Below are 54,807 nucleotides of genomic sequence, written 5' to 3'. Positions count from 1 at the left end.
TCGGCCGCGAGATGAGCCACAACCCCAAGCTGCTGATCGCCGCCCACCCGACCCGCGGTGTGGACGTCGGCGCGCAGGCGCAGATCTGGGAGCAGATCCGCTCCGCGCAGCGCGAGGGCCTCGCGGTGCTGCTGATCTCCGCCGACCTGGACGAGCTGATCGGCCTCTCCGACACCATCCGGGTCATCTACCGCGGCCGCCTGGTCGCCGACGCCGACCCGGCCACCGTCACCGCCGAGGACCTGGGCACCGCGATGACCGGCGCCGCCAAGGGCCACATCGAGTCGGACACCGAGGCGCTGGCCGAGGCCGTCGAGGTCCGCCTCGAGGGCACCGAGGACGCCGTGGCGACCGATTCCGATGATGCCGCCGACGACCAGCAGGCGGGGGAGTAACCCAATGACCAGTCCCAACCCCGCCAAGCGCACGCTGGCCCAGCGGTTCGACGGCGAGCGGATCATGCTCGCGCTCGCTGCCCCGCTGCTGGCCGTGCTGCTCTCGGTGACCATCTGCTCGATCCTGCTGGCCACCTCCGGGCGTGACCCGTTCAAGGCCTTCCAGATCATGTGGGACTACGGCACGGCCTCGGACGGCCAGGTGGCGACCCTCAACCGGGCCACCACCTACTACATTGCCGGTGCCGCCGCCGCCTTCGGCTTCCGGATGAACCTCTTCAACATCGGGGTCGACGGCCAGTACAAGCTCGGCGTGCTCTTCGCCGCGTACGTCGGCAGCCAGGTGGACCTGCCGTCCTTCCTGCAGATCCCGCTGCTGCTGATCGTCGCCATGATCACCGGTGCGATCTGGGCCTCCGTCGCGGGTCTGCTCAAGGTCTACCGGGGCGTCAGCGAGGTCATCTCGACCATCATGCTGAACGCCATCTCGACCGCCGTGGTCGGCCTGCTGCTGGTGCCGGGCATCTTCGCCCCGAAGGTCAGCACCACCAGCAACAGCGTGCAGACCAAGCCGGTCTCCGAGTCCAGCCACTTCCTCTCGTTCGACACGGCGGGTGGCAACCTCTGGGGCTTCATCTTCGTCGCGGCCCTGGTCGGCATCGCCTTCCAGTTCGTGCTGACCCGCACCCGCTTCGGCTTCGACCTGCGCGCCACCGGCCGCTCCGAGACGGCCGCCACGGCCTCCGGCGTCAACGTCAAGCGCATGGTGCTGACCAGCATGGCCGTCTCCGGCGCCATCGCCGGCCTGATCGGTCTGCCGGAACTCACCCAGAGCTCCTACTACTTCGGCCAGAACATCCAGCCGAACCTGGGCTTCATCGGAATCTCGGTGGCCCTGCTCGGCCGCAACACCCCGATCGGCGTCGCCTTCTCAGCGCTGCTCTTCGCCTTCCTCGACGCCTCCAGCGTCAAGCTGCCCCTTAACGGTGACTATCCGCAGGAGATCGTCGCCGTCCTTGAGGGCGCCATCGTCATCTGCGTCGTCATCGCCTACGAGCTGGTGCGCCGTTACGGCCTCAAGCGCCAGCAGCAGAAGGTCGGTGCCGAACTCGCCGCGCAGGCCGCCTCGGCCGCCAAGAAGGAGGTCTCGGCGTGAGTACCGCTACCGCCGCACGCCCGAAGACCCCCGGCTCCGCGCCGGCCAAGAAGGGCAAGCTCTCTCTCCCCGTCGTCCTGCTCCTGGTGGCCGGGGCCCTGGCGCTCTTCTCGGCCGTCGGGATAGTGACCGGCAACCACGGTCTGACCTCCTCCGGCCAGATGGCCGCGGCCCTCGGCTCGGCCGTGCCGATCGCGCTCGCCGGGCTCGGCGGCCTCTGGGCCGAGCGGGCCGGCGTGGTCAACATCGGCCTCGAAGGCATGATGGTCGCGGGCACCTTCTGCGGTGCCTGGGGCGGCTACCTGGTCAGCCCGTGGTTCGGTCTGGTCGCGGGCATGATCGGCGGCGCCCTCGGCGGCCTGCTGCACGCGGTCGTGACCGTCACCTTCGGGGTCGACCACATCGTCTCCGGTGTCGGTATCAACCTGCTGATCCCCGGCATCTGCGCGTACGTCAACAAGATCTACTACAAGGACTACGTGGCCTTCGGCGCGGGCGCCAACCAGTCCCCGCCGGCCGATCCGCTGCCGCTGATCACCATCCCCGGCCTCTCCTCCTGGCTGGACAAGATCGAGGCGCACCACTGGTTCCTGGTCTCGGACCTGGCCGGTGTGACCGGCGGTCTGGTCACCAACCTCTCGGTGGTCACCGTGCTGGCCGCCGTGCTGATCGTCGGCTCGTACTTCGTGCTCTGGCGCACCGTGTTCGGCCTGCGCCTGCGCTCCTGCGGTGAGAACCCGACGGCCGCCGAGTCGCTGGGCGTCAACGTCTACAAGTACAAGTACCTCGCGGTCATCGCCTCGGGTGCCTTCGCGGGCCTGGCCGGCTCGTACCTCTCGCTGGTCGCCGCGCACTTCTACAAGGACGGCCAGACCCAGGGCCGAGGCTTCATCGGCCTCGCCGCGATGATCTTCGGCAACTGGATGCCGGGCGGCCTGGCCGCCGGTGCGGGCCTGTTCGGCTTCACCGACAGCCTCCAGCTGCGCGACGCCGACTCGGTGCACGTCCTGCTGATCACCATCGCGATCGCGATGGCCCTGCTGGCGCTGTGGCAGCTCTACCGCCGCAGGTTCACCGGCGCAGCGATCTCGATCGTGGTGGCCGGCGGTCTGGCCGCCTGGTACTCGCTGACCGACTCGGTGCAGCGTCCGCTGATCGTCGCCACCCCGTACGTGATCACCCTCGTGGTGCTCGCGCTGGCCTCGCAGCGGCTGCGGCCGCCGAAGGCGGACGGGCAGATCTACCGCAAGGGCCAGGGCAAGTGACGACGGCCCCGGTGGTCGACTGGGAGGCCCTGCGGGCCGCCGCGCGCGGCGCGATGGGGCATGCGTACGCCCCGTACAGCAAGTTCCCGGTCGGCGCCGCCGCCCTGGTGGACGACGGACGGACCGTCACCGGCTGCAACGTCGAGAACGCCTCCTACGGGCTCGGGCTGTGCGCCGAGTGCGGGCTGGTCTCGGCACTGCAGATGTCCGGCGGCGGCCGGCTGGTCGCGTTCACCTGTGTGGACGGGGCCGGGGAGCTGCTGATGCCGTGCGGGCGCTGCCGCCAGCTGCTGTACGAGCACGGCGGGCCCGAGCTGCTGGTCGAGCTGGCCTCCGGCGTGAAGCGGATGGCCGAGGTGCTGCCGGACGCGTTCGGCCCGGAGCGGCTCTAGTCTTCAACTCTGTTACGCGCGTAGAGTGTCGTGAGATCAGTACATCTCGCGGCACTCTTCGCGTTTCCCCCCTCTGGAGCAAGACATGGACGCCATCTCCGTCATCCGGACCAAGCGTGACCGGGGCGAGCTGACCGACGCTCAGATTGATTGGGTGATCGACGCCTACACCCGGGGCGAGGTCGCGGACGAGCAGATGTCCGCCCTGGCCATGGCCATCCTGCTGAACGGGATGAACCTCCGGGAGATCAGCAGCTGGACTTCGGCGATGATCCGCTCCGGCGTCCGGATGGACTTCTCCGCGCTCGGCGTGCCGACCTCGGACAAGCACTCCACCGGCGGCGTCGGCGACAAGATCACCCTGCCGCTCGCCCCGCTGGTCGCCGCCTGCGGTGCCGCCGTGCCGCAGCTCTCCGGCCGGGGCCTCGGCCACACCGGCGGCACGCTGGACAAGCTGGAGTCCATCCCCGGCTGGCGGGCGCTGCTCTCCAACGAGGAGATGATGTCGGTGCTGCACGGCACCGGCGCCGTGATCTGCGCGGCGGGCGACGGCCTGGCCCCCGCCGACAAGAAGCTCTACGCCCTGCGCGACGTCACCGGCACGGTCGAGGCGATCCCGCTGATCGCCTCCTCGATCATGTCCAAGAAGATCGCCGAGGGTACGGGTGCGCTGGTGCTCGACGTCAAGGTCGGCTCCGGCGCCTTCATGAAGAACCTCGGCGACGCCCAGGAGCTGGCCCGCACCATGGTCGGCCTCGGCAAGGCCGCCGGGGTCAACACCGTCGCCCTGCTCACCGACATGTCGACCCCGCTCGGCCTCACCGCCGGCAACGCGCTCGAGGTCCGCGAGTCCGTCGAGGTGCTGGCCGGCGGCGGTCCCGCCGACGTGGTCGAGCTGACCCTCGCGCTGGCCCGCGAGATGCTGGCCGCCGCCGGGGTGCACGGCAAGGACCCGGCCGACGCGCTGCGCGACGGCTCCGCGATGGACCACTGGCGCCGCATGATCGCCGCCCAGGGCGGCGACGTGGACGCCCCGCTCCCGGTCGCCCGCGAGCAGCACGTGATCACCGCCCCCGCCTCCGGCGTGCTCACCGCGCTGGACGCGTACGGGGTCGGCGTCTGTGCCTGGCGCCTGGGCGCCGGCCGCGCCCGCAAGGAGGACCCGGTGCAGGCCGGCGCCGGCGTCGAGATGCACGCCAAGCCGGGCGACACCGTGGTGGCGGGCCAGCCGCTGCTGACCCTGCACACCGACACCCCCGAGCGCTACGACTACGCCATCGAGGCGCTGGAGGGCGCGTACACCGTCGCTCCCCAGGGCGCGGACTACACGCCGACCCCGCTGGTGCTCGACCGCATCGCCTGAGCCCGGCTCCCCCTCCCGGCCCGGCACCGCTCGGGCCGGGAGGGCTCGTATGATCGCGCCGTGGACGACTTACGGTTCGCCTTGACGAGCCCTCAGCGGTGGCGGTTGCGGCTGGGCCTGTACCTGCCTCCGCTCGTCCTCTGCTTGCCGTTCCTGCCGGACCACCTGCCGGTGGGGCTGGTCGCCGCGTCGGCTTGGATCCCCGTCGGGCTCTACGTCGCCGACCTCATCCACGGCTCCTCCTGGCTGACCGGGCAAGGGCTGGAGTCGCGCAGTCCGCTGCGCCGCCGTCGGGTGATCCCGTGGACCGACATCGTGACGGTCACGAGCCGGACGTACCAGGGCAGATTCAGCTCTTCGACCGTGGCGCTGGTCCACACGGTCTCCCGCCGACGCCCCCGGCGGGTTCCCGGTCTGATCTGCCACACCCTGGCCGAGAGCGCCGAGTTCGAGCGCGCTTTGCAGGCCATCCGCGTGCGTCAGCGCAGGATGGTCCGTCTGGCCCGCCGGAACCTGCGCTGAGCCGGACCGGCCAGGGCAGCTCCGCCGGATGCCTGGCTGTGGCTTGAACCCCGCCCCTACCATCACGGGCGTGGAGGACATACGGATCGCGCTGCCGGCGCGCCAGCGGAGGCGGTTGCTGATCCGGTTGGGGCTGGCCACGGCGGTGCTGTGCGGGCCGTTCTGGTGGGAGAACTGGGGGGTGGGGCTGCTCGTGACGGCGGTGTGGTCGCCGTTGGCGGCTGGTGGGCTGGGGTGGGTCTTCGGCTCCCTGCTGCTCACTCCGGAGAGCCTGCACCTGCGCGGTCCGCTGCGGCGTCGGGTGGTCCCGTGGACCGAGATCGGCCTGATCACCGAACGGACGACCCACGGCAGGAGCAGCACCTACCGGATCGCCATCGTCTACACCACCGACCGCCCCGGCCCCCGCGTCCTCCCCGGCCTGCGGGCGGACTCCGTGACCGAGGAGCCCGACTTCGAGCGCGCCCTGGCCACCGTCCGCGCGTACCAGCGCGCGGTGGCGCGGCGGCGGTCGTTCTGAGGCCTCCTCCGGCCGGGGAGGGGCGTGCTCCGCCAGGGTCTGTCCGACCGCCGAGGTGAACTGGCTTCACCAGGCTGTTTCGGCGGCGCGGCGCAACAGCGGCAGAGCTGCCCCGGGTCGGCCAGGACGCTCAGCGGCTGAGTTCGGCCACGGCCAGGGCGGTCGCGGTGCCGATGGCGCGGTTGATCGCCGCATCGTCCGCGAGCAGGGGCGAGCGGGTGAAGACCGCGGCGGCGTACCGGCGCCCGTCGGGGTAGGAGACGACGCCGACCTCGTTGCGGATCACGCCGAACAGGCCGCCGCTCTTGGCGGCCACCCGGGCCGGCAGGCGGAAGCCGCTCGCGATGCGGTGCTTGGTCAGCTGCTGGCTCAGCACGGTGCGTACCCGTGCGCAGGCCTCGGCCGGGCCGGCCTGGTCGGTCCAGATCAGCCGCAGGAGTTCGGCCATGTCGCGCGGGGTGGTGCGGGTGCCGCGCTTCGGGTCCAGGGCACGGGAGTTGAGCAGCAGCTCGTCGGCGCGGGCCAGCTCCTCCGGCGAGGCGGTGGCGGCCCAGGCGGCGCCGGTCGCCCAGTCGCGCCGGCCGAGGTCCTCGCCGACGGAGTCGAGCATGGTCCGCAGGTCGGACACGACCAGGGTGTCGGTCAGGCCGAGGCGGGCGGCGGTGGCGTTGACCGCGTCGACACCGACCCGGCCCAGCAGGGCGTCGGTCGCCGGATTGTCGCTGATGGTGAGCATCAGGACGACCAAGTCCCGCCAGGAGACCACCGCGTCGTCCGCGAAGAGCGAGACGCCGACGAAGCCCGGCGTACGGTCGGCGGCGGCCAGCCGTACCGGCTCGCACGGATCCAACCGGCCCTCGGCGAACCAGGTTTCGGCCTCGAGGGCGATCATCACCTTGAACGTCGAAGCGGGGGTGACCAGTTCGTCGGCGCCCAGCACCACCTCGGCGTCGTCGTCCAGCGAGCGGACGCACAACGAGCCGGTACAGCCTGCCTGTTCGAAGACTTCCTGGATGGCGTTCGTCATGCCGCCCATCCTCGCACGCCCGTTCGGGCGCGGAGCAGGCAGCTCGAGCAGACTCGGGGCCCGGGCTGCTCGACCGGCGGGGGCCCGGGCGGGATGATGGGTGGATGCCGTCCACCGAATCAGCCGTCCGTGAGCTGCAGGAGTTCGCCGTGCTCTGGAGTGTCGGGGAGGCCGGGGCCGAGGAGGCGGTCGCTGCTGCCTGCGCCGCGCTGGTGGCCGGGCTGGACGGTCCGGCGTTGCGGGAGTTGGCGGCCTGCTCGCAGGGTGAGGCGGGCTACCGGGTGCCCGAGCTGCTTCCGCTGGCGCTGGAGGAGCTCGGTCTTGTTTTCTTCCCGCTCGGCAGTGGAGCCGCCGAGGAGGCGGCTGTGCGGGTGTTCGCGGGCCGGTTGCTCGGCGGGGAGTGGACGGCGCGGGAGTTTGCCGATCAGGTCCACAGTCGGTTCGGGCACGGGATGCCGATGGTGGCGAGACTTGCCATGCTCCGTGACGAGTACAACCTCTTCGACTACGGCGGCAGGCCGGCCCCCGAGATCGACGCCGAGGTGGAGGCCGAGGCCCGCAGGCTGGTTCAGTAGGTCCGGGCGGCGTGCCGCAGGGTCACCGTCGCGTAGAGGGTGACGCCGGCGGCGAGGGTCATGGCGGTGAGGCCGACGGCGGCGGCTCCCGGCCAGCCGGTGGCGTGGTAGGCGTCGGCGCCGAGGGTGCCGCCGAGGCTGTTGCCGAGGTAGTAGGCGATCAGGTAGAGCGCGGAGGCCTGGGCGCGGCCGTGGGTGGCGGTGCGGCCGACTGCGGCGGAGGCGGTGGCGTGGCCGGCGAAGAAGCCGGCCGTGATCAGGACCAGGCCGAGCAGGGCGCAGAGCAGGGAGTCGGCCAGCGAGAGCAGCAGGCCGGCCGCGCTGACGCCGATCGCCACGTACAGGGTGCCGCGGCGGCCGAGCCGGGCGACCAGGCGTCCGGCGCCCGCCGAGGAGGCGGTGCCGACCAGGTAGACCACGAAGATCGAGGCGGCCACCGACTCGGGCAGGTGGAAGGGGGCGGCGATCAGGCGGTAGCCGATGGTGTTGTAGACGGCGCCGAACACGGCCATGAAGAGCGCGCCGAGTGCGTACAGCCGCAGCAGCAGGGGGTTGCGCAGGTGGGCGGCCACGGTGCGGCCGAGCTCGCGGGCGTCCACCGGGGCCGGGCTGAAGTGCCGGGCGGCGGGGATGAGCAGGCGGAAGGCGAGCGCGGCCAGCAGGGCGAGCGCGGCCGAGGCGGTCAGGCCCCAGCGCCAGCCCCAGGCGGCCGCGGCCCAGCCGGAGACCAGTCGGCCGCCCATGCCGCCGATGCTGTTGCCCGCGACGTACAGGCCCATGGCGGAGGCCAGCGCGCTGGGGTGGATCTCCTCGGCGAGGTAGGCCATCGCGGTGGCGGGCAGCCCGGCGAGGGCCGCGCCCTGGAGCACCCGGAGTGCGACCAGCGGGCCCAGGCTGTCGGCGAACGGGAGGGCCAGGGCGAGGGCGGCGGCGGTGAGCATCGAGGCCGTCATGACGGCTGTCCGCCCGTACCGGTCGGAGAGCGCGCTGGCCGGGAGCAGTCCGAGGGCGAGGCCGAGGGTGGCCGCCGAGGCCGTCCAACTGGCTTGCCCCGGAGTGAGGTTGAGGCTGTCGGAGAGCACCGGCAGCAGGCCCTGGGTGGAGTAGAGCAGCACGAAGGTGGCCACTCCGGCCGCGAAGAGCGCGAGGTTGGAGCGCCGGAAGGCCCGGGTGCCGGGTCGGTGGCGCAGGTCGGCGGAGGAGGTCGGGGCGGGAAGGGCGACGGATCTCGCGGGCGGCATGAACCGAAGGTAGGACCGCGCCGGTTGATGCGTCCAATACATGGATCAACGAGAATCGATACTGTGACGTATCAGAGCAGCTCACCGGAGTACCCGAAGCCGCACAGCCTCGCCGAACTCGGCCTGGACGCCCCGGCGGCCCAGCTCGCGCCGCTGGTCGCGCAGTTCGCGGCGGTGGCGCGGCTGGAGCATGTGACCCAGGCGGCGCAGCTGCTCGGCATGCCGCAGCCGACGCTGTCCCGGGCGGTGGCCCGGCTGGAGGCGGAGCTGGGGGTGCGGCTGCTGGCCCGGGAGGGGCGGGCGGTGCGGCTGACCAGGGCGGGGGCGCTGCTGCTCGGCAGTGCCGAGCGGGCGCTCGCGGAGCTGGAGCGCGGGGTGGAGGCGGCGCGGGCGGAGGCGGATCCGGCGGCCGGGCGGGTGGCGTTCGGGTTTCTCCACACCCTGGGGACGGACGCGGTGCCCGCGCTGCTGCGGGGGTTCCGGGCGGCGGGGCACCCCAAGGTGCGGTTCCAGCTGGCGCAGGACTACGTGGCGGCGATGCTGGAGCGGCTGCGCGCGGGGGAGTTGGACCTCTGCCTGGTCTCACCGCTGCCGGACGCACCCGATCTGACGGCGCGTCCGCTGGACGAGCAGAAGTTGCACCTGGCCGTGCCCGCCGACCACCGGCTGGCCGGCCGCCGCCGGATCCGGCTGGCGGAGGTGGCGCAGGAGCCCTTCGTGGCGGTCGAGCAGGGGTACGGGCTGCGGGTGATCACGGACGGCTTCTGCGCGGAGGCCGGCTTCAGCCCCCGGATCGCCTTCGAGGGCGAGGAGGCCGAGACCTTGCGCGGCCTGGTCGCCGCCGGCCTCGGCGTAGCCCTGCTGCCGCCCGCCCTGGTGCCCCGCCCGGGCGTGGTCGAGCTGGAGGTGACCGCTCCGCGCACCCGCCGCGCCATCGGCCTGGCCTGGGTCACCGGCCGCCCGCTCACCCCGCCGGTGGCCGCCTTCCGCGACTTCGTCCTGGCCCGCCGCGGCCGCCTGCTCGACCACGACTGAATCCGGGCCGGCGCCGGGGCTCAGCGGCTCGCGCGCCTGATGTGCAGGTGGCCGTCGAGCGGGTAGGCGGGCGGGCACCCGGGCAGGACGCGGTCGAGCCCGAACCGGCTCTTCTCCGCGACCCGGCAGGAAGCCGGGTTGTCCACCTGGTGCAGGAGTTCGAGGAGCTCCAGGCCGAGGGTGGCGAACGCCCAGTCGCCGACGGCGGTCAGGGCCCGGGGCGCGACGCCGCGCCCGCGAGCGGGCGCCGCCGTCCAGTAGCCCACCTCCGCCGAGGACTTGCCGGGCGCCACGCCTTTGAGCACCACGTGGCCGGCCAGCCGCTGGTGGGGCGGGCCGGGGAGCGTCTCCAGGACGGCGAAGCCGAGCCGGTCGCCGGCCTCCCAGCCTCGCCGCTGCTCGGCCAGCCACCGCAGTGCGTCCGCCTCGTCCGTCACGGCGGAGCTGGTCCAGCGGCGCAGCACCTGGTCCTGGTACGCCTCGGCCAGGGCGGTGGCGTCCGACGCGGCCCAGGGGCGCAGGACGAGGGGAGGGGCGGTCGCCGTGCCGTCCGCGTGCAGGGCGAGGCCGTCGTTCACCGCCCGCCCACCCGGTAGCTGCTGCCGTCCTTGGCGCGGGTCAGGAAGCCGCCCTCGACCAGATAGCGGCGCAGGGCGGGGAAGTCGTCGTGGGTGGTGCGCAGGGCGTCGTTGATCTCGGCCTCGCGGTAGTCGCGGCCGGGCTCGAACAGGGTGGTGGCGAGGTGGGCGAGCAACTGCTCCCGCCGGGCGGCCTTGCGGGGGACCGACACGATCCGGCCGTCACGGAAGAGATCGGTCACCTGGTCGGTCGGCTGGGGGAGGGGCGGGAGCTCGGTCATCGGGCGAGCGTCGCACGCCGGCTCGCGGGCGGCCAAGCGGTTTTCGGTACGCCGTACGGGGGCTGTCGGGGCCGACGCGCGGTGATCGGCATGGTCAATCTACGCGCGTAGGGGCTACACTCCCGCAATGGAGAAGCAGATCCCTGCCACTGCGGGCACCACAGGCCCCCGCATTCCCACGCCCGACCAGATCGCCCGTGCCCCCAAGGTGCTCCTGCACGACCACCTCGACGGCGGGCTGCGCCCCGAGACGATCGTCGAACTGGCCGCCGCCTGCGGCTACGAGGGCTTGCCGACCACGGACCCGAAGGAGCTCGGGGTCTGGTTCCGCGAGGCCGCCGACTCCGGTTCGCTGGTGCGCTACCTGGAGACCTTCGCGCACACCTGTGCCGTCATGCAGACCCGGGACGCCCTGGTGAAGGTCGCCGCCGACTGCGCCGAGGACCTCGCGGCCGACGGCGTGGTCTACGCCGAGGTGCGGTACGCCCCCGAGCAGCACCTGGAGGCCGGGCTGACCCTCGACCAGGTGGTCGAGGCCGTCAACGAGGGCTTCCGCCTGGGCGAGGCGAACGCCCGCGCCAAGGGCCACCGCATCCGGGTCGGCACGCTGCTGACCGCGATGCGCCACGCCGCCCGCTCGCAGGAGATCGCCGAGCTGGCCAACCGCTACCGCGACCAGGGCGTGGTCGGCTTCGACATCGCCGGGGCCGAGGCCGGTCACCCGCCCACCCGCCACCAGGGCGCCTTCGACTACCTCAAGGGCGAGAACAACCACTTCACCATCCACGCCGGCGAGGCCTTCGGCCTGCCCTCGATCTGGGAGGCCCTGCAGTGCTGCGGCGCCGACCGGCTCGGCCACGGCGTGCGGATCATCGACGACATCACGGTCAACGAGGACGGCAGCGTCGAGCTCGGCCGCCTGGCGGCGTACGTGCGCGACAAGCGCGTCCCGCTGGAGATGTGCCCGACCTCCAACCTGCAGACGGCGGCGGCGACTTCGTACGCCGAGCACCCGATCGGACTGCTCAGCCGGCTGAAGTTCCGGGTCACCGTCAACACCGACAACCGGCTGATGAGCGGCACCAGCATGAGCCAGGAGTTCGGCCACCTGGTGGACGCCTTCGGCTACACCCTGGGCGACATGGAGTGGTTCACCGTCAACGCGATGAAGTCGGCGTTCCTGCCGTTCGACGAGCGGCTGGCGATGATCAACGACGTGATCAAGCCGGGCTACGCCGAGCTCAAGGCGGAGTGGCTCTTCAGCGCCTGAGCGGCGCCCGAGCAGCCTGGGCGACGGCTCGCGACTGCTCGAACAACGCACCCCCGAGGGAAAGTCGGACGATCTGACGACTACTCCTCGGGGGTGAGTCCTCTTTGATCCGCGCAGGACCTTGTCACTACGGTGTGGCAGTCAACGCTGACGCGGTGTAGCGGCTGGGGTGCCCCGGCGCGCGTCCGTACAGTCGGCCACCGACGAGGACTTGAGGACAACCATGAACAAGGCCACTCTGAAGGCTGCCGGGACTGCTGCGCTGGGCGTCGCGATGGCGGCCATGGCCGCCGGGGCCGCTTCGGCCGCTCCCGTCGCCCCCGGTGGGCTCGGGCTGCCCACCGGAGCGCTCTCGCACACGGACGCGATCACCGGTGCGGCCACGCACACGGCCTCCAGCCTCCCGGCGACCGCGCCCGTCACCCAGGCCGTGGGCGACCTCAACCCGGGTGTCGCCAACGCCCTCCACCCGGCCCCCGCCTCGGCCGACCCGGCGCCGGCCACGGCCCCCGGCGCCGAGGGCAACGCCGCCCCGGCCGCTGCCCCGGCCGCCGCTCCGGCCCCGGCCGCCGCGCAGGCCGCCCCGGCCGCCCCCGTCCAGGCCGCTCCGGCCGAGGCGCCCGAGGCCGCCCCGGCGATGGACGCCCCGGAGATGGCGACCCCCGGCGCCCCGGTCAACGCGACCCGCGGGCTGCCGCTCCCGGGCGCCGAGGGGCTCAGCAAGGCCCCCGGCGTCGGCACGCTGACCGGCGCGCTTCCTGTCCCTGGCCTGCCCGGTCTCGGCGGCTGACCACCCCGACGGCCGGAGGCCGCCCCGGAGACTCTCCGGGGCGGCCTCCGGCCGTTCGCGTACGGGGCCTCACGGCTCCTGGGGGAGCAGCAGCCAGAGCGCCAGGTAGATCAGGAACTGCGGCCCGGGCAGCAGGCAGGACACCAGGAAGATCAGCCGGACGGTCCAGGCCGAGAGGCCGAAGCGGGCGGCGATCCCCGCGCAGACACCGGCGACGAGGCGGTTGTGACGGGGGCGGGCGAGGGCGCTCATGATCTCTCCTGGGGGAGTCTGCGGCCCGGGGCCGGACTCTCCGGTGGGCATGACTCCATCCTCCGCGCCGCCGCCCGCCCAGGCGTCAGACCCACTGCCGATCCCGCCCCTGACCTCCTCATGAGGGCGGCGTACGGCCGTCTCAGGGTCCGCTCAGGGGCGCCCCTGAGGCGCGAGCTGCACGCTGAGCTGCTCGCCGAGCTCCCGGAAGCCCAGCGCGACGGCGACCCGGCGGGAGGCCGGCACCCGGGCCCGCCACTGCGGCAGCAGGCCGGCGCCCAGCGCGTGCGCGGTGGCGGCCGAGCCGGTGGCCCGGGCCAGGCCCAGGTCGCGGAAGTCCGGGGCGGTCAGGATGCCGAGGTGGGCGGCGTCGCCCGGCCAGCGGCGGTACCCGGCGGCGGCCACCACCCGGCCCTCGGCGCGGACGGCGAAGGCCGGTGACGTGATCTCCCAGAGCCCGGCCTCGCCGGCGTCGACGCTGCCCGAGTCCAGCTCCAGCTCCCGCAGGCCCGGGTCCTCGCCGTCCAGCTCCACCACCGTGTACCCGGTCGGGGGAGCCGCCGGGCGGAAGTCCTCGGCGGCCAGGTAGGCGAGCGCGGCGGGCCCGAGCACCCCGGCGGCCCGGTAGTGGCCGGCCTCGCCGACGGCCTGGGCGGGCACCCCGGCCAGCAGTGCCCGCAGCTGCTCCGCCGCGGCCTCGTCCGGCGCCGTGACCAGCGCGCTGCCCCCGAGGCGCACCACCCCGGCCCACCCGGGCGGGCACCAGCCGGAGTTCGGATCGGTCACCACCCCGACCTCGTCGGCCCCCGCGAACGACACGGGCACCGAGGCGAGTGTCTCCCAGAGCAGCCGGGCACGGTCGAGAAGTGTGTCAGTGGTCATGCCGCCGATCTTCGCAGCACCAGCTGACGGTCCGCCAGGCGTGACGGCTCAGTCGATCAGGACGCCCGGGTTGAGAATGCCGTGCGGGTCGAGGGCGTGCTTGGCGGCGCGCAGGGCCAGGGCGAAGGGCTCCGGGCGCTGGCGGTCGTAGCCGGGGCGGTGGTCGCGGCCGACGGCGTGGTGGTGGGTGACGGTGGCGCGGTGGCGGTGCAGCACGTCGGTCGTGACGGCCTTGATCTCGTCCCAGACCGCCACCTCGTCGCCGGGGCGCCCGGCCACGGCGACGGTGAAGTAGGGCGCGGCGCCGTCGGGGTAGGCGTGGGTGAGGCGGCAGTTGACGGTGGCGGGGTGGCCGGTGGCCTTCAGCGCGGCGGCGGCGACCTCGGTGCGGACGGCGTCGATCAGGGCCGGGAGCCGGTCCCAGGTGGAGGCGGTCTCGAAGGTCTCCACGACGGCGCCCATCCGGGCCAGTCCGTCGCGCAGGTACGGCATCCGCAGGAACGCCGACCGCCAGGCGCCGACGGCCGGGTCCGCCCCGGCGTCGCGGCCCGCGGTGGGCGGTTCGGCGCGGCCGCCGTGCGCGCGGGCGAGGACGAGGGCGGCGGCCAGGCGGTCGCCGACGGGTGCGGTGGCCGACTCGAAGCCGAGCACCAGGACGCTGGAGCCGTCCGGTGAGGCCCCGGCGAGCAGTGCCTCGCCGGGGTCGAGCAGGCGGCAGTTGGCCGGGGCGAGGTCGGACTGGGCGATGGCGCGGACGGCGTCCAGCGCCTGCCCGAAGTCGGCGAAGGCCACCGAGGCCGAGGCCCGGTGCTCCGGCCGCTCCTGCACGCGCAGCCAGGCCTCGGTGATGACGCCGAGGGTGCCCTCGGAGCCGAGGAAGAGCCGGTCGGGGGAGGGCCCGGCGCCCGAGGCGGGCAGCCGCCAGGAGGTGCTCGCCCCGGCGGGGGTGATCACGCGCAGGGACTGGACGAAGTCGTCGATGTGGGTGGGGCCGGTGGCGTAGTGGCCGCCGGCGCGGGTGGCGAGCCAGCCGCCGAGGGTGGAGAACTCGAAGCTCTGCGGGAAGTGGCGAAGCGTCAGCCCGTGCGGCCGCAACTGCTGCTCGAGCACCGGGCCGAGGGCTCCGGCCTGGATCCGGGCCGAGCGGCTGGCGGGGTCGATCTCCAGCACCCGGCTCATCGAGGTCAGGTCGAGCGAGAGCACGGCGTGGTGCGCGTCGCCGCGGTACTCCACGCCGCCGACCACCGAGGAGCCGCCGCCGAAGGGGATGACGGCCACACCCTGCCCGCCGGCCCAGTCGAGCAGGTCGGCCACGTCCTGGTCGGTGGCCGGGCGGGCGACCAGGTCGGGGATCCGGCCCGGGCGGCCGCGCAGCGCCCGGATCACGTCGCGGTAGGCCTTGCCCATGGCGTGGGCGGCCCGGGCCCGCGGGTCGTCGGTGACCAGGTGGGCCAGGGCGGCCGGGGGAGTGGCGGCGGGGCGGCCGATCGGCAGATCGGCCACCCGGGGCACCGGCAGCGGGCGGGCCAGGGTGCCCGGCAGCAGGGCGCCGAGCGCGGCGCACTCGGCATCGTCGGGCTGGGCGTCGGTGTAGCCCCAGCCCCACCAGGAGCGGGCGCGGGCGGCGGAGTCGGCGGGTTCCATGGGCCGCGAGGCTACGCACGCCCGGGGCCGCTGGCAATAGCTGGTACAACCAGTTGACCAGTGGGTGGCCGGATGGTCATGCTGGCCGGTGTGAACGACACCGCCGTCTCCCCCGCGGGCCCCCGTACCCCGCTGCGCCGCGAGCCCGTCTCCGACCAGCTCTTCACCCGGCTGCGGACCGAGATCCTCACCGGCGCGCTGCGCCCCGCCGACCCGCTGCCGTCCGAGCGCGAGCTGTCCGAGGAGTTCGGCGTCAACCGCCACGCGGTGCGGGAGGCGGTCAAGCGCCTCCAGCAGGCCCGGCTGGTCGAGGTCGCCCACGGCGGTCGGACGAGGGTCCTCGACTGGCGCCGGACGGCGGGCCTGGACCTGCTCGGCGAGCTGTCCGCCGCGGAGGGCGCCGGCGCGGCCGCCGGGCTGGGCCGGGACACCGTCGAGCTGCGCGCCTGCATCGGCGCCGACGCCGCCCGGCTGTGCGCGCTGCGGGCCGACCGCGAGGCGGTCGAGGCGATCACCGAGGCGGCCGCCCGGTACGCCGCCGGCGGCCCGGACCTGACCGAGCTCGGCGAGGCGGACCTGGCCTGGTGGCGGCTGGTGATCGAGGGCAGCGGCAACCTCGCCTACCTGCTGGCCTTCAACAGCCTGCTGGCCGGGACACTGCCGGTCGGGCCCACCCCGCTCGACCAGCGGGCCGGGGAGCTCCTGGACACCGAGGCGCACACCGAACTGGCCCGGCTGATCGCGGCCGGCGACGGCGACGGCGCCCGGCGGCTGGCCCACGCACTGCTCAGCGGCACTACACGCTGACGCGGGGCCCGTGCTGGTCGGCCGGGGCGGGCAGCAGGGGGAGCCGCACCTGGGCCGGGCGGGGTGCCACGGCCGGGCGGCGGCGCAGCAGGGTGCGGGCGAGCGGGACGAGCGTGAGGTGGCAGGCGGCCACGCCGATGGTGCCGAGGGTGATGTCGTCCACGTTGAGCACGTGGCCCGGGGTCCAGCCCTCCAGGATCTCCATCGCGGTGGCCAGCAGCGCGCCGCCGCCGACCGTCCGCAGGAAGGACGGCAGCCACGCCGTCCGCAGCCCGCCGCCGACCAGCGGCAGCAGCAGCCCGAGCGGCGCCAGCGGCAGCAGCCCGGCCGCCAGCTGCTCGCAGCCGGCCAGCCCGCCCAGCCGCAGCGCCTGCCCCACGGAGGCGAACGGCGTCAGGTTCGCGGGGTAGGTCCACCCGACCGAGACCGGCCGCAGCGTCAGCCAGCCGATGACGAGCAGATGCGCGGCCAGCAGAGCTGCGCCGAAGGCTCGTACCCGTGACGACACCCCCGTCGCGGCGGTGCGGTCCTCGGTGGCGCGGTGGATCTGGCTGTCTGCCTGCACGACACCGATGACGCCCGACGGGGTACGCCCGGTTCCCCCAGGGGCTGTCCGGCGGGGCACCTCGGGCGGGCGCCGCCGGACGGACCCTACGGGCAGTGCGAGGGAGCGGGGCTCGCGCCGAAGGGGCTTTCGGGGGTGTGGGTGACGGCCGGGCTGGGGGCGGGGGAGGGGCGGGCCGGGGTGGCGGGGGCGGGGGTGCGGGTGGTGGCGGCCTCGGGGACGTGGAGGGGGCTGGGGCAGGCCGTCCGGCTGGCGGGGGCGCCCGCGTCGACCGGTACGGCCGTCGGGCGGATGCCGCAGCCGGTCAGGGCGGCCGCGGCGAGCAGGAACCCCACGGCGGTGCGGACGGTACGGGGTCTCATCAGGTGCTCTCCTGCCCGGTGGAGCCGTCGGTCTGCGGCGGGGCGGCCGGGGTGACGGGGAAGGTGAGGGTGAAGACCGCGCCGGTCTCGCCGTTGGCGGCGGTGATGGTGCCGCCGTGGATCTGGGCGTTGGCCATCGCGATCGACAGGCCCAGGCCGCTGCCCTCGGAGCGGGCCCGGCCCTTGTCGGCCTTGTAGAAGCGGTCGAAGACGTGCGGCAGCACGTCCTCCGGGATGCCGGGGCCGCTGTCGGAGACCTCGACCACCACCGTCTCGCCGTCGTGGCGCACCTTCACCCGCACCGGCGACCCGCCGTGCTTGAGCGCGTTGCCGATCAGGTTGGCGAACACCACGTCGAGCCGCCGGGGGTCCACCACGGCCAGGATGCCGCGCGGGGCGTCGAGCTCGACGGCGTCGTACCAGGCCCGGCCGTCGATGCAGGACATGATGAGGTCCGCGATGTCCACCTCGTCGGCCACCAGCTTGGCGGTGCCCGCGTCGAAGCGGGTGACCTCCATCAGGTTCTCCACCAGGTCGGAGAGCCGCCTGGTCTCGCTCACCACGAGCAGCACGGCCGGGGCGATCATCGGGTCCAGCGACTCGGCCTCGTCCTCCAGGATGTCGGTCACGGCGGTCATCGCCGTCAGCGGCGTGCGCAGCTCGTGCGACATGTCGGCGACGAAGCGCCGGCTCTGCGCCTCACGCGCGCTCAGCTCCTGCACCTGGGCGCCCAGCGACTCGGCGGCCTGGTTGAACGTCCGTGCCAGATCCGCGAGTTCGTCGGCCCCCTCGGCCTCGAGCCGGGTGTCGAGCTGGCCCTTGCCGAGCTTGGCGGCGGCCTCCCCGAGCTTGCGGACCGGCCGCAGCACGGTGGCCGAGGCGGCCTGGGCGAGCAGCGCCGAGCCGATCAGCGCGAGCAGGGTGGCGATCGCCAACGACCAGCCCAGGGTGTTGAGATCGGCCCGTTCGGTGTCCAGCGACTTGAACATGTACGCCGTCGGACCGCTCGGCACCACCTTGGTGCCGCCGACCACGTACGGGTGCCCGTCGAGGTTCACCCGCTGCCAGTACAGGTGGTAGGCGAAGGGGTTGTGCGAGTCCACCTCGCGCGGCCTGTCCACGGCGGAGCGCAGCGCCTGCGGCACCTGGGCCAGGGTGAAGTGGTCCGGGTCGGAGGAGGCCAGGCACTCGCCCTGGCCCTCGGCCGTCACCACCACCTGGTAGTTGAGCCCGGAGGTGGCCACCACCCCGGCCAGGGTGGCGAGTTGGGGGCAGGTCGCGTTCAGCGGCAGGTCGGAGACGCTGCGGGTGAGCGAGACCCGGAAGTCGTTGAGCGCGGTGTTCTGGGCACGCCGGAGCACCGCGTCACGGTTGAGCCAGTAGGCGATCCCGGAGGCGGAGACGGCGGTGGCCAGGGCGACGGCGGCGAAGACCGCGATCATCCGCACCCGCAGGGACCGCAGGTGCCGCCACCGCCCCTGACGCTGCGGGCGGCCCGGCTGCAGATCGGTCAACGTGCTGTCACCATCGTTCGGTCGGAGTCAGAAGGGGCGGATCAGGCCGGCGGGTCGAGGCGGTAGCCGACGCCGCGCACGGTGCGGATCAGGGTCGGCGCCGACGGCACTTCCTCGACCTTCGCCCGCAGCCGCTGCACACACGCGTCCACCAGCCGGGAGTCGCCCAGGTAGTCGTGCTCCCAGACCAGCCGCAGCAGTTGCTGGCGGGAGAGCGCCTGCCCGGGGCGGCGGCTGAGCTCGAGCAGCAGCCGCAGTTCGGTCGGGGTGAGCTGGAGGTCCTCACCGTTCTTGGTGACGGTCATCGCGGAGCGGTCGATCACCACGTTGCCGTACACCGAGGAGTCGGAGCTCTCCCGCTCGCCGCGCCGCAGCACCGCGCGGATCCGGGCGTCCAGCACCCGGGGCTGCACCGGCTTGACCACGTAGTCGTCGGCGCCGGACTCCAGGCCGACCACCACGTCGATGTCGTCCGAGCGGGCGGTGAGCAGGATGATCGGCAGCTGGTCGGTGCGGCGGATCCGGCGGCAGACCTCGAAGCCGTCGATTCCGGGCAGCATCACGTCCAGCACGATCAGGTCCGGACGCTGCTCCTTGAACAGCTTGAGACCGTCCTCGCCGGAGGCGGCGGCGGCCACGCGATGACCCTGGCGGGTGAGGGCGAGTTCGAGGCCGGTCCGGATGGCGTCGTCGTCCTCGATCAGAAGGAGGAAAGGCACCCGCTCATTCTGGCCCACGGGGGCTGGTGGTTCACCCACCCGGGGGTGGCGGAACCGTTCCACCGGGCAGTGGCGTCCACCTCCGTGGAGCGGCCGTGCGGACCAAAGTCCCGGCCGCTGTGACAGCCCTGTGACAGTCGGCGGACAGCGCCGAGACGGCGGGCGGGCAGGATTTTCCATGTCGCCGCAGCAACGGCCCAGCTCAACGGGCCGGGCCAGCGGCGGTGGAACACCGAACCGCTCGTACCGACCCTGGGGGTGCACGATGAACGCCACGCTCAAGTCCCGCAACACCGCGGGCATTCGCACCAAGCGTTCCTCGGCCCACACCCACTTCGAGGTCCGCAAGGACGAGACGTCCGGTGCCGTGGTCGTACGGGGGTGCGCACACAGCACCGGGACGCGTCGCACCGGCGGCGTGGCCAGGGTGGGGGAGCAGCACGGGGTCGGTCGCATGGGGAGTGCGGCCGGCCGCGAGGCGGCGGGGGCCGCCCTGCTGCGCCTGGCCCCGGCGCCGGAGCAGCCCGTCGAGTCGGGGGCGGACGAGCACATCGCGGAGTTCACCGCGTACGTCCAGGAGCGGCGGGCCTCGCTCTACGCCACGGCGTACCACCTCACCGGCGACCGCTTCGAGGCCGAGGACCTGCTGCAGAGCGCGCTCTTCAGCACCTACCGCGCCTGGGGCCGGATCACCGACAAGGCCGCGGTCGGCGGCTACCTGCGCCGCACCATGACCAACCTGCACATCTCCGCCTGGCGGCGGCGCAAGCTCAACGAGTACCCCACCGAGGAGCTCCCGGAGACCGTCGGTGACACCGACGCGATGGGCGGCACCGAGCTGCGGGCCGTGCTCTGGCAGGCGCTCGCCAAGCTGCCGGAGAACCAGCGGACCATGCTGGTTCTCCGCTACTACGAGGGCCGCACCGACCCGGAGATCGCCGACGTGCTGGGCATCAGCGTGGGTACCGTCAAGAGCAGCATCTGGCGCGCGCTGCGCCGTCTGCGCGACGACGAGCAGCTCAACCGCACCGGCGACACCGTCTTCGCCTTCGGCGAGCTGGTCGCCTGACCCATGAACTACCCGTCGGGGGACGGGTGAAAGGCCGCGGACGTACGGCAGGCCCGCTCGGGGGAGCGGCGGAGCCGGACGGGGGAAGCCACGGCCGACCAGACGAGGGGCCCGGTGCCGGGGAGAGGCACCGGGCCCCTCGCCATGCGCCCACCAGGGGCTCGGGGAACCGCGAACCCGGCCCTGCGAGAGGGCACCCCCGCTCTCAGCGAACAGCCGTGGCCGCGTCCAGCGACTCCGGCCGCAGCGCGGCAACAGCCCGCACCCGCCGCTCCGCCTCCGGCCCGCCGCAGGCGACCGCGCCGAGGGCGACCTGCCGAGCCACGATCCCGGCCTCGGCCCGCATCAGCCGCCAGCCGCGCCGCAGCAGGTACGGCACCGACTTGCGCCCCTCCCGCACGTCCCGCCGGAACCGCCGCCAGGCGGTGGTGAGCGGACGGTTGCGCAGGCAGATCGCGTCGCCGAGCAGCCCCTCCGCCGCGCACTGCTCGACCAGCTCCGCCGCGAAGATCCCCTCCGCGATGAATCCGGCGGCGCCGCCGAGGTCGAAGGCCCGGGTGCCGACCCGCCCGTTGTCCGGGATCGAGTACACCGGCACGTCGGTGCGGCCGGTGCCGGTGAGCGCGCGGATGGCGGCGAGCGCCTGCTCGCGGTGCCAGGAGAGCGGCGAGTCCCAGTCGGTGCCGCTGCCGTCGGCGAACTGCGGCAGCGTGGGGTCGTCGCCGTCCTTGTAGAAGTCGTCGAGCTGGAGCACCGGCAGGCCCGTACGGGCGGCGAGCGAGGACTTCCCCGACCCGGAGGGCCCGGAGAGCAGCACGACCCGGGCGGGGCTCGGCACAGAAGGGTTCAGGGGGGAGACACTCACGAGACACCAGTCTGACGCATGCCGGCCCGAGACCGAAACCGCTCGGTAGCTAGATCTTTAGCGCGAGCATGTCAGGGCGAGGGCCGGAAAGGCGACGGACCCGCACCAGGGGGGGTGGGTGCGGGTCCGTCTTCGGCACGTCCGGGCCCCCGGGGGGGTAGGGGCACTGGGGACGGCCAGTCTGTGTGGAGTTGTGTCAGCCGGGCGTGACGGGGTCAGATCCCCATCGGGTGCCAGACCGTCTTGATCTCCAGGAAGGAGAGTAGCCGGTCCGTTCCGGGCGCATTGGTCCAGTCCAAGGCGGCCGGGTCGGCTGCGGGCCGGACGACTCGCTTCAGGGTATCCGCGGCGGCGGCCTCCAGCGTGGCAGCCGCGCCGGGGCCGTCGGAGTCGATCGCGCCGGAGAGGTCGAGCCCGTTGACGTCCTGGTGGGACGCCAGCGTCGGGGCGATGTCCGCGGTGCGGCCCGAGATGATGTTGACCACGCCGCCCGGCAGGTCCGAGGTGGCCAGCACCTCGCCGAAGGAGAGCGCGGGCAGCGGCGCGTCCGCGGCGGCCGCGACCACCACGGTGTTGCCGGTGGCGATGACCGGGGCGATCACCGAGACCAGGCCGAGCAGCGAGTGCCCGTACCCGTTCTGCGGCGCCACGATGCCGATGACACCGCTCGGCTCCGGGGTGGAGAGGTTGAAGTACGGCCCGGCGACGGGGTTGGACCCGCCCGCGATCTGGGCGACCTTGTCGGTCCAGCCCGCGTACCAGACCCAGCGGTCGATCGCGGCCTCCACCAGCGCGGCGGCCTTCTTGCCGCCGATGCCCTCGGCGGCGGCCACCTCGGCGGCGAACTGCTCGCGGCGGCCCTGCAGCATCTCGGCGACGCGGTAGAGCACCTGGCCGCGGTTGTACGCGGTGGTGCCCGACCAGCCCTTGACCGCCGCGCGGGCGGCGAGCACGGCGTCCCGGGTGTCCTTGCGGGTACCCAGCGGGGCGTTGGCGACGAAAGCGCCCTTTGCGTCGGTCACCTCGTACACCCGCCCGCTCTCGGAGCGCGGGAACTTCCCGCCCACGTACAGCTTGTACGTCTTGAGGACATCAAGACGCGATGCGACATCAGACATCGAGGTAGGCCTCCAGACCGTGCCGGCCACCCTCGCGGCCGTAACCCGACTCCTTGTAACCGCCGAACGGCGAGGTCGGGTCGAACTTGTTGAAGGTGTTGGCCCAGACCACGCCGGCCTTGAGCTGGTTCGCCATCCACAGGATGCGCGAGCCCTTCTCGGTCCAGATGCCGGCCGAGAGCCCGTACGGGGTGTTGTTGGCCTTCTCGACCGCCTCGGTGGGCGTGCGGAAGGTCAGCACCGAGAGCACCGGGCCGAAGATCTCCTCGCGGGCGATCCGGTGCGCCTGGCTGACACCGGTGAACAGCGTCGGGCGGAACCAGTAGCCCGCGCCCGGCAGCTCGCACTCGGGCGACCAGCGCTCGGCGCCCTCGGCCTCGCCGGCCTCGGCGAGCGAGGTGATCCGGGCCAGCTGGGCGGCGGAGTTGATGGCGCCGATGTCGGTGTTCTTGTCCAGCGGGTCGCCGACCCGCAGGGTGGCCATCCGGCGGCGCAGCGAGTCGAGCAGCTCGTCCTGGACCGACTCCTGGACCAGCAGGCGCGAGCCCGCGCAGCAGACGTGGCCCTGGTTGAAGAAGATGCCGTTGACGATGCCCTCGACGGCCTGGTCGATCGGCGCGTCGTCGAAGACGATGTTCGCGGCCTTGCCGCCCAGCTCCAGCGAGAGCTTCTTGCGGCTGCCGGCCAGCTGCTTGGCGATCGCCCGGCCGACCGGGGTCGAGCCGGTGAAGGCGACCTTGTTGACGTCCGGGTGCGCGGTGAGCGCGGCGCCGGTGCGGCCGTCACCGGTGACGATGTTGACGACACCCTTCGGGAGCCCGGCCTGGCGGCAGATCTCGGCGAAGCGCAGCGCGGTGAGCGGGGTGGTCTCGGCCGGCTTGAGCACCACGGTGTTGCCGGTGGCCAGGGCAGGCGCGATCTTCCACGCGAGCATCAGCAGCGGGAAGTTCCACGGGATGACCTGGCCGGCCACGCCGAGCGGCTTCGGCGAAGAACCGAACCCGGCGTAGTCGAGCTTGTCGGCCCAGCCCGCGTAGTAGAAGAAGTGCGCGGCGACCAGCGGGAGGTCGACGTCACGGGTCTCGCGGATCGGCTTGCCGTTGTCGATCGACTCGAGCACGGCCAGCTCGCGGGAGCGCTCCTGGATGATCCGGGCGATCCGGAACAGGTACTTGGCGCGCTCGCTGCCGGGCAGCGCCGACCAGTCCACGAAGGCCTTCCGGGCGGCGGCGACCGCGCGGTCGACGTCCTCCACGGTGCCCTGGGCGAACTCGGCGAGCACCTGCTCGGTGGCCGGGTTGACCGTCTTCAGGGCCTCGCTGCCGAGCGAGTCGACGAACTCGCCGTTGATGAAGTGGCCGTAGGAGGTGGCGATGTCACCCGCGGCGGCGGGGGACTCGGGGGCCGGGGCGTAGGTGAAGAGCCCGCCCTTGGGGGCCACGGCTTCCTCGGTGGTCTTCTTGTTCTTGGCCATGGCGATCAGTCCACCGTCACGTAGTCGGGGCCGGAGTACCGGCCGGTGGCCAGCTTCTGGCGCTGCATCAGCAGGTCGTTCAGCAGGCTGGAGGCGCCGAAGCGGAACCAGTGCGGGCTGAGCCAGTCGTCGCCGAGGGTCTCGTTCACCAAGACCAGGTACTTCATGGCGTCCTTGGTGGTCTTGATGCCGCCGGCGGGCTTCACGCCGATCTGGACGCCGGTCTGCTGCTTGAAGTCGCGGACGGCCTCCAGCATCAGCAGGGTGACGGGCGGGGTCGCGTTGACGGCGACCTTGCCGGTGGAGGTCTTGATGAAGTCGGCGCCCGCGAGCATGGCCAGCCAGGAGGCCCGGCGGACGTTGTCGTAGGTCTGGAGCTCGCCGGTCTCGAAGATCACCTTGAGGTGGGCCGAGGTGCCGTCGGGGCGCTTGCACGCCTCCTTGACGGCGGTGATCTCCTCGAAGACGGACAGGTACCGGCCGGAGAGGAAGGCCCCCCGGTCGATCACCATGTCGATCTCGTCGGCGCCGGCGGCCACCGCGTCGGCGGTGTCGGCCAGCTTGACCGGCAGGGCCGCGCGGCCGGCCGGGAAGGCGGTGGCGACGGAGGCGACCTGGATGTCGGTGCCCGCGAGGGCGGCCTTGGCGGTGGCCACCATGTCGGGGTAGACGCAGATGGCCGCCACCCGGGGGGTGGCCGGATCGGTCGGGTCGGGGTTCTTCCCCTTGGTGCACAGGGCGCGCACCTTGCCGACCGTGTCCGCGCCTTCCAGCGTGGTCAGGTCGATCATCGAGATCGCCAGGTCGATGGCGTACGCCTTCGCCGTGGTCTTGATCGAACGGGTGCCGAGGGTGGCGGCGCGGGCTTCCAGGCCGACGGCGTCGACGCCGGGCAGGCCGTGCAGGAAGCGGCGGAGCGAGGCCTCGGACGCCGCAACGTCCTCAAGGCCGCCGCCCGCAGCGCCGGGGGCATTGGCTGCAACAGTGGACATGGTCACCAGCCCAGCATATCTACGCGCGTAGCCTCGCGCTAGGGGGCACCCCCCGCTATCTGTGCGCGCCGCCCTCCCGGCACGGGCGCAGTACGGACAGAACACGACCCCGTCACGGCCACGCAGCTCAGCGGGCCGATGGGGCAGAATCGGGCCATGACCGAATCCGACGGCAAGCCCGACCAGGGCGGCGCCGCCCCCGCGCCGACGTACGCCGACCGCGTCTACCGCTCCGTGCCCGGCGTCATCTCCGGCGTGCTCCTGCTGGTGGTCGCCCTCTGGCTGATCGGCGACGCAGTCTTCACCGGCGCCGGCCGGACGCCGTGGATCGCGCTGGCCGCCCTGCCGGTCTTCGTGCCGCCGGTGGTCGCGTACACCCTTCGGCCCGCCGTGCTCGCCAACGACGACCGGCTGCTGGTGCGCAACCCGCTGCGCACGATCAAGGCGCCGTGGGCCTCGGTCGAGGGGCTGAAGTCGGGGTACTCGGTCGAGCTCTTCGCCGGCGGCCGCACCTTCCAGGTCTGGGCCGTCCCGGTCTCGCTGCGCCAGCGCAAGAAGGCCACCCGGGCGGCCTCCCGCGCCGCCCTCCGGGCCACCCGCGACGTGAGCGACCCCCACCTGCGCGAGAGCGCCGGCAAGTCCCGCTCGCTCTTCTCCGGCGGCGACGACCCCACCCGAGCCTGGTCCGACCAGGTGGTCGACACCCTGCTCGAGTCCGCCGAGCGCAACGCGAGCCGCCCCACCGCGGCCGGCGAGATCACCGTCGCCTGGTGCTGGTGGATCATCGCCCCCACCCTGGCCGGCCTGGTCGCCCTCATCACCCTGATCGCCACCACCTGAGCCGCGCACCACCGAGGGCGCCCCGACCGGAATCGATCCGGCCGGGGCGCCCTCTGTCGTGGGCAAGATGCGGGACTACCCGGTGATGGGCATCCCGCACTACCTGATCGTCGACCCGCGCAACGGCACTGGCACCCGCCGGGAGTTCGCCTTCGGCGAGACGGTCGAGTTCGCCGGGTACGAGGTGGCCACGGCCGACTTCCCGGTCTACTGACTGCGCCCCCGAGTGCGCTGTTCGTGCTCCCGGTGCGCCGGGGAAATGTAGGCGAACCGGCGGTGGCCGGCGGGCTGACGTGGTGTTGCCCGCCAGAGCGGCTCCGGTCGGCCGGGCGGACTGGCCGTCAAGTCTGAAGGGCAGCCCTGACCTGCACCTTTGGGCAGAGGGTCGCGTGCCGACCGAGGAGACGTCAACTCCCGTGGGCAGTCCGGGAGGAGACGTGCCCTCATGTCCGGACTGCCCCGCTGTGACATGTTCAGTCGATGATACGATCATCCGGCTTGCGGAGCGGCGGGTTCACCCTGCACTGGCGGGGATTCAGCAGTCGGCCGTCAGTCGCCTGAAGAGAGTCTTATGACGAAATACATAGCGGACCCGGTGTTCTGGGCTGTTGTCCTCGTCCTCGTCCTGGTCGGGGCCGCCCTCGTCGTCCGCCAACGCAGAGCGTCCCTGGCGTTGCGTCAGGAGATCGACGGGCTGAGGGAGCACTACTCCGGTCTCGAGCACTCCTACGCGCAGTCCGTGGAGTCCGCCCAGGAGCAGGCCGACGAGGCGACCAAGGCGGTGCTGAAGGCGGCGATGCGGACCCTGCAGGGTCTGGCCGCCGAGCAGCAGCTGATCCTCGCCCGGCTGCAGGACAAGTACGGCGAGTCGGTCATCCTGCAGGACCTGCTCGAGGTCGACCACACCAACTCGCAGTTCGGGCGCCGGGCGCAGTCCGTGGCCGTGCTCTGCGGCGGCTGGCTGGGCCGGCACCGTGACCCGGCGAGCGTGTACGACGTGGTGCGCAGCGCCCAGGGCCGGATCCGGCAGTTCCGCCGGGTGGAGATCCTCTCCCAGGTGGACTTCGGCATCTCCAGCCGCGCCGTCGAGCCGGTGGCGCTCGCGCTGGCCGAACTGCTCGACAACGCGACCAGCTACTCCAGCCCGGACACCGTGGTCGAGATCAACATCCGCACGGTGCCCAAGGGCGTCGTGATCGTGGTGGACGACGCGGGTGTCGGCATGAACGACGAGGAGCGGGCCCGCGCCGAGAAGCTGCTGACCAGCGAGCGGGTCTCGGGCGTCGCCGGCCTCGGCAACCCGCCGCAGTTCGGCCTCGCGGTGATCGGCGTGCTCTGCGAGCGGTTCGGCTTCGAGGTCTCCGTCGACTCCTCCTCGCCGTACGGCGGGGTGCGCGCGGTGGTGCTGCTGCCGCACGAGCTGCTCACCGGCATGCCGGAGAAGAGGCTGCCCGCCCGCCCGGCCGCCCCGGCCCCGGTGGCCCCCGCGGCGCCGGCCGCCGTCTTCGCCGCCCCCGCCGAGCACTCCTACCCCTCGACGGCCGACGGCCTGCCGGTGCGCCGCCGCAAGCGGCCGATGGCGGCCCCGGCCCCGGCCCCGGCGGCCGAGCCGGTCTACGCCCCGGTCGAGCCGGCTCCGCTGCCGGCCCGCTCGGGTGCCCAGACCGCGGCGATCATGGGCGCCTTCCAGCGCGGCACCCGGTCCGGCCGGGCCGTCCAGCCGGACGGGCAGCCGGAGCAGCAGTCGCAGCAGTGGCCGGACCATACGGACCAGGCGATCAGCACCCCTGGTGCGGCGCGCACCAGTGAAGGGCATGACTTCTCGTGAACGACGATCTGGCTTGGATGCTCGACAGCGCTCTGGAGATCCCCGGAGCCCTGCACGCCGTCCTGATCTCCGCCGACGGCCTGCTGATGGCCCGGACCAAGGACATCGGCAAGGACAACGCCGACCGGGTCGCCGCCGCGATGAGCGGGGTGCAGTCGCTGAGCCGCTCGCTCGGGTTCTTCTGCGGCAGCCCCGGCCAGCGCTGGCAGCAGACCCTGGTCGAGTTCGACGGTGGCTGGGTGTTCCTGATCTCCGCCGGTGAGGGCGCCTACCTCGGCGTCTCGGCCTCCCCGGACGTCGACATGCAGGACATCACCTTCCGGATGCAGCAGCTCGTGGGCCAGCTGGGCAAGGTGCTCGCCGCACCGCCCCGCGAAGGCCTAGGGGCGCGCCGATGACGACGCCCGACGACTTCGAGCTCGAAGCCACGGGGTTAGTGCGGGCGTACGTCATCACCAAAGGGCGCGGACTGCCGGACGACGCGCAGCTGTCCCTGATCACCCTGGTGACCGCGGCGCCGGGGCAGGAGCAGCGACCGCTGCGTCTGTCGCCGGAGGAGCAGCGGCTGCTGGACATCTGCTCGGCCGGCTACCTCACGGTGGCCGAGCTCGCGGGGCACACCGGGCTGCCGCTGGGCGTGGTGCGGATCATCCTGGCCGGTCTGACCGAAGGCGGCCACGTCATCACCCGGCCGCCGGTGCCCCGCGCCCGCCAGGCAGACCGGGAGATCCTGCAGGAGGTGCTCAATGGTCTCCAACACAAGTTCGGCTGACAGCCCCACCGGGACCGCCCTGGACGCGACGCACTACGTCCAGGGCGGGGAGACCCAGACGGCGGTCAAGATCCTCGTGGTCGGCCACTTCGCGGTGGGCAAGACCACGTTCATCGGCTCGATCTCCGAGATCGAGCCGCTGTCCACCGAGGAGACGATGACCCGGGCCGCCGAGGCGGTCGACGACCTCAAGGGCGTCCAGGGCAAGACCACCACCACGGTCGCGATGGACTTCGGCCGACTGACCATCAGCGAGCGCGTGGTGCTCTACATGTTCGGCACGCCCGGGCAGCTGCGGTTCGTCCAGATGTGGGAGGACATGGCCCGGGGCGCGCTGGGCGCGCTGATCCTGGTCGACCCCGAGCGGCTCGCCGACTCCTTCCCCGTGATCGACCTGATCGAGCAGTACGGCCTGGACTACGCGATCGCGGTGAACCACTTCGACGGCAACCCGGACCGCACCGAGGCCGCGCTCCGCGAGGCGCTCGACCTTCTCGACGACACCCCCGTCGTCACCTGCGACGCCCGCGACGAGCAGTCGTCGGCCGCCGCCCTGACCACTCTGGTCCGCTACCTGCTGGACCGTGCCAGCCAGTAGCCGGCCTGCAGCAAGGCAGGGTCTGCCCGGCCGATCACGCCGGGCGGGCGCCGCCGGGGCACGTACCTCGACGGCTTCTCCTCAGTCGCCGATGCTCCGCACGGACTCCCTCGTCGGCGCCGCCGATGCACGCACCCCAACGACGCCCGCTGATCCGACGTGATCGGCCGGGCAGACCCTAGGAGCCACACCCAGACATGAACGCTCGCCCCACCGCCCCGGTGCCGCCGCCCGGGTGCCCGGCCCACGACAGCGGCGCCCGAGTGCCGCTGTACGGGCCGGAGTTCGCGGCCGACCCGCAGGCCTACTACTCCTACCTGCGCAGCTTCGGGCCGACGGCCCCCGTCGAGCTCGCGCCCGGGGTGGACGCCACGCTCGTCACCGACTACGGGGCCGCGCTGCAGCTGCTCCAGGACTCCGCCTCCTTCCGCAAGGACTCGCGCCGCTGGCGGGCCCTCAACGAGGGGCACATCGCGCCGGACAACCCGGTGGTGCCGCTGCTCGCCTACCGGGCCAACTGCATGTTCAGCGACGGTGCCGAGCACCTGCGGCTGCGGCAGGCCGTGACGGACAGCATGGCCCGGGTGGACTCGCGCCGCCTGACCCGCACCACCGAGCAGATCTCCAACTACCTGATCTCCCAGTTCGGGTACCGGGGTTCGGCCGACCTGCTCGGCAACTACGCCCGCCAGCTGCCGCTGTTCGTGTTCAACGAGCTCTTCGGCTGCCCGGCCGACATCGGCGACCGCGTGGTGTTCGGCATCTCCGGCATGTTCGACGGGGTCAACGCCGAGATGGCCGCCGGGGTGCTGTTCGGTGCGGTGGGCGAGCTGGTCGCGCTCAAGCGCAGCCGGCCCGGGGACGACGTCACCTCCTGGCTGATGCAGCACCACGCCAAGCTGACCGACGAGGAGATGGTCCACCAGCTGGCCCTGCTGCTCTCGGCCGGCACCGAGCCGCTGGGCAACCTGATCGGCAACACGCTGCACCGGCTGCTCACCGACGACGCGTACGCGCACACCGGCGGTCTGATCGACGAAGCCGTGGACGACACGCTGTGGGAGAACCCGCCGATGTCGAACCTGGCGGCGCACTACCCGGCCACCGACCTGGAGTTCGCCGGTCAGCACCTGCGCGCGGGTGACCTGGTGATGGTCAGCTTCGCCGCCGCCAACGGCAGTTCGGTGCTGGCCGGGGAGCGGCAGGCCGGCAGCCGGGCCCATCTGGCCTGGAGCGCGGGCCCGCACGCCTGCCCGTCCAAGGACCCGGCCCGGCAGATCACGGTCACCGCGATCGAGAACCTGCTCAACGAGCTGCCGGACATCCAACTCGCGGTGCCGGAGGAGAGTCTGACCTGGCGTCCGGGACCGTTCAACCGCGGCCTGGTCGCGCTGCCGACCCGCTTCACCCCGGTCGGCTCCGCTCCGCAGCAGGCGCCGGAGCCGCAGGTTCAGGACGCCGGGCAGGCCGCTGGCCAGCAGAGTCGCAAGGCGGGGCGGTGGAGCCAGTTCCTCAACTGGCTGACCAAGTGATGTACACAACAACTTAGGTATGCCGCTGGACGCATGACGGTTCAACAACGGGGTAATCAGGTGCCCGAAACGTCCCCCGTCGTTGATCCAGAACAGGAGGGTGTCATGGCACCCTTGGCCATATCCGCTGTTCACACCCCATGCACATCAGCTTCACACCAGGGGATACCCGCCCCCTCGGGCGGGTATCTTCTTGCCTTCCACGGTGCCCGGCAGGTGCGCCGGTGATCGATCTAGGGCTCAGATCCCCCGCTGCTCCCACTGTCGGTCACACCGGCCACACCGAGACGCTCGGCGACCATACGACCCGTCAACTGCTGCGCCTGTGCGAGGTCGCCGGCCTCGGCCCGGCCGACGCGATCGAGTACGCCCGGGTGCTGCGCCGGGTGCTCGGCCCCGTCGCCGACCGGCCGCTGCACCTGCCGTCCCCCGACGGCTCCTTCCTCTCCGACGACCACACCCCGGTGGAGTTCTCCCTCTCCTTCGAGGCGGGGTCGGTGCCGACCCTGCGAGTGCTGGTCGAACCCGGTTGCGGGGCCGGTGACCTCGCCCGCGGCGGGCGGGAGGGCCTGCGTACCGTCCGCGAGCTGGCGCGCCGCTGGGGCTTCGGCACCGAGCGGCTCGACCTGCTGGAGGACCTCTTCTTCCCGGCCGCTCCGCAGGGCCCGCTGGCCCTGTGGTGCGCCCTGGAGCTGCGCCCCGGCGGCGTCCCCAAGGTCAAGGTGTACCTGAACCCGGCGGCCTCCGGCCCCGAGCTGGCCGGGGCGACGGTGCGCGAGGCGCTGCGCCGGCTCGGCCACCGGCAGGCCTTCGAGGCGCTGCCCGCGTCGGACCGGATCCTGTTCTTCGCCCTCGACCTGGGCGACTGGGACGAGCCCCGGGTGAAGGTGTACACCGCCCACCAGGACCTGTCGGCCGACGGGGCGGCGGGCCTGAGCCGGATGGTCGACGGGCCCGGCACCGCCGAGGTGGAGGCCTTCTTCAAGGCGGCCGCCGGGGAGCCGGAGAGCCTCGCCGGCCCGTACGGCCGCCGCCCGTTCCAGGCCTGCCATGCCTTCACCGAGACGGCCAGCGGCCGGCCCGGCGGCTTCACCCTCTACGTGCCGGTGCGCGAGCACGCCCGGCACGACGGCGAGGCGCTGGAGCGGGCGCTGGCCCTGCTCGCCCGGTACGGCATCGACCGCGAGCAGCTGCTCGACTCGGTCGACGCCGTCACCTCCCGGCGGCTCGAGGAGGGCCTCGGCCTGATCGCCTACCTGGCGCTGGCCCACCAGCGGGGCCGCCCGCCCCGGCTGATGGTGTACATCTCCTCGGAGGCGTACCGCGTCAGGCCGCCGGCCCTGCTGGCGGCCTGAGCGAGGGCAGGGTGTGTGACCGCCGGGGGACGGTCAGGCACCCTGCAGCTCCCGCAGGTACGAACCGACGTCCACCTGCACCGAGGTGCCGGTGCTGAGCCCGTAGCGGCGGGCGATGCCGCCGAGGTGCTCCTCGATCTCCTTGCGCATGACGTCCGTGCCGGGCAGCACCCGCTCTCCGGTGACCAGCTCGGCCGCCCAGCGGGCCTGCGCCTCCACCAGCCGGGTGATCGAGCCCACCGGCCGGATCAGGCCGAGGAAGAGCAGCCCCGGCCACCCGGGCGCGACGATCCGCCGGTACAGCTCCACCGGCCCCTGCGGGGCGCCCGGCAGCCCGGCGGGCAGGAACGGGAAGGCCATCCGGAAGCCGGTGCAGTAGACCACCGCGTCCGCCTCGGCCGCCGAGCCGTCCGTGAAGTGCACCCGGCCGCCGTCGAAGGAGGCGATCTCGGGCTTCGGCAGCACGGCGCCGTGCCGGATCCGGCTGAGGATCTCGTCCGAGATGGTCACGGCCGAGGCGAAGACCGGGTGGTCCGGCTCGGGCAGGCCGTAGTCCGACATCCGCCCGCGCGCCACCAGCAGGGCGTCCTCGACCCACTTGCGCTGCTCCGCGAGCGGCTTGGCGGTGAACCAGGGTGCGTCGGCGATCAGGTCCACCGAGAGGCCGTAGAGCTGCTTGGGTATGACGTGCAGGCCCCGGCGGACGGAGAGCAGGGTCTGCGCGGCGTGCCGGGAGAGGTCGGCCGCGATGTCCACCCCCGAGGCCCCGAGGCCGACCACCACGACGCGCTGCCCGGCGAAGTCCCGGCCGTCCATGAAGTCCATCGAGTGCAGGATCCGGCCGGTGAAGCCATCGGCGCCCGGCGGCAGTTGCTCCGGCATGGCCGGCTCGTTGTGGTGCCCGGAGGCGGCCACCACGTGGTCGAAGCGGCGCTCCAGCTCGACCCCGTCGGCGCCCCGGCTGGTCACCAGCCAGCGGCCGTCCGGCTCCGGCCGGGCGGCGAGCACCTCGGTGCGCAGCTCCAGGTGGGGGAGCAGCCCGGCCCACTCGGCGAAGGAGCGCAGGTAGGCGGCGATGTCGCTGTGCCGGGGGTAGAGCGGCATGTCGTCGGCCATCGGGTGGTCGGCGAAGCCGGTCAGCTGCTTGGCGCTGTTCAGGTGCAGGGCCTGGTAGGCCGGGCCGCGCTCGCCGGCGCCCGGCATCCGCCAGATCCCGCCGACGTCCGGCGCCTTCTCCAGACAGACGAACTCCACCCCGCGCTGCCGGAGCGCGTGTGCGGCAGCCAGCCCCGACAGACCCGCGCCAATCACGCACACGCTCATGACTTGCCTCCACCGGACGTCCCAAGGATCTTGACGGCTCAGCATAGGCAAGCCACTCGCCGTTGACGAGAGGCCGACAATGCGTCAGCTAGGGTCGGGCTGACGCGCGGTGACGAGGTAGTAGTCGAGGATGCCGCGCTGCCAGGCCTTGCGGAAGTTGCGCGGCCAGGTGTCCGGGGCCCAGAGCCGGCCGAGCCAGGTGTCCCAGCCGGGCCAGACCTGGTCGCCGATCGAGACGGTGCCGACGCCTTCGAGCCCGGCGGCGGCGAACGCCTCGGCGAGGGCCGTGGCCGGGCGGGCGAGGTCCAGGCCGTCGGCGAAGGTGGGCAGCAGCTCGGCGAGTTGGGCGGGCCGCTCGGGTGTGTCGTCGGCGGCGAAGAAGCTGGTGACGGCCACCCGCCCGCCCGGCCGCAGCACCCGGGCGGCCTCGGTGGCGAAGGCGGCCAGGTCGGGGAAGTGCTGGGCCGCCTCCACGCTGATCACCGCATCGAACTCGCTTTTGTCAAACGGCAGTTGCTCGGCCGCGCCCTGGGTGAACCGCAGTTGTGCGGACTCGGTGTGCCGCTCGCGGGCCCGCCGCAGCTGCTCCGGGTGGATGTCCACCCCGGTGACGGCGGCCGGGTCGTACTCGCGCAGCGTGAGCGCACAGCCCATCCCGAGGCCGCAGCCGACCTCGAGGACGCGCGCCTCCTTCGGCAGCTCGGCGGCGTCGAGCACCCGGCGGTACAGGTTCTCCTGGCTGCGGATCCGCTCGGCCTCGCCGAGCGGCTCGGCCAGATCGATCCCGTGCCAGTGGCCGAAGTTGATGAATCCTCCGGCGAAGACCGGCTCCCGGCTCAGATCGGCCGGGCCGTACGTCTCCCGCACCGCCGGGCTGATGGCGTACTCGTCCTGGGGCATGGGACAAGCGTAGGAGCTGACGGGCCCGCGGGTAAGGCGGCACTCGCCGAATGGCGCACTCTCGGTACCGGCTGGACCGGCCCGAGGGGCTCTGGGTTCAGCAGTAGGCGGCGCGGACGCGGTCCAGGTACCGGTCGGGGTCCGGCTGGTCCTGGGCCCCGGGCCGGTGCAGCTCGAGCCGGCCGTCCGGGTGCAGGCGCAGCGTGGTGGTCGCCGCCCGGGGCCCTGTCTCGGCCTGGTGGGGGAGCACCGGCACGGTGGGCGGGAACATCGCCCGGGCCTCGGCGGTGGTCGCGGCCGGCGGGTGGCCGGTGCGGTTGGCGCTGCTGACGTACAGCACCGGGTGCTCGGTGAGCAGCGGCCGTACCGGCTCCCAGCGGGCTCCGAAGAGCAGCGTCCAGCCCCGGTGGGTGGCCGGGGCGAGCCAGGCGGGGAGCGGCCCTTCCAGGGGGAGCAGGAGGGTCACCAACTCCTTGGTGAGCAGCCGGCGGGCCACGGCCGCCGGGGCGGGGGAGAGCTCCAGGACTTGGTCGAGAGTGGCGGGATCGTGGGCCCAGAGCGCGACCGGCTGGGCGGCGGGGCGGCCCTTGGCCGTGTTGACGGCGGCCGGGTCGGTGGCGGCGACCACGTGGGTGAGCGGTGCGGGGTTGGGCAGCACGACGGCGGCTCCGCCGCGCAGGGCGGAGCGGACCTGGGCGGCGGTCACTCCGGTGCTCCGGCGGTGAGGCCGTCCAGGTAGGCGGCGAAGACTTCGTCCTCGACGACGGCCTGGTTGGTGCGGTAGGCGCGGGCCTTCGTCCAGGCCAGCGCGGCCCTGGCCTGGTGTCCGTCCAGCCGGTGGCCGAGGCGGGCGGCGACGGCCGTGACGACGCGCAGGCTCGCCAGCTGGGTGAGGACCACGCTCGGGGTGATCCCCAACAGCCGCTCGGGGTCGAAGGGTTGGAACAGCTCGGGGTGCACGAAGGGGGTGCCGGTCGAGATCGTGCCGACGCCGCTGCCGACGATCGGGGTGGTGACGGCCAGTGGTACGCCGGTCTCCGCCGAGACCATCCCGGCCAGGCGCGGCAGCGCGGTCAGGTCCGGTACGGTCCACCAGGCGGGGGCGTTGGTGCCGAGCAGCCCGGCGGCCCGCACCGGGTCGTGGGCCAGCAGGAAGAGCAGCTGCTCGGTGGCGGCCATACCGCTGCGCTCCGCGAGACCGAGCCAGGAGGAGGCGACCACCCGGACCCCGGCCCGCAGGGCCTCCAGGGTGTTGGCCAGGCCCAGGCCGAGGTCGTTGTGCAGGTGGGAGGCGAGCACCACGTCCGGCCCGGTCTGGATCATGGAGAACAACTCGGACGCCTCGTACGGTAATTGGCCGCCGACGGTGTCCGCGAGGACGATCACGCCCGCGCCGGCGCAGGTGAGCGCGGCCGCGTGCTCGGCCATCAGCTCGTGGTCGGCCCGGGAGGCGTCGGCGAAGCAGACGTCGACGGCCACCCGGTCGTCCAGGTCACGGGCCGCCTTGACCAGGTCGGCGGCTGCCGCAAGCGACTCGCGGGCCGGGCGGTGGGCCATGGTGTGCGCCATCGCCTCGGAGGCCGGCACCACCACCATGACCCGGGCATGTGCGGTGCCCCGCACGCTGGCGACCGCCTGCCGTACGTCCTCCGCCCGGCCCCGGCAGACCGCCGCGACGCTGACCGCGCCCTCGGCCTCCACGGCCACCCGCCGGACGGCCTCGAACTCCTCCCCGCACACGGCGGGGAACCCGGCCGCGAACACCACGTGCCGGGGCCCGTCCGCGCCGAACATCCGCCCCTGCTCCCGAGCGAGCCTGGCCCGGAACCCGGCCGACATCAGCGTCTTGGCCTGCGCACCGTCCCGCGCCGACTCCTCCCACAGCACCACGCGCCCCGCCTGCGCGGACTCCCGGACGACGTCCAACCCGACCTCCCTCGACCGCTGAGGACTCTAGGCGGGCGGCGCGATCTTGGCGAACTCGCTTGCGCGGAAGGGAATCCAGCGGCTATGGGAGCGGCACGGACCGCGCCTGCACCCCGGCGGGCGGGGCGTCGAGGGCCAGCAGCCGCCGGTCCGGGTTCGCGCCGTTGTCCGGGGTGCCGGCGTCGGGGCCCCACCATCGGTGCGGGCCCCGACGCCGCGCTCAGGCCGCCGCCTCCACCGGCACCCGGCCCGGGGCCTCCTGCCGCACCACCCGGCGGCGCCGGGTCGGCAGGCCCATGGTCGGGTTGGCGACGCCCCAGGCCGCGCCCTTGCAGACCAGCTCCTTGTAGCGGGCGGCGAGACGGCCCGTCAGGGCGCGGTCGAGGGCCCGGTCGTCGGCGGTGACGAACTGGATCAGGCCCTCCCGACGGCCCAGCGAGACGCACTGGTTGAAGTAGCGGATCGGCACGCGGGGCACCTTGATCCCGGCCAGCCGGGCGGCGATGGCGTCGGCGGCCTGCCAGGCCATCGGGACGCCCGAGGCGCAGGACATCCGCAGCGGCTTGGCCTCCGGGCCGAGCGCCATCGCCGCGTCGCCCACGGCGTACACGTCCTGGTGGGAGACCGAGCGCATGGTGGCGTCGACCACGATCCGGCCCTGCCCGGTGAGCTCCAGGGTGGTGGCCGCGGCGATCGGGTTGGCGGCGAAGCCGGTGGTCCAGACGGTGACGGCGGCGGGCAGGCTCCGGCCGTCGGCGGTGCGCACGGCCTGGGCCGTCACGCCGTCCACCGCCGCCTGCTCGTGGACGGTGATGCCCAGCCCGTCCAGCACCTTCCGCAGGTGGGTGCGGCCCTTCGCCGAGAGCCAGTCGCCGAGACCGCCGCGTACGGCCAGCGCGACCTCGAGGTCCGGGCGGGCCTCGGCGATCTCGGTCGCGGCCTCCAGGCCGGTCAGGCCGCCGCCGACCACCACCACGTGCTCGCCCGCGCCCAGGGCGGCCAGCCGGTCGCGGAGCCGCAGGGCGCCGGGGCGGCTGGAGACCTCGTACGCGTGCTCGGCGGCGCCGTCCATGCCCCCGTCGTGCCAGCCGCTGCCGAGGGCGTGGACCAGGGTGTCATACGCCAACCGCTCCCGGCCGTCCGCGCCGGTGACCGTCACCGTCTTCCCGTCCACGTCCACGGCGGTGACCCGGGCGAGCTTCAGCTCGACACCCGTGCCCGCGAACATCTCGGCGAACGGCCGGGCCTTGAGCTCCTGGCCGGCGGCGAGCTGGTGCAGCCGCACCCGCTCCACGAAGTCGGGCTCGGGGTTGACGAGGGTGATGGCGACATCGGCCCGGTGCAGCCGCTTGGCGAGGCGGCCGGCCGCGACCGCACCCGTGTAGCCGGCTCCGAGGACGACGATTCGGTGCTGCATGTCCGTGCTCCTGTCTGGGTGGGGCCGCCGTCTCCGGCGTGGTTTCGCACCTTGAACCGGACAGCCCCGCGTTTCCTGACAGGCCTGGCATGTGACCCGCGTCACAGGGTGAGCAGGGGGCCCTCCGGGTGGTCGGTGTCGGCCCACCGCTCGGTCGCGCGGACGAGCTTGTCGGGGTTGACCTGGCTGCGCAGGGCCACGATGCCGTCCGGGGTGACCTCCAGGCAGATGATGCCGACGACCCGGCCGTCCACCAGCGCCACCACGGCCGGCTCCCCGTTGGCGGTCCAGGCGTAGACGCTGGGCACGCCGCCGACATGGGCCCGCTTGGCCGGGGCGGGCTTGAACAGTCCGCGCATGAACGTGGCCACCGCGCGGGCACCCTCGAACGCCTTCGCGCGCGCGGGGACCTTGCCGCCGCCGTCGCCGACCGCGACGGCGTCCTCGGTGAGCAGGCGGATGAGGGGTTCGGTGCGGCCGGTGGTCGCCGCGGCCAGGAACTCCTCCACGATCCGCCGGGCGGCGGCCTCGTCGATCTCGGTCCGGGCCTTGCCGTCCGCCACGTGCTTCTTGGCCCGGTGGTAGAGCTGCTGGGCGGCGGCCTCGGTGAGGTCCAGGATCTCGGCGATCTCCCGGTGCGAGTAGGAGAACGCCTCCCGCAGCACGTACACCGCCCGCTCACCAGGGGAGAGGCGCTCGAGCAGCACCAGCACGGCGTACGACACCGACTCGCGCTGCTCGGCGGTCTCGGCCGGGCCGAGCATCGGGTCACCCGCGAGCAGCGGCTCGGGGAGCCACTGGCCGACGTACGACTCGCGCCGGGCGCGGGCCGAAGTCAGCTGGTTGAGACAGTAGTTGGTGAGCACCTTGGTCAGCCAGGCCTCGGGCACCTCGATCCGCCCGACCTCGGCGGCCTGCCAGCGCAGGAAGGTCTCCTGCACCGCGTCCTCCGCCTCGCTCGACGAGCCGAGCAGCCGGTAGGCGATGGCCTCCAGCCGGGGCCGGGCCGCCTCGAACCGGTCCACGTCACTCATGAGCAGCACCATGCCAGCGATCCTAGGGCGCGGCCGGCCAGAACTGATCGTCAGGAGGCCGACGGCCAGGTCTAGTCTTCCGATCATGGCTTTGACACCTGACGAGTTCTACGACCACGCACGGGCCGCCGCCGACGGTGAGCTCCGGCTCCCGCTGGCCCGGATGACCGGCTGGGACATCAGCCCGTTCGAGGCGGAGGGGCTGCGCGTCTCGCCGCTGCGCCCGCCCGTGCTGCCCGAGCCGCCGCGGCACGGTGAGGACCCGGCGGACTGCGGGATATGCAAGTCCCGCGACGAGGGCCTCTGGTTCACCGACCACTGGCGGCTGGACCGGGTCACGGGCGTAGGGGTCCCGCTGGCGCTGATGCTGTACCCGCGCGACCACTACGACCTCGCCGAGCTGCCCGACGAACTGGCCGCCGAGATGGGCGTGCTGACCACTCACATCGTCCGCCGGATCCAGGCCCTGCCGCACGTCTCCCGGGCCCACGTCTACCGCCTCGGCGACGGCGCCGCCCACCTGCACCTCTGGTTCTTCGCCCGCCCGGCGGGCCAGGTCCAGCTGTTCGGCTCCTGGCTGCCGGTCTGGGACGACCTGCTCCCCGAGTACCCGGCCGAGGTCGCCGAGGCGGATGCGGAAGCCGTCGCCGACGCCCTCGTCACCTCCTACGGCGGCCGCCGCACGGCCGCCTGACCGGCCCTCGGCCCGTCGTCGTCCTCCTGCTGGTGTCCGTTCAGAGCAGGAGGACGACGACGGTGGTCGTGAGCAGCAGGTGGTGGACTCGCCCATGGGGAAGGCGCTGAAATGCATCCGCCACTCCCGGTGGCCATGTCCGTACAGAGGCCGAGGCCCTGCTCGGACGAATACCAAGTTCGCCCGAACGGCCCGCCGATCGGTCAGCCGACGGGCATCTGCAGGTCGTAGTCGCGGAAGTCGACGGCGTACCAGGCGACCAGCTTCGAGGCGACCTTGAACATCTGCTCGTGGACCGGGACGAGCAGCGGGAACTTCTGCTGCACCTCGTAGGCGGGCCGGTACAGCAGCGGCGCCAGTGTGGCCACCGGGGTGTCCAGCGCCGGGTTGGGGCGGATCTCCAGGACGTCGGCCACGTGCGCGTCCATCATCCGGACCATGGAGGCGCCGACGGCCCCGGCGCCGGGGAAGGCCTTCCGGTCCAGCCAGTCCAGCATGTTGCGCGCGAGCTTGACGCCTTCGTCGGAGGAGCTCCGGTGGTTGGCGGCGGCGTCCGCCAGCACCTGGTTGGCCTGGTCGAGGGTACGGGGGTTGTACCTGTCCTGGATCCCGAGCAGCCGGCCGCCGACCCGGATCATCGCCAGCAGCTCGTCGATCTGCCGGGGATCGGGGCGGAAGCCGAATTTGGCCGCCAGCTGGACGTTGTAGGCACCCACGTACATGAGCTCCTCGACCTCCAGCCGCTGGCTGATCGGCATACCGTCCCGCGCCTGGTTCCAGCCGTGCGCCAGGCCCGTCTGCCGGGCCGCCGCATGCACCAGGCGCAGCTTGACCATGGTGACCAGGGCGTTGCCCGACGGCTCCCAGTTGCCGCCGTCGAGGCCGTCCCAGAGGGTGTTCATGGTGCGGGAGAAACGTCGGCCGATGTCCATCACGAGGTCGTACTTGGCGTACCAGACCGACTTGGCCAGCAGCGGGTCGGCCAGGGCGGCGAAGAGGCCGCCGAAGGCCTCGGTCACGGTGATGGCCTCCATGTTGGCCTGGAGGAGCTTGCCCGAGTCTCCGTTCTTGACCCGGTCGATGGCCGCCCGCTCCTCCGCCGCCAGGACGGCGTTGCGCCGCAGGAAGTCGTGCAGCACCGAGGGCGCGGCGTCCGGGACGGGCTGGTCGTTGCGGGTCCAGTCGTGGAAGACCTGGTTGGCCAGCGGCAGCTGACCGGCGCTCACCAGCTCCTTGACGACCTCGTCGGCCTCGGGGTCGCCCTCCTGCGCTGCCCGGCCCGTCGGCAGCTCCCAGTCCGGCCCCGGACCGGCGGTGGGGCTCTGGGCTGCGGCGCGGGTGGTGGCGGGCAGGCCGACGGCCGCGCCGGTGGCGAGAGCGGCCGCGGCGAGGGCGGTACGCCTGGTGACAGAGTGATCCATGGGCCCCATGGTGCGTACCCGACCCCCGGCAGCCGGGCAGGCCACGCGAGGGTCACCCGGAATGGTGACCGAGCGTCACCTGATCGTGAACCTCCGCCCGTGGTACGGGCCTTGGCAGCAACAGCGGGGTCGCCAGGATCAGCAGTCCCGCGACCGTCAGGGTGGTGCGCGGGCCGGTGGCGGCGGCGAGCAGGCCGGCCAGGGCGGTGAGAGCGGCGATGGCGGCCTGCTGGCCGACCGACCAGGCCGTGAGGGTGCGGGCGAGCAGGTGGGCGGGGGTGCGCTCGAGCCGGTGGGTGGCGAGCACCGGGGTGAACAGGCTCATGTTGACGATGATCGCCAGCTCGACGGCCATCACCGTGACCAGGCCGAGGGGGCCGGGCGGGGTGAAGGCCAGCCCGACGAGCCAGACGGCGCGCAGCGTGCCGGCCACCCGGAAGACCCGGTCGCGCCCGTAGCGGGCCACCATCCGCGGGGCCAGCCGGGAGCCGGCCAGTCCGCCGAGGCAGGGGGCGGCGAAGGCGAGGCCGTACTGCCAGGGGGCGAAGTGGAGCCCGCGCAGCAGCAGGACGGCGAGCACCGGCTCGGTGGCCATGATCAGGCCGGAGACGAGCAGGTTGTTGAGGTAGAGCCCGCGCAGGCCGCGGTCACCCAGGATGTGCCGCCAACCGTCGAGCACTCCGCCCGCCCGGGCACCTTGACGCTCGGGCGACTCCTCCGGCTGCCGGATCATGGCGACCCCGAGCGCCGAGAGCAGGTAGCTGAGCGCATCGGCCAGCACGGTGGTGACCGGCCCGAGCAGGCCGATGGCCGCCCCGCCCAGCGGCGGGCCGAGTGCGATGGAGCTCCAGGTGGTCGACTCGAAGCGGGAGTTGGCCACCAGCAGCTGCTCCGGCCGGACCAGTGCCTTCAGGTGCGCGCCGCTCGCCGCGCCGAAGGCGATCCGGGCGGCGGCCAGCACGGCCGAGACCGCCAGCAGTTGGCCGAAGGTGAGCCGGCCCAGCGCGTAGGCCACCGGGACGGTGGTCAGGGCGGCGAACCGGGCCAGATCCATCCCGATCATGACCGGCCGCTTGCGCCGGAACTCCACCCACGGCGCGAGCGGGACCGCCACCAGCGCACCCACCGCCGGCCCCACCGCCGACAGCGCCGACACCTCGACGGGGCCCGCGTGCAGCACCAGCACGGCGATCAGCGGCAGCGCCCCGAACCCCAGCCCGGAGCCGTACGCACTCACCGCGTACGCCGCCCACAGCCACCCGAACTGCCGCCCCAGCCTCATCCCTGCTCCCTGTCCGGTACAACCGACAAGCGACAAGAGACATCAAATCGAGCGCGACAGTCCCGGATCAAACAACCATCCACCCGCTACGAAACAACCAGTGGTTGTTCCTCTACGGTGTCCCGCATGGATCTCGACACCGTCCGGACCTTCGTCGCCGCCGCCGACGCGGGCCAGTTCCAGGAAGCTGCCACCGAGCTGGCGGTCACCCAGCAGGCCGTCTCCAAGCGCATCGCCGCGCTGGAGCGCGTCCTCGGCGTCCGGCTCTTCACCCGCACCCCGCGCGGGGCCGAGCTCACCATCGACGGGCAGGCCTTCCTGCCGCATGCCCGCGAGCTGCTGCGCGCGGCCGACCGCGCCACCGCCGCCGTCCGCCCCGGCAGCCGGCCGCTGCGGGTCGACGTGCTCACCTCGCGCAGCGCGCAGTCGGGCCTGGTGCGCGGTTTCCACCGTGCGCACCCCGAGGTCGAGCTCGACGTGGTGAAGCTGTTCGACCTCGATGCCGCCGTGGCCGCCGTCCGGGCCGGCACGGTCGACGCCACCTTCCGGGCCGTCACCGCCCCCGGGCGGCCGCTGCCCGAGGACATCGAAGCCGTACGCATCCTCGACGAGCCACTCCAGCTCTTCACCGGTCCGGGCCACGCCCTGGCGGACGCCAAGTCGGTGACCCTCACCGAACTGGCCGGCCACCGGATCTGGATGCCGGGCCTGACCCCGGGCACCGAGTGGACCGCCTACTACGACGAACTGGCCGCCGAGTTCGGCCTCACCATCGAGGCCACCGGCCCCGACTTCGGCGCCGACGCCCTGCTCGACACCATCGCCGACACCCCCGCCCTGGCCACCTTCATGAGCGAGTACACCAGCCTGGTCTGGCCCGCCGCCCACGACCTGCGCCGCATCCCCGTCACCACCCCGACCCCCGTCTACCCGCACTCCCTCCTCCACCACCGCACCAACCCCCACCCCGCCCTGGCCACCCTCCTCACCCACCTCACCACCACCGCCCCCCGCCACGACGACGCCACCACCTGGATCCCCACCTGGGCCCGCTGAAACGCCGGAGAGCCGCAGGTCAGCGACCTGCGGCTCTCCGACGTACAGCGGTCAGATCCCGGCGGCCGCCGCGAGGTCGGTCTTGATCCGGGCGAGCAGGGCCGCGGCCGCCGCGCGGGTGTCCGCGAGGTCGGCGGCGGTGGCGACCGGGAGGACGACCTCGAGGTAGCACTTGAGCTTGGGCTCGGTGCCGGAGGGGCGGACGACGATGCGGGCGGATCGGACCGCCTCGCCGGCCAGGTAGTAGCGCAGGCCGTCGGTGGGCGGCAGGTCCGCCGAGCCGGCGGTGAGGTCGTCGGCCTGGGTGACGCGCAGGCCGGCCAGGGTGGTCGGCGGCTGCTCGCGCAGGCGCTGCATGGCGTCGGAGATGAGGGAGAGGTCCTCGACGCGGGCGGAGAGCTGGTCGGTCGCGTGCAGGCCGTGCTCGAGGGCGAGGTCGTCCAGGAGGTCGGTCAGGGTGCGGCCGCTCAGCTTGAGGATGGCCGCCAGTTCGGCGACCAGGAGGGCGGCGGTGATGCCGTCCTTGTCCTGCACGCCGCCCGGGTCGACGCAGTAGCCGAGCGCCTCCTCGTAGCCGTACCGCAGGCCCTGGGCGCGGGCGATCCACTTGAAGCCGGTGAGCGTCTCCGCGTAGCCGAGCCCGGCCGCGGCGGCGATCCGGCCCAGCAGGGTGGAGGAGACGATGGTGGTGGCGAAGGTGCCGTGCGCCCGCTTGGCGACCAGCGCCGAACCGAGCAGCGCGCCCACGTCGTCACCGCGCAGCATCCGCCAGCCGCCGGGGGCGGCGGCGTCCGGCACGGCCACGGCGCAGCGGTCGGCGTCCGGGTCGTTGGCGATCACGATGTCCGGCCCGACGGAGGCGGCGGTGCGGAACGCGAGGTCCATCGCGCCCGGCTCCTCCGGGTTCGGGAAGGCCACGGTCGGGAAGTCCGGGTCCGGCTCGGCCTGCTCGGTGACGACGGTCGGCGCGGGGAAGCCGGCCTGCTTGAACGCGGCCACCAGCACGTCCCGGCCGACGCCGTGCATCGGCGTGTAGACCACGTCCAGCTCGCGCGGGCCGGCCGGGTCGACCACGGTGACGGCCCGGTCCAGGTAGGCCTCGACCACGTCGTCGCCCAGCACCTCCCAGCCCTCCGTGGCCAGCGGCACCTCGGCCAGCTCGCCGATCGCGTCGATCTCGGCGGCGATCCCGGCATCGGCGGGCGGCACGATCTGCGAGCCGTCGCCCAGGTAGACCTTGTAGCCGTTGTCCTGCGGCGGGTTGTGACTGGCCGTCACGGTGACCCCGGCGGCCGCTCCCAGGTGGCGGATCGCGAAGGCCAGTACGGGCGTGGGCAGCGGGCGCGGCAGCAGCGCGGCGCGCAGCCCGGCGCCGACCATCACGGCGGCGGTGTCCCGGGCGAAGTCGTACGACTTGTGGCGCGCGTCGTAGCCGATCACCACCAGGTCGCCCAGCTGCTCGCGCTTGAGGTACGCGGCGAGCCCGGCGGCGGCCCGGATCACCACGGCCCGGTTCATCCGCATCGGCCCGGCCCCCAGCTCACCCCGGAGCCCGGCCGTTCCGAACTGCAGCCGCCCGCCGAAGCGCTCGGCCAGCCGGGACCACGCGATCCGGTCCTCCGCCTCCGCCTCGGGCCCCTCGGCGGCGGCCAGCAGATCCGCCAGCTCCGCCCTGGTCTGCGGATCCGGGTCCTCGGCCAGCCAGGCCCGCGCCCGGGCGAGGAGGTCAGTGGTGGAAGCCTGCGCCATTAGCTACTCCAGTCAGTTGCACTACCAAGGGGCGCGAGGCCCCTTTGAATTAACTGCGCGCGCGACCAGCCCACCACGTACGTAGGCGGTTGCGCGCGCCGTTCCTCGCGCCCCTGCTGTGGTTGCTCTAAAGCAGTGTCAGATCCGTTCGAGAACCTTCGCGAGCAACGCGCCCATCCGCTCGGCGCTGGCCTTGCCGGCCTCGAGCACCTCTTCGTGGTTGAGCGGCTCCCCGGTCATACCGGCGGCCAGGTTGGTGACCAGCGAGATCCCGAGCACCTCGGCCCCGGCCTCACGGGCGGCGATCGCCTCGAGCGTGGTCGACATGCCGACCAGCTCGCCGCCGATCACCCGGGCCATGTTGACCTCGGCCGGGGTCTCGTAGTGCGGGCCGCGGAACTGGACGTAGACGGCCTCGTCGAGGGTGGGGTCGACCTCGCGGCAGAGCTGGCGCAGCCGCGGCGAGTACAGGTCGGTGAGGTCGACGAAGTTCGCGCCGACGATCGGGGAGTCCGCCGTCAGGTTGATGTGGTCGCTGATCAGGACCGGCTGGCCGGGCTTCCAGCCCTGGCGCAGACCGCCGCAGCCGTTGGTCAGCACGATGGTCTCGCAGCCCGCGGCGGCGGCGGTGCGGACACCGTGGACCACGGTCGCGACGCCGTAGCCCTCGTAGTAGTGGTTGCGGCCGAGGAAGATCAGCGCGCGCTTGTCGCCGATCCGGACGGACCGGATCTTGCCCGAGTGGCCCGCGACGGCCGGGGCCGGGAAGCCGGGCAGCTCGGTCACGGGGAACTCGGCGATGGTCTCGCCGAGCGCGTCGGCGGCCGGCACCCAGCCGGAGCCCATCACCAGGGCGACGTCGTGGCGCTCGGCGCCGGTCAGCTCGCGCAGGCGGGCGGCGGCGGCCTGGGCGGCGGCGTAGGGGTCGGTGGAGACGACCGACTGAGGAGTTGCGTTCACACCGCCGAGGATAGACGGGAATCGCCTACGCGCGTAGAACAAACCGCCCTAACTACGCGAGATCGTTACCCGGATGACCCAAAACCACAGGGCGGGGCCGGTTTCCGGCCCCCGAATTCGTAGGTCTCCACCTGGCGCAGACCGCGATCAGCAGGGTCGGCGGCGCAGATCGAGCACGTAGTCGTGCGGCGCGCCCGCGCTCTCCGCCGCGTCGGCGATCAGGCCGAGGTAGCGCGCGGCGGGCAGGCCGCCCTCGTAGTCGTTGAGCACGTACGTCCAGACCGGGATGTCGCCGTCCAGGGTGTGCGCCCGCAGCTTGATCTTGCGGTAGATGCCGAGCTGGACGCCCTCCCAGCGGTCCAGGCCGTCCTCGTCCATCGGCGCCACGTCGTAGAGCGAGACGAAGACCTGATCCTTCTCGTCCTCGACCACGGTCGCGAGCGAGCCCTCCCAGCCGAGGTGCTCACCCCCGAAGGTCAGCCGCCAGCCGTCCAGCCAGCCGGTCCCGCGCAGGGGTGAGTGCGGGGCCCGCCGGCTCATCTGCCGGGCGTCGAGATTCGTGGCGTACGCGGCGTAGAGGGGCATGGGCGTCAGCCTACGGGAGAGTGGGGCGCCGATGGCCGCCGGGAGTGTTCAGCGTCACATCCCGGGCGATTCCGCACGCTCACCGTCAGGTTGGGCTGGAGGCTCGGACAAAGGCCAGCCCCCGGCGTGGCGGCGCTCCCGGCGTGCGGGACAATGGTGCACGTGACTCGGATCGTGATCATCGGTGGCGGCCCCGGCGGATACGAGGCGGCGCTCGTCGCCGCCCAGCTCGGGGCGGAGGTGACCGTTGTCGACCGCGACGGTCTGGGTGGATCGGCGGTGCTGACGGACTGCGTGCCGTCCAAGACCCTGATCGCGACCGCGGAGGTGATGACCACCTTCGACAGCTCGCACGAGGAGCTCGGCATCATCGTCGCCGACGGCGAGGGCGACTCCGCCTCGGTGATCGGTGTCGACCTCGGCAAGGTCAACCGACGCGTCAAGCGCCTGGCGATCGCCCAGTCCCACGACATCACCCAGGCCGTCACCCGGGCCGGCATCACCATCCTGCGCGGCAAGGGCCGCCTCGGGACGGGCGGCCAGGCCGTGGACGGCTCCCGCGAGGTGATCGTGGAGGCGGCCGACGGCACCACCGAGTCGCTGCGTGCCGACGCCGTCCTGATCGCCACCGGCGCCCACCCGCGCGAGCTGCCCGACGCCCAGCCGGACGGCGAGCGCATCCTCACCTGGACCCAGGTCTACGACCTGGACGAGCTGCCCCGCGAGCTGATCGTGGTCGGCTCGGGTGTCACCGGCGCCGAGTTCGCCGGCGCGTACCAGGCGCTCGGCTCGAAGGTCACCCTGGTCTCCTCGCGCGACCGCGTGCTCCCGGGCGAGGACCCGGACGCCGCCGAGGTGCTCGAGGAGGTCTTCCGCCGCCGCGGCATGAACGTCATGAGCCGCACCCGGGCCGAGGGCGCCAAGCGCGTCGGCGACCGGGTCGAGGTCACCCTCGGCGACGGCCAGGTCATCACCGGCACCCACTGCCTGATGGCCGTCGGCTCGATCCCCAACACCGCCGAGATGGGCCTGGAGGAGGCCGGGGTCAAGCTCAACGACTGGGGTCAGATCCAGGTCGACCGGGTCTCCCGCACCTCCGCCCCCGGCGTCTACGCGGCCGGTGACTGCACGGGCGTCTTCATGCTCGCCTCGGTCGCCGCCATGCAGGGCCGGATCGCGATGTACCACGCGCTCGGCGACGCGGTGCAGCCGCTCAACCTCAAGACCGTCTCCTCCAACGTCTTCACCGATCCGGAGATCGCCACCGTCGGGTACACCGCGGCCGACATCTCCTGCGGGAAGATGGACGCCGTCGAGGTGAAGCTGCCGCTGCGCGGCAATCCGCGGGCCAAGATGCAGGGCATCCGGGACGGCTTCGTGAAGCTGTTCTGCCGCCCCGGCACCGGCATCGTGGTCGGCGGCGTGGTCGTCGCCCCGCGCGCGAGCGAACTCATCCATTCGATCTCGCTCGCCGTGGACAACAACTTGACGGTCGAACAGGTGGCCAGCGCCTTCACCGTGTACCCGTCGGTCTCCGGCTCCACCGCCGAGGCGGCCCGCCAGCTGCACATCCGCAAGCGCGAGGATGCCGACTCCTGAGCTGCGGAAGCGAGTTGGGGCGGTCGCCGACGGCGGCCGCCCTTGCCGTTCCCGGTCGTGATCACCTGGGTGGCCCAGCGCCCCGCCGATGACCGACGGCGCGTATTGTACGGTCGCACGCTGGTCCGAGGTGAGCAATTCCCGTTACCAGCTGCAAACGCCTGAAAGCAGACGGTCATTCAGGTTACCGTCGGTTCTGTGTTTGCAGCAGAACGTCGCCAGTTGATCCTCGAAATGGTGCGCGCCAACGGAGCCGTGTCGCTCCGGGAACTGGCCCGCGTCGTCCAGACCTCCGAAGTCACCGTACGCCGAGACGTCCGGGCGCTGGAGGCCGAAGGGCTGCTCGACCGCCGTCACGGCGGGGCGGTGCTCCCCGGCGGCTTCAGCCGGGAGCCGGGGTACCCGCAGAAGACCCACCTCGCCGCCGCCGAGAAGAGCGCCATCGCCGATCTCGCCGCCGGTCTGGTCGAGGAGGGCGACGCCGTCGTGGTCGGCGCCGGGACGACCACCCAGGAGCTGGCCCGCCGGCTGGCCCGGATCCCCGGGCTCACCGTCGTGACCAACTCCCTGCTGGTCGCGCAGGCGCTGGCGCACGCGAACCGGGTCGAGGTGGTGATGACCGGGGGCACCCTGCGCGGGTCCAACTACGCGCTGGTCGGCAGCGGGGCGGAGCAGTCGCTGCAGGGCCTGCGGGTCACCAAGGCGTTCGTCTCCGGCAGCGGGCTCACCGCCGACCGCGGGCTCTCGACCACCAACATGCTCTCCGCGAGCGTGGACCGGGCACTGGTGCAGTCGGCCTCCGAGGTCATCGTCCTCGCCGACCACACCAAGCTCGGCGCGGACACCATGTTCCAGACCGTGCCCACCGAGGGGATCACGCGGCTCGTCACCGACGAGCACGCGGCCGCCGAGGATCCGACGGCCCGTGAGCTCGACCTGCTCGCCGACTGCGGCGTCCAGATCGCCGTGGCCTCCCTCGGCCTCCCCGCCGAGCCCCCCGTCCACCACCCGACCCCGGCCCCCCAGCGCCGCCCCGCCCCGCCCCTCCCGGGCCAGCGCAGAGCGGCGCTTCCCGAGCGGGTGCGGTGACCCTGGCCGGGTCAGGCCAGGGAGATGCAGTAGGCGTACGGGGTGATCGGGAAGGTCGCTGCGGTCGAGGTGTCCTGCTGGTACGAGACCTGCCACGAGTTCGTGGCGAGATCGGCCTGGCTCTGCCAGAACCAGTAGTCCGGGAGCTTGGCCGGGTCGGTCCGGGAGCCGTGGGAGAACCCGCCCCCGACGACAGTGGTGCCCGCCGGGCACGTCGCGGTCGCGGTCACCTTGCCGTCCTTCGTGCTCGGGAGAGTGACCGCGGTGCCTGTCACCTCCTGGACCCTCAAGTTCTTGGCCGGGCCGGGATCCCCCTTCGGGCCGGTGGGCCCGGCTGCACCGGCGGCTCCGGTCGCGCCCTGCGGCCCGGCCGCACCGGCCGGCCCGGTCGCGCCCTGCGGGCCGGTCACCCCGGTCGCCCCTTGCAGTCCGGTGGCACCCTTCGGCCCCGTGGGCCCGGTAGCACCGGTATCACCCTTGGGGCCCTGCGGACCGACGATGCCCTCGACGCCCTGCTCACCCTTGGAGCCCTGCGGGCCGGTTGCGCCCGTCGCCCCCTGCGGTCCCTGAGCGCCGGTCGCGCCCGTGGCACCTGCTGCGCCTGCCGCTCCGGTCGCCCCCGTCGCGCCCTGCGGTCCTTGGGCGCCGGTGGCTCCCGTGGCACCGGCTACGCCTTGCGGCCCTTGCACTCCGGTCGCGCCGGTTGCTCCTTGAGGACCTGCCGCTCCGGTCGCCCCCGTTGCCCCGGCTTCACCCTGGGGCCCCTGGGCTCCGGTTGCTCCAGTGGCGCCCGTCGCACCCGTGGCACCCGTCGCGCCTTGTGCACCCTGCGGGCCGGTGGCCCCGGCTTCACCCTGCGGTCCTTGGGCACCGGTGGCTCCCGTGGCACCGGCTACGCCTTGCGGCCCTTGCACTCCGGTGGCGCCGGTCGCTCCCTGAGGACCTGCCGCTCCGGTCGCCCCCGTTGCCCCGGCTTCACCCTGCGGCCCCTGGGCTCCGGTTGCTCCAGTGGCGCCCGTCGCACCCGTGGCACCCGTCGCGCCTTGTGCACCCTGCGGGCCGGTGGCCCCTGCCGCCCCCTGCGGTCCTTGGGCGCCGGTGGCTCCCGTGGCACCGGCTACGCCTTGCGGCCCTTGCACTCCGGTCGCGCCCGTTGCTCCTTGGAGGCCCTGCGCCCCCGTGGCTCCCTGCACCCCCGTCGCCCCCGTCTCACCCTTCGGCCCCTGCGCTCCCGCAGGGCCGGCCTCGCCCTGCGGGCCTTGCGGCCCCTGCTGGCCGGCGGGGCCGGCCGGGCCCGTGGTGGCTCGGGAGCCCCAGCCGTCCGCGTCCTCGCAGAACCGGACCGGGGCGGAATTCCGTACGAACCGCGCGCTCATCCAGCCGTCGCGATTGGCGAGCCGGTACCAGAGGTCATTGCCGTTCACGTTCTCGCCGTGGACTTTGCAGGCGAGCCGCACCTTCGCCCCGGTGGCGTACGAGCCGATCGTCGCCGACCTGGTGGTCGGCTTCGCCCGTACCATCTGCCCGATGCGCGAAGTCACTGTGCCACCAGCGGTGCTGGGTGAGGATTGGGCGATGGGGGACATGGTCACCGAAGCCGCCACACCCACTGCGATTGTCGTAATAATTGCTTTCTTGGTGACGGCCACCATGCTCACTCCTCGCTCCGGAGAACAGTTCAGCGAGAGTTGAACATTTCTTCCGATGAGCAGGGTGGCGGCACACCCGGCCGGTACGCCGCATAGCGAATTCGGTCTAACCGAGTACGACGAAAGCAAAAGCGCGGGGAACCGCGCAGCGGAATCATCCGCCGCACAATTCCCCGCGCCCGTCGCGGGTGACCGGAGGTCAGTCCTTGATCTCACACAGGGCCGCGCCGCTGCTCACGCTGCCGCCGACCTCGGCCTTGAGGCCGACGATGGTGCCGGCCTTGTGGGCGTTGAGGGGCTGCTCCATCTTCATCGCCTCGAGGACCACGATCAGCTCGCCCTCGGCGACGACCTGACCCTCCTCGACGGCGACCTTGACGATGGTGCCCTGCATCGGCGAGGCCAGCGTGTCACCGGAGACGGCCGAACCGGCCTTCTTCGCACCGACGCGCCGCTTCGCCTTGGCCCCGGCACCCGCCGCGGCCGGAGCCGCCGTGCCGACACCCAGCGAGGAGGGCAGCGAGACCTCGATCCGCTTGCCGCCGACCTCGACCACGACGGTCTCGCGCTGGTCGGCCTCCTCGGCCTCGCCACCCACCCCGGAGAACGCGGGGATGGTGTTGTTGAACTCGGTCTCGATCCACCGGGTGTAGACCGTGAACGGGCCCTCGCCGCCGTGCACCTCGGGCGCGAACGCCGGGTCGGTGACGACCGCCTGGTGGAACGGGATGGCGGTGGCCATACCCTCGACCTTGAACTCCGAGAGCGCACGGGCCGCGCGCTGCAGCGCCTGCTTGCGCGAGGAGCCGGTGACGATCAGCTTGGCCAGGAGCGAGTCCCAGGCCGGGCCGATGACCGAGCCGGACTCGACGCCCGCGTCCAGGCGGACACCCGGGCCCGACGGCGGGGCGAAGAGGGTCACGGTGCCGGGGGCGGGCAGGAAGTTCCGGCCCGGGTCCTCGCCGTTGATGCGGAACTCGATCGAGTGACCGCGCACCTCGGGGTCGTCGTACCCGAGCGCCTCGCCGTCGGCGATCCGGAACATCTCGCGGACCAGGTCGATCCCGGTGACCTCCTCGGAGACCGGGTGCTCGACCTGCAGCCGGGTGTTGACCTCCAGGAAGGAGATCAGCCCGTCCTGGGAGACCAGGAACTCGCAGGTGCCGGCGCCAACGTAGCCCGCCTCGCGCAGGATCGCCTTGGAGGCGCGGTACAGCTCCGCGTTCTGCTCGTCGGTGAGGAACGGCGCGGGCGCCTCCTCGACCAGCTTCTGGTGGCGGCGCTGCAGCGAGCAGTCACGGGTGGAGACGATGACGACGTTGCCGTGCTGGTCGGCGAGGCACTGGGTCTCGACGTGGCGCGGGTTGTCCAGGTACTGCTCGACGAAGCACTCGCCCCGGCCGAAGGCGGCGACGGCCTCGCGGACGGCCGACTCGTACAGCTCGGGGATCTCCTCCAGGGTGCGGGCGACCTTGAGGCCGCGACCGCCACCGCCGAAGGCCGCCTTGATGGCGACCGGCAGGCCGTGCTCGGTGGCGAAGGCGACGACCTCGTCGGCGCCCTGCACCGGGTCGGGCGTGCCGGCGACCAGCGGGGCGCCGGCGCGCTGGGCGACGTGCCGCGCGGTGACCTTGTCACCGAGGTCGCGGATGGCCTGCGGCGGCGGGCCGATCCAGGTCAGGCCCGCGTCGATGACGGCCTGGGCGAAGTCGGCGTTCTCGGAGAGGAAGCCGTAGCCGGGGTGGACGGCGTCCGCACCCGAGTCGGCGGCTGCCTTCAGCACCTTGGCGATGTCCAGGTAGCTGGTGCCGGGGGTGTCGCCGCCGAGCGCGTACGCCTCGTCGGCCGCGCGGACGTGCAGCGCATCCCGGTCCGGCTCGGCGTAGACGGCGACGCTGGCGATACCGGCATCCGAGCAGGCCCGGGCGACGCGGACGGCGATTTCTCCGCGGTTGGCGATGAGCACCTTGCGCACTGTGGCTCCCTTCTTGAACCTCGTGAAGTCTAGGGATTACGGGGTCTTACCGGCGAGTAGCCCCAGGTGGTGAGCTTGCCCACACGGAGCGTGACGCGAATTCGTGATCACCTGAGCACGGAGTGAGACACTCCGCTGGTAGAAACGCTACGCGCGCCGCTGGTCAACGGCTGTGGGCGGGCTTGCGCGGCCCGCCGCGGGTCGTGGCCTTCGCCACACGGGCGCTCTCGGGGGGCGGTTCACGCCGCCACCGCCGCCGGGCGGGCGGTCGCCTCGGCGGTGACGTCCGCGGCCACCTCGACCACGTCCGGCCCGTACGCGCCGGGGTTGACCACGCTCAGGACCAGCGCGAACGTCCCGTTGCGGCCGTACTGACGGGCCAGCCGGCGGTGGTTGGCGGTCAGGAACCGGACGGCGGCGTGGTTGGAGACGGCGGTCTGGCCGGCGATCAGGAAGACCGGGCTGTCGCCGCCCTCGTGCAGCCGGGCCAGCAAGGCGTAGGTCTGTCCGCCGGGCCGCTCGGGCGTGCCCGAGGTGTGGCGGTAGTCGTGGTCGCCGACGGTGATGGCCAGCTCGGAGCCGGGGCCCGTCCAGTCGGCGAAGGATATGCCCGGCAGCCAGGAGGCGAGGTGTGCGGCCGTCCGCCGGTTGCTGCCCGGGCCGCCGACGCAGAACTCGGCCTTGCGGCCGAGGCCCTGGCGCACCTCGTCGTGGGCGACGATCTCGGCCCGGGCGTTGCACTCCTTGACCAGGGCGGCCAGTTCGAGCAGTGCGTACACGTCGTTGCGCTCCACGCTGCTGGAACTCACGGCACTGGCATGCCGGTTCACCACCAGCAGGCACTCGGCGCCGCCGGGCATGCCGAAGAACTCCCGGATCCGGCCGAGCCGTTGGCGGCGGCGGCCGGTCTGGGCCAGCCAGCCGAGCGTGGCGCTGATGGCGCTGGCGACCAGTCCGAGCAGGACGTTGAGCACGATGTCGGCCATCCCCGCTCCTCTTCCCGGCTCCAGGCGGCGGGCGCCAGCCTATCGGTGCACCTGGGTGCCCGAGGTGGATCGGGACAACAGATGTACGGCCGTGGATCTGTCCGGATCGACAGCGACAGGCGGCCCGCCCCAGGTCGAATTGTGATGGTCTGGACCATTGACGGCTACCCCTGGAGCTCCCCTATCGTGCTGCGCACACAACGGGGGAGTTGATCTCATGCGGGTACGTGTCGGACCGGTGCTGGGCGCGGTGGCGGTGGTGGTGGTGGGCCTGCTGGCCGGCTGCTCGAGCGGGGGCGGCGCGAAGGCGGCGCCGAGCCCCACGAAGACGGCGGACACCTACGGCTGCCTGTCACAGGCCCAGGCCGACCGGGGCTCGTTCGGGCTGCCGAGCAACGGCGTGAAGCGGGACGCCTACTTCCAGGACTCCGACGCGGGGCACGCCAGGGCCGCCGTGGTGTTCTCGCACCAGAACGGGGGCTCGCTCTGCGACTGGTACCCCTACCTGGCCGAGTTCACCAAGGCCGGGTACGCGGTGCTGCCGTTCAGCTCCCAGGGGGAGGTGCCGGAGGACATCGCGGCGGCCGAGGACTACCTCAAGGCCAAGGGCGTCACCTCCGTCGCCCTGGTCGGCGCCTCCAAGGGCGGCACCGCCTCCCTGGTGGCCGGTGCCCACCCGGGCTCCCTGCCGGTGCCCGCCGTGGTCTCGCTCAGCGGGCCCGAGCAGTTCGGGGACTTCGACGGCGTCAAGGCGGTGACGGCCTCCAAGGCGGCGGAGTTCTTCGCCGCCGAGGAGAACGACCAGCCGTTCGCCGACAACGCCGCCTCCCTGCACAGGCAGGCCGTGAGCCCGGCGAAGCAGCTCAAGATCTACCCCGGCGTCCACCACGGCGCGCCGCTCCTGCAGGACGGCGCCCTGCCGGACGTGCTGGCCTTCCTGGCGAAGTACGTCCCGGCCGCCGGGTAGTTGTCCGCAGGCGTACGCTGCTTCGCATGAATTCAGGTGGAGTTGACGGAGAGCCGTCCAAACGTACCGCGAGACCGGCCAGGGTGGGTCTGCCTGGGAGACCGGACCACATCTTAGCGCCCACGGCACGGGAGTGGGGCGCGACGGCCTGGCCGGTGGTGCTGCTGATCGCGGCAGGAACCGCGGGCGCGATTTCCATGGGTGGTGTCGCTCCGCTGGTCCTGATCGGCCTCGTCGACGCGTGCCTGATCCTGCTCGTGATGGCCGGCCGGTATGCGGGAGTGGCCGTCGGGCAGGCCGGCCTGAGCACCCGCAGGGGCCCGCAGGGGTGGAAGACCTGGGCCTGGAGCGAGATCGCCGACATCGAGGTCAGGACCTACGACTACGAGGACATGTTCGGTGGCCGACTGGTGCGGATGACCTTCCTGCGGCACCTACGCCACCTGGGCAGCGGTCTGTGCGTCCGGGTCACCCCCGTGCGGGGCCGCCGGTTCTACCTGCCGGTCCTCGGCAGCTCCATGGTGCGGCCGGACCCCGGCTTCGACACCAAGTGCGACCAGCTCATGGACACCTGGGAGCGCTACGCCTGAGGCTGCG

At 73.0% G+C, this 54,807-nt stretch carries 58 protein-coding genes (2 of these 58 cut by a window edge); 28 read left to right on the top strand and 30 right to left on the bottom strand.

The genetic code is table 11. From position 1 onward, the window contains the following. The 7 genes from ABT095_RS08830 to ABT095_RS08800 all read left to right on the top strand — a co-directional run. Positions 1 to 395: the final stretch of an ABC transporter ATP-binding protein gene (locus ABT095_RS08830; RefSeq protein ID WP_502884842.1), read on the top strand. The gene continues 1,132 nt to the left of window position 1, outside the view; 395 of the gene's 1,527 nt are visible here — the last part of the coding sequence; its start codon lies beyond the left edge, outside the window; its stop codon occupies positions 393 to 395. A gap of 4 nt (positions 396 to 399) precedes the next feature. After that, positions 400 to 1,551 carry an ABC transporter permease gene (locus ABT095_RS08825; protein ID WP_350528612.1) on the top strand — a complete coding sequence of 384 codons (1,152 nt, stop codon included), beginning with the start codon at positions 400 to 402 and terminating at the stop codon, positions 1,549 to 1,551. After that, entirely contained in the window at positions 1,548 to 2,816 is a 1,269-nt protein-coding gene (locus ABT095_RS08820; RefSeq protein ID WP_350528611.1) for an ABC transporter permease, read from the top strand. Before ABT095_RS08825 ends, ABT095_RS08820 begins: the two co-directional genes overlap by 4 nt. Continuing rightward, positions 2,813 to 3,208: a cytidine deaminase gene (locus ABT095_RS08815; RefSeq protein ID WP_350528610.1), complete on the top strand. Its 396-nt coding sequence runs from the start codon at positions 2,813 to 2,815 to the stop codon at positions 3,206 to 3,208. The genes ABT095_RS08820 and ABT095_RS08815 overlap by 4 nt, the downstream gene beginning before the upstream one ends. Positions 3,209 to 3,293: 85 nt before the next feature. Further along, on the top strand, positions 3,294 to 4,571 hold the full coding sequence (locus tag ABT095_RS08810) for a thymidine phosphorylase (protein ID WP_350528609.1): 1,278 nt from the start codon (positions 3,294 to 3,296) through the stop codon (positions 4,569 to 4,571). Positions 4,572 to 4,631: 60 nt separating this feature from the next. Then, a complete protein-coding gene (locus ABT095_RS08805; RefSeq protein WP_350528608.1) occupies positions 4,632 to 5,093 on the top strand; it encodes a hypothetical protein in 462 nt (153 codons plus the stop codon). A 70-nt stretch (positions 5,094 to 5,163) separates the two neighbouring features. After that, positions 5,164 to 5,613 (top strand): hypothetical protein, encoded by a 450-nt coding sequence (locus ABT095_RS08800; RefSeq protein ID WP_350528607.1) that lies wholly within the window; start codon positions 5,164 to 5,166, stop codon positions 5,611 to 5,613. 130 nt (positions 5,614 to 5,743) lie between these two features. Here ABT095_RS08800 and ABT095_RS08795 read toward each other — a convergent pair whose 3' ends face one another. Continuing rightward, positions 5,744 to 6,640, bottom strand: coding sequence for a serine hydrolase (locus ABT095_RS08795; protein WP_350528606.1), 897 nt, complete (start codon positions 6,638 to 6,640; stop codon positions 5,744 to 5,746). Between the two features lie 104 nt (positions 6,641 to 6,744). On the opposite strand from ABT095_RS08795, the gene ABT095_RS08790 reads away from it, so the two are divergent. Then, positions 6,745 to 7,215: a hypothetical protein gene (locus tag ABT095_RS08790; protein WP_350528605.1), complete on the top strand. Its 471-nt coding sequence runs from the start codon at positions 6,745 to 6,747 to the stop codon at positions 7,213 to 7,215. On the opposite strand, the gene ABT095_RS08785 is transcribed toward ABT095_RS08790, so the two are convergent. After that, entirely contained in the window at positions 7,209 to 8,456 is a 1,248-nt protein-coding gene (locus ABT095_RS08785) for an MFS transporter (RefSeq protein WP_350528604.1), read from the bottom strand. The two genes, ABT095_RS08790 and ABT095_RS08785, sit on opposite strands and share 7 nt — an antisense overlap. 63 nt (positions 8,457 to 8,519) lie before the next feature. Here ABT095_RS08785 and ABT095_RS08780 point away from each other — a divergent pair, with 63 nt between their 5' ends. Next, entirely contained in the window at positions 8,520 to 9,491 is a 972-nt protein-coding gene (locus tag ABT095_RS08780; protein WP_350528603.1) for a LysR family transcriptional regulator, read from the top strand. 20 nt (positions 9,492 to 9,511) lie between these two features. On the opposite strand, the gene ABT095_RS08775 is transcribed toward ABT095_RS08780, so the two are convergent. Both ABT095_RS08775 and ABT095_RS08770 read right to left on the bottom strand, forming a co-directional pair. Continuing rightward, complete coding sequence (locus ABT095_RS08775) at positions 9,512 to 10,069, bottom strand: GNAT family N-acetyltransferase (RefSeq protein ID WP_350528602.1); 558 nt, start codon at positions 10,067 to 10,069, stop codon at positions 9,512 to 9,514. After that, positions 10,066 to 10,350 (bottom strand): DUF2087 domain-containing protein, encoded by a 285-nt coding sequence (locus ABT095_RS08770; RefSeq protein ID WP_350528601.1) that lies wholly within the window; start codon positions 10,348 to 10,350, stop codon positions 10,066 to 10,068. Before ABT095_RS08770 ends, ABT095_RS08775 begins: the two co-directional genes overlap by 4 nt. A gap of 127 nt (positions 10,351 to 10,477) precedes the next feature. Between ABT095_RS08770 and ABT095_RS08765 the strand changes: the two genes are divergently transcribed. Continuing rightward, on the top strand, positions 10,478 to 11,620 hold the full coding sequence (locus ABT095_RS08765) for an adenosine deaminase (RefSeq protein WP_350528600.1): 1,143 nt from the start codon (positions 10,478 to 10,480) through the stop codon (positions 11,618 to 11,620). A 223-nt stretch (positions 11,621 to 11,843) separates the two neighbouring features. After that, positions 11,844 to 12,410: a hypothetical protein gene (locus ABT095_RS08760; RefSeq protein ID WP_350528599.1), complete on the top strand. Its 567-nt coding sequence runs from the start codon at positions 11,844 to 11,846 to the stop codon at positions 12,408 to 12,410. A 69-nt stretch (positions 12,411 to 12,479) separates the two neighbouring features. Here the strand turns inward: ABT095_RS08760 and ABT095_RS08755 are convergent, their stop codons facing one another. The 3 genes from ABT095_RS08755 to ABT095_RS08745 form a co-directional block, all read right to left on the bottom strand. Next, a complete protein-coding gene (locus tag ABT095_RS08755; RefSeq protein ID WP_350528709.1) occupies positions 12,480 to 12,662 on the bottom strand; it encodes a PspC domain-containing protein in 183 nt (60 codons plus the stop codon). A gap of 153 nt (positions 12,663 to 12,815) precedes the next feature. Next, positions 12,816 to 13,544 (bottom strand): GNAT family N-acetyltransferase, encoded by a 729-nt coding sequence (locus ABT095_RS08750; RefSeq protein WP_350528598.1) that lies wholly within the window; start codon positions 13,542 to 13,544, stop codon positions 12,816 to 12,818. Between the two features lie 48 nt (positions 13,545 to 13,592). Then, positions 13,593 to 15,188 carry an FAD-binding oxidoreductase gene (locus tag ABT095_RS08745; protein ID WP_350528597.1) on the bottom strand — a complete coding sequence of 532 codons (1,596 nt, stop codon included), beginning with the start codon at positions 15,186 to 15,188 and terminating at the stop codon, positions 13,593 to 13,595. A gap of 90 nt (positions 15,189 to 15,278) precedes the next feature. Between ABT095_RS08745 and ABT095_RS08740 the strand changes: the two genes are divergently transcribed. Beyond that, a complete protein-coding gene (locus ABT095_RS08740; protein WP_350528596.1) occupies positions 15,279 to 15,995 on the top strand; it encodes a FadR/GntR family transcriptional regulator in 717 nt (238 codons plus the stop codon). Here ABT095_RS08740 and ABT095_RS08735 read toward each other — a convergent pair. The 4 genes from ABT095_RS08735 to ABT095_RS08720 form a co-directional block, all read right to left on the bottom strand. After that, positions 15,985 to 16,560, bottom strand: coding sequence for a VanZ family protein (locus ABT095_RS08735; protein ID WP_350528595.1), 576 nt, complete (start codon positions 16,558 to 16,560; stop codon positions 15,985 to 15,987). The genes ABT095_RS08740 and ABT095_RS08735 overlap by 11 nt on opposite strands. A gap of 86 nt (positions 16,561 to 16,646) precedes the next feature. Continuing rightward, complete coding sequence (locus tag ABT095_RS08730) at positions 16,647 to 16,922, bottom strand: hypothetical protein (protein ID WP_350528594.1); 276 nt, start codon at positions 16,920 to 16,922, stop codon at positions 16,647 to 16,649. After that, positions 16,922 to 18,364 (bottom strand): ATP-binding protein, encoded by a 1,443-nt coding sequence (locus ABT095_RS08725; RefSeq protein WP_350528708.1) that lies wholly within the window; start codon positions 18,362 to 18,364, stop codon positions 16,922 to 16,924. Before ABT095_RS08725 ends, ABT095_RS08730 begins: the two co-directional genes overlap by 1 nt. A 113-nt stretch (positions 18,365 to 18,477) precedes the next feature. Beyond that, positions 18,478 to 19,155: a response regulator gene (locus ABT095_RS08720; RefSeq protein ID WP_350528593.1), complete on the bottom strand. Its 678-nt coding sequence runs from the start codon at positions 19,153 to 19,155 to the stop codon at positions 18,478 to 18,480. 265 nt (positions 19,156 to 19,420) lie between these two features. Here ABT095_RS08720 and ABT095_RS08715 point away from each other — a divergent pair, with 265 nt between their 5' ends. Next, positions 19,421 to 20,224 carry a SigE family RNA polymerase sigma factor gene (locus tag ABT095_RS08715; protein WP_350528592.1) on the top strand — a complete coding sequence of 268 codons (804 nt, stop codon included), beginning with the start codon at positions 19,421 to 19,423 and terminating at the stop codon, positions 20,222 to 20,224. Between the two features lie 205 nt (positions 20,225 to 20,429). Here ABT095_RS08715 and ABT095_RS08710 read toward each other — a convergent pair whose 3' ends face one another. From ABT095_RS08710 to deoC, 4 genes are all read right to left on the bottom strand, one after another. Then, complete coding sequence (locus tag ABT095_RS08710; protein WP_350528591.1) at positions 20,430 to 21,089, bottom strand: ATP-binding protein; 660 nt, start codon at positions 21,087 to 21,089, stop codon at positions 20,430 to 20,432. Between the two features lie 215 nt (positions 21,090 to 21,304). Continuing rightward, entirely contained in the window at positions 21,305 to 22,207 is a 903-nt protein-coding gene (locus ABT095_RS08705) for an aldehyde dehydrogenase family protein (RefSeq protein WP_350528590.1), read from the bottom strand. Continuing rightward, positions 22,200 to 23,681: an aldehyde dehydrogenase family protein gene (locus ABT095_RS08700; RefSeq protein ID WP_350528589.1), complete on the bottom strand. Its 1,482-nt coding sequence runs from the start codon at positions 23,679 to 23,681 to the stop codon at positions 22,200 to 22,202. Before ABT095_RS08700 ends, ABT095_RS08705 begins: the two co-directional genes overlap by 8 nt. Before the next feature lie 5 nt (positions 23,682 to 23,686). Beyond that, on the bottom strand, positions 23,687 to 24,673 hold the full coding sequence (gene deoC, locus ABT095_RS08695) for a deoxyribose-phosphate aldolase (RefSeq protein ID WP_350528707.1): 987 nt from the start codon (positions 24,671 to 24,673) through the stop codon (positions 23,687 to 23,689). Between the two features lie 156 nt (positions 24,674 to 24,829). Here deoC and ABT095_RS08690 point away from each other — a divergent pair, with 156 nt between their 5' ends. The 8 genes from ABT095_RS08690 to ABT095_RS08655 all read left to right on the top strand — a co-directional run bounded on the left by ABT095_RS08690 (position 24,830) and on the right by ABT095_RS08655 (position 31,598). After that, positions 24,830 to 25,513 (top strand): PH domain-containing protein, encoded by a 684-nt coding sequence (locus ABT095_RS08690; protein WP_350528588.1) that lies wholly within the window; start codon positions 24,830 to 24,832, stop codon positions 25,511 to 25,513. A gap of 58 nt (positions 25,514 to 25,571) precedes the next feature. After that, a complete protein-coding gene (locus ABT095_RS08685; RefSeq protein ID WP_350528587.1) occupies positions 25,572 to 25,727 on the top strand; it encodes a hypothetical protein in 156 nt (51 codons plus the stop codon). A 357-nt stretch (positions 25,728 to 26,084) separates the two neighbouring features. Further along, entirely contained in the window at positions 26,085 to 27,341 is a 1,257-nt protein-coding gene (locus tag ABT095_RS08680; RefSeq protein ID WP_350528586.1) for a sensor histidine kinase, read from the top strand. Continuing rightward, positions 27,338 to 27,739 carry a roadblock/LC7 domain-containing protein gene (locus tag ABT095_RS08675; protein ID WP_350528585.1) on the top strand — a complete coding sequence of 134 codons (402 nt, stop codon included), beginning with the start codon at positions 27,338 to 27,340 and terminating at the stop codon, positions 27,737 to 27,739. The genes ABT095_RS08680 and ABT095_RS08675 overlap by 4 nt, the downstream gene beginning before the upstream one ends. Beyond that, positions 27,736 to 28,113: a DUF742 domain-containing protein gene (locus tag ABT095_RS08670; protein ID WP_350528584.1), complete on the top strand. Its 378-nt coding sequence runs from the start codon at positions 27,736 to 27,738 to the stop codon at positions 28,111 to 28,113. The genes ABT095_RS08675 and ABT095_RS08670 overlap by 4 nt, the downstream gene beginning before the upstream one ends. Further along, positions 28,088 to 28,711 carry a GTP-binding protein gene (locus tag ABT095_RS08665; RefSeq protein WP_350528583.1) on the top strand — a complete coding sequence of 208 codons (624 nt, stop codon included), beginning with the start codon at positions 28,088 to 28,090 and terminating at the stop codon, positions 28,709 to 28,711. Before ABT095_RS08670 ends, ABT095_RS08665 begins: the two co-directional genes overlap by 26 nt. 197 nt (positions 28,712 to 28,908) lie before the next feature. Further along, the gene (locus ABT095_RS08660) at positions 28,909 to 30,243 is read left to right on the top strand and encodes a cytochrome P450 (protein ID WP_350528582.1); all 1,335 of its coding nucleotides are present in this window, start codon (positions 28,909 to 28,911) and stop codon (positions 30,241 to 30,243) included. A gap of 224 nt (positions 30,244 to 30,467) precedes the next feature. Further along, on the top strand, positions 30,468 to 31,598 hold the full coding sequence (locus tag ABT095_RS08655; protein WP_350528581.1) for a tryptophan dimethylallyltransferase family protein: 1,131 nt from the start codon (positions 30,468 to 30,470) through the stop codon (positions 31,596 to 31,598). Between the two features lie 33 nt (positions 31,599 to 31,631). Here the strand turns inward: ABT095_RS08655 and ABT095_RS08650 are convergent, their stop codons facing one another. The 6 genes from ABT095_RS08650 to ABT095_RS08625 form a co-directional block, all read right to left on the bottom strand. Next, entirely contained in the window at positions 31,632 to 32,921 is a 1,290-nt protein-coding gene (locus ABT095_RS08650; RefSeq protein WP_350528580.1) for a flavin-containing monooxygenase, read from the bottom strand. Positions 32,922 to 33,005: 84 nt separating this feature from the next. Then, complete coding sequence (locus ABT095_RS08645) at positions 33,006 to 33,821, bottom strand: class I SAM-dependent methyltransferase (RefSeq protein WP_350528579.1); 816 nt, start codon at positions 33,819 to 33,821, stop codon at positions 33,006 to 33,008. Positions 33,822 to 33,918: 97 nt separating this feature from the next. Beyond that, a complete protein-coding gene (locus tag ABT095_RS08640) occupies positions 33,919 to 34,527 on the bottom strand; it encodes a Sua5/YciO/YrdC/YwlC family protein (RefSeq protein ID WP_350528578.1) in 609 nt (202 codons plus the stop codon). After that, positions 34,524 to 35,747 (bottom strand): hydroxymethylglutaryl-CoA lyase-like TIM-barrel protein, encoded by a 1,224-nt coding sequence (locus ABT095_RS08635; RefSeq protein ID WP_350528577.1) that lies wholly within the window; start codon positions 35,745 to 35,747, stop codon positions 34,524 to 34,526. The genes ABT095_RS08640 and ABT095_RS08635 overlap by 4 nt, the downstream gene beginning before the upstream one ends. A gap of 220 nt (positions 35,748 to 35,967) precedes the next feature. Continuing rightward, a complete protein-coding gene (locus ABT095_RS08630) occupies positions 35,968 to 37,164 on the bottom strand; it encodes an NAD(P)/FAD-dependent oxidoreductase (RefSeq protein WP_350528576.1) in 1,197 nt (398 codons plus the stop codon). 101 nt (positions 37,165 to 37,265) lie between these two features. Then, complete coding sequence (locus ABT095_RS08625) at positions 37,266 to 38,210, bottom strand: RNA polymerase sigma-70 factor (protein ID WP_350528575.1); 945 nt, start codon at positions 38,208 to 38,210, stop codon at positions 37,266 to 37,268. Between the two features lie 73 nt (positions 38,211 to 38,283). On the opposite strand from ABT095_RS08625, the gene ABT095_RS08620 reads away from it, so the two are divergent. Then, the gene (locus ABT095_RS08620; RefSeq protein ID WP_350528574.1) at positions 38,284 to 38,892 is read left to right on the top strand and encodes an HIT family protein; all 609 of its coding nucleotides are present in this window, start codon (positions 38,284 to 38,286) and stop codon (positions 38,890 to 38,892) included. 203 nt (positions 38,893 to 39,095) lie between these two features. Here ABT095_RS08620 and ABT095_RS08615 read toward each other — a convergent pair whose 3' ends face one another. Beyond that, positions 39,096 to 40,313, bottom strand: a complete 1,218-nt coding sequence (locus tag ABT095_RS08615; RefSeq protein WP_350528573.1) for an oxygenase MpaB family protein — start codon at positions 40,311 to 40,313, stop codon at positions 39,096 to 39,098. A 52-nt stretch (positions 40,314 to 40,365) separates the two neighbouring features. Beyond that, complete coding sequence (locus ABT095_RS08610) at positions 40,366 to 41,595, bottom strand: MFS transporter (RefSeq protein ID WP_350528572.1); 1,230 nt, start codon at positions 41,593 to 41,595, stop codon at positions 40,366 to 40,368. Positions 41,596 to 41,721: 126 nt separating this feature from the next. Here ABT095_RS08610 and ABT095_RS08605 point away from each other — a divergent pair, with 126 nt between their 5' ends. After that, positions 41,722 to 42,651 carry a LysR family transcriptional regulator gene (locus tag ABT095_RS08605; RefSeq protein ID WP_350528571.1) on the top strand — a complete coding sequence of 310 codons (930 nt, stop codon included), beginning with the start codon at positions 41,722 to 41,724 and terminating at the stop codon, positions 42,649 to 42,651. A gap of 51 nt (positions 42,652 to 42,702) precedes the next feature. Here ABT095_RS08605 and ABT095_RS08600 read toward each other — a convergent pair whose 3' ends face one another. The 3 genes from ABT095_RS08600 to ABT095_RS08590 all read right to left on the bottom strand — a co-directional run bounded on the left by ABT095_RS08600 (position 42,703) and on the right by ABT095_RS08590 (position 45,945). Further along, positions 42,703 to 44,400, bottom strand: a complete 1,698-nt coding sequence (locus tag ABT095_RS08600) for a phospho-sugar mutase (protein WP_350528570.1) — start codon at positions 44,398 to 44,400, stop codon at positions 42,703 to 42,705. A 138-nt stretch (positions 44,401 to 44,538) separates the two neighbouring features. Continuing rightward, on the bottom strand, positions 44,539 to 45,360 hold the full coding sequence (locus tag ABT095_RS08595) for a purine-nucleoside phosphorylase (protein ID WP_350528569.1): 822 nt from the start codon (positions 45,358 to 45,360) through the stop codon (positions 44,539 to 44,541). A gap of 147 nt (positions 45,361 to 45,507) precedes the next feature. Continuing rightward, on the bottom strand, positions 45,508 to 45,945 hold the full coding sequence (locus ABT095_RS08590; protein WP_104816440.1) for a gamma-glutamylcyclotransferase family protein: 438 nt from the start codon (positions 45,943 to 45,945) through the stop codon (positions 45,508 to 45,510). Positions 45,946 to 46,071: 126 nt separating this feature from the next. On the opposite strand from ABT095_RS08590, the gene ABT095_RS08585 reads away from it, so the two are divergent. Together ABT095_RS08585 and ABT095_RS08580 are read left to right on the top strand one after the other, a co-directional pair. Further along, positions 46,072 to 47,544 (top strand): NAD(P)H-quinone dehydrogenase, encoded by a 1,473-nt coding sequence (locus ABT095_RS08585; RefSeq protein ID WP_350528568.1) that lies wholly within the window; start codon positions 46,072 to 46,074, stop codon positions 47,542 to 47,544. 234 nt (positions 47,545 to 47,778) lie between these two features. Then, entirely contained in the window at positions 47,779 to 48,633 is an 855-nt protein-coding gene (locus tag ABT095_RS08580; protein WP_502884841.1) for a DeoR/GlpR family DNA-binding transcription regulator, read from the top strand. Positions 48,634 to 48,644: 11 nt separating this feature from the next. Here ABT095_RS08580 and ABT095_RS08575 read toward each other — a convergent pair whose 3' ends face one another. Beyond that, the gene (locus tag ABT095_RS08575) at positions 48,645 to 48,908 is read right to left on the bottom strand and encodes a hypothetical protein (protein WP_350528566.1); all 264 of its coding nucleotides are present in this window, start codon (positions 48,906 to 48,908) and stop codon (positions 48,645 to 48,647) included. A gap of 1,138 nt (positions 48,909 to 50,046) precedes the next feature. Here ABT095_RS08575 and ABT095_RS08570 point away from each other — a divergent pair. Further along, on the top strand, positions 50,047 to 50,325 hold the full coding sequence (locus tag ABT095_RS08570) for a hypothetical protein (protein WP_350528565.1): 279 nt from the start codon (positions 50,047 to 50,049) through the stop codon (positions 50,323 to 50,325). 156 nt (positions 50,326 to 50,481) lie between these two features. Here the strand turns inward: ABT095_RS08570 and ABT095_RS08565 are convergent, their stop codons facing one another. Both ABT095_RS08565 and ABT095_RS08560 read right to left on the bottom strand, forming a co-directional pair. Beyond that, on the bottom strand, positions 50,482 to 52,257 hold the full coding sequence (locus tag ABT095_RS08565) for an acetyl/propionyl/methylcrotonyl-CoA carboxylase subunit alpha (protein WP_350528564.1): 1,776 nt from the start codon (positions 52,255 to 52,257) through the stop codon (positions 50,482 to 50,484). Positions 52,258 to 52,496: 239 nt separating this feature from the next. Then, positions 52,497 to 53,243, bottom strand: a complete 747-nt coding sequence (locus tag ABT095_RS08560) for a hypothetical protein (RefSeq protein WP_350528563.1) — start codon at positions 53,241 to 53,243, stop codon at positions 52,497 to 52,499. A gap of 217 nt (positions 53,244 to 53,460) precedes the next feature. Between ABT095_RS08560 and ABT095_RS08555 the strand changes: the two genes are divergently transcribed. Together ABT095_RS08555 and ABT095_RS08550 are read left to right on the top strand one after the other, a co-directional pair. Continuing rightward, positions 53,461 to 54,210, top strand: coding sequence for an alpha/beta hydrolase (locus tag ABT095_RS08555; protein WP_350528562.1), 750 nt, complete (start codon positions 53,461 to 53,463; stop codon positions 54,208 to 54,210). A 197-nt stretch (positions 54,211 to 54,407) separates the two neighbouring features. Next, positions 54,408 to 54,800: a hypothetical protein gene (locus ABT095_RS08550; RefSeq protein ID WP_350528561.1), complete on the top strand. Its 393-nt coding sequence runs from the start codon at positions 54,408 to 54,410 to the stop codon at positions 54,798 to 54,800. Here ABT095_RS08550 and ABT095_RS08545 read toward each other — a convergent pair. After that, positions 54,791 to 54,807, bottom strand: the end of a protein-coding gene (locus ABT095_RS08545) for a Maf family protein (protein WP_350528560.1). It continues 592 nt past the right edge of the window; 17 of the gene's 609 nt are visible here — the last part of the coding sequence; the start codon falls outside the window, past its right edge; its stop codon occupies positions 54,791 to 54,793. The genes ABT095_RS08550 and ABT095_RS08545 overlap by 10 nt on opposite strands.

Source organism: Kitasatospora sp. NPDC002227 (assembly GCF_040296285.1).
Taxonomy (GTDB): Bacteria; Actinomycetota; Actinomycetes; order Streptomycetales; family Streptomycetaceae; genus Kitasatospora.
This window is presented reverse-complemented; position numbering and strand designations above follow the sequence as displayed.

Bases quoted from the DNA above. Each gene is read 5' to 3' on its own strand.
- ABT095_RS08580 (WP_502884841.1), top strand. From the start codon at position 47,779: ATGGTGCGCGCCAACGGAGCCGTGTCGCTCCGGGAACTGGCCCGCGTC.
- ABT095_RS08705 (WP_350528590.1), bottom strand. From the start codon at position 22,207: ATGTCTGATGTCGCATCGCGTCTTGATGTCCTCAAGACGTACAAGCTG.
- ABT095_RS08795 (WP_350528606.1), bottom strand. From the start codon at position 6,640: ATGACGAACGCCATCCAGGAAGTCTTCGAACAGGCAGGCTGTACCGGC.
- ABT095_RS08605 (WP_350528571.1), top strand. From the start codon at position 41,722: ATGGATCTCGACACCGTCCGGACCTTCGTCGCCGCCGCCGACGCGGGC.
- ABT095_RS08810 (WP_350528609.1), top strand. From the start codon at position 3,294: ATGGACGCCATCTCCGTCATCCGGACCAAGCGTGACCGGGGCGAGCTG.
- ABT095_RS08745 (WP_350528597.1), bottom strand. From the start codon at position 15,188: ATGGAACCCGCCGACTCCGCCGCCCGCGCCCGCTCCTGGTGGGGCTGG.
- ABT095_RS08725 (WP_350528708.1), bottom strand. From the start codon at position 18,364: ATGATCGCGGTCTTCGCCGCCGTCGCCCTGGCCACCGCCGTCTCCGCC.
- ABT095_RS08620 (WP_350528574.1), top strand. From the start codon at position 38,284: ATGGCTTTGACACCTGACGAGTTCTACGACCACGCACGGGCCGCCGCC.
- ABT095_RS08770 (WP_350528601.1), bottom strand. From the start codon at position 10,350: ATGACCGAGCTCCCGCCCCTCCCCCAGCCGACCGACCAGGTGACCGAT.
- ABT095_RS08610 (WP_350528572.1), bottom strand. From the start codon at position 41,595: ATGAGGCTGGGGCGGCAGTTCGGGTGGCTGTGGGCGGCGTACGCGGTG.
- ABT095_RS08615 (WP_350528573.1), bottom strand. From the start codon at position 40,313: ATGGATCACTCTGTCACCAGGCGTACCGCCCTCGCCGCGGCCGCTCTC.
- ABT095_RS08665 (WP_350528583.1), top strand. From the start codon at position 28,088: ATGGTCTCCAACACAAGTTCGGCTGACAGCCCCACCGGGACCGCCCTG.
- ABT095_RS08765 (WP_350528600.1), top strand. From the start codon at position 10,478: ATGGAGAAGCAGATCCCTGCCACTGCGGGCACCACAGGCCCCCGCATT.
- ABT095_RS08650 (WP_350528580.1), bottom strand. From the start codon at position 32,921: ATGAGCGTGTGCGTGATTGGCGCGGGTCTGTCGGGGCTGGCTGCCGCA.
- ABT095_RS08660 (WP_350528582.1), top strand. From the start codon at position 28,909: ATGAACGCTCGCCCCACCGCCCCGGTGCCGCCGCCCGGGTGCCCGGCC.
- ABT095_RS08715 (WP_350528592.1), top strand. From the start codon at position 19,421: ATGAACGCCACGCTCAAGTCCCGCAACACCGCGGGCATTCGCACCAAG.
- ABT095_RS08680 (WP_350528586.1), top strand. From the start codon at position 26,085: ATGACGAAATACATAGCGGACCCGGTGTTCTGGGCTGTTGTCCTCGTC.
- ABT095_RS08630 (WP_350528576.1), bottom strand. From the start codon at position 37,164: ATGCAGCACCGAATCGTCGTCCTCGGAGCCGGCTACACGGGTGCGGTC.
- ABT095_RS08755 (WP_350528709.1), bottom strand. From the start codon at position 12,662: ATGAGCGCCCTCGCCCGCCCCCGTCACAACCGCCTCGTCGCCGGTGTC.
- ABT095_RS08555 (WP_350528562.1), top strand. From the start codon at position 53,461: ATGCGGGTACGTGTCGGACCGGTGCTGGGCGCGGTGGCGGTGGTGGTG.
- ABT095_RS08560 (WP_350528563.1), bottom strand. From the start codon at position 53,243: ATGGCCGACATCGTGCTCAACGTCCTGCTCGGACTGGTCGCCAGCGCC.
- ABT095_RS08760 (WP_350528599.1), top strand. From the start codon at position 11,844: ATGAACAAGGCCACTCTGAAGGCTGCCGGGACTGCTGCGCTGGGCGTC.
- ABT095_RS08730 (WP_350528594.1), bottom strand. From the start codon at position 16,922: ATGAGACCCCGTACCGTCCGCACCGCCGTGGGGTTCCTGCTCGCCGCG.
- ABT095_RS08825 (WP_350528612.1), top strand. From the start codon at position 400: ATGACCAGTCCCAACCCCGCCAAGCGCACGCTGGCCCAGCGGTTCGAC.
- ABT095_RS08690 (WP_350528588.1), top strand. From the start codon at position 24,830: ATGACCGAATCCGACGGCAAGCCCGACCAGGGCGGCGCCGCCCCCGCG.
- ABT095_RS08645 (WP_350528579.1), bottom strand. From the start codon at position 33,821: ATGCCCCAGGACGAGTACGCCATCAGCCCGGCGGTGCGGGAGACGTAC.
- ABT095_RS08750 (WP_350528598.1), bottom strand. From the start codon at position 13,544: ATGACCACTGACACACTTCTCGACCGTGCCCGGCTGCTCTGGGAGACA.
- deoC (WP_350528707.1), bottom strand. From the start codon at position 24,673: ATGTCCACTGTTGCAGCCAATGCCCCCGGCGCTGCGGGCGGCGGCCTT.
- ABT095_RS08670 (WP_350528584.1), top strand. From the start codon at position 27,736: ATGACGACGCCCGACGACTTCGAGCTCGAAGCCACGGGGTTAGTGCGG.
- ABT095_RS08700 (WP_350528589.1), bottom strand. From the start codon at position 23,681: ATGGCCAAGAACAAGAAGACCACCGAGGAAGCCGTGGCCCCCAAGGGC.
- ABT095_RS08785 (WP_350528604.1), bottom strand. From the start codon at position 8,456: ATGCCGCCCGCGAGATCCGTCGCCCTTCCCGCCCCGACCTCCTCCGCC.
- ABT095_RS08790 (WP_350528605.1), top strand. From the start codon at position 6,745: ATGCCGTCCACCGAATCAGCCGTCCGTGAGCTGCAGGAGTTCGCCGTG.
- ABT095_RS08625 (WP_350528575.1), bottom strand. From the start codon at position 38,210: ATGGTGCTGCTCATGAGTGACGTGGACCGGTTCGAGGCGGCCCGGCCC.
- ABT095_RS08600 (WP_350528570.1), bottom strand. From the start codon at position 44,400: ATGGCGCAGGCTTCCACCACTGACCTCCTCGCCCGGGCGCGGGCCTGG.
- ABT095_RS08550 (WP_350528561.1), top strand. From the start codon at position 54,408: ATGGGTGGTGTCGCTCCGCTGGTCCTGATCGGCCTCGTCGACGCGTGC.
- ABT095_RS08590 (WP_104816440.1), bottom strand. From the start codon at position 45,945: ATGCCCCTCTACGCCGCGTACGCCACGAATCTCGACGCCCGGCAGATG.